Here is a 57,671-nt window from a genome sequence, read left to right on the forward strand (position 1 = left end):
CTCCGGTGGCTGAGGAACTGCCTCCTAGGCCCGCACGATGCGGGTCATGTCTGCTTTGCCACAGGATGTGGCGAATTTGCAGACCTCCCAAAAACCATTAGCTTGTCGCTGATAAGCAGGCGCCTTTCGCTTTTCCTATTAAGAGAAAGTAATACGTTTTCCTGTTTCGGATGATTCAATAATAGCTTCGATCAAACGAACTGGATTATATCCGTCTAAACCACTTACAGCTGGCTCACGATTTTCATTTATTGCAGCTACCATATCCTCAATAATACAATCGTGTCCTTTTTTACCCCAAGGATCGTTTTGTATACGTGACTTTAATGATTCTACTTCCTCATCTTTATAACCTTCTACATCCCACGTTTCAATATATAAAGCATTTTTCCCACTAACTTTCACACTAGCAGTTTCTCCAAAAATGGAAAGGGATTCTTCAAGGTTTTGAGGATAGATGGTTGTAGCAGCTTCTATTACGCCAAGTGCCCCACTTTCAAATTCGACAATTCCAGTAGCAACGTCTTCTGTTTCGATATCACGGAATCTTGTTGCGACCAAACCTTGAACCGATTTCACTGGGCCCATAAACCATAAAAGCAAATCCAGATTATGTATTGCTTGATTCATTAGAACGCCACCGTCAAATTTTTTCGTTCCTCTCCACGGAGCTTGATCGTAATATTCTTGTCCTCTGTTCCATCGAACAGTTGCATTTGCATGGCTTATCTTACCAAAACCATTAGCATCCATCAGTTTACGAACTTCCATAATTGCTGGACGGTATCTATTTGGGTGAACAATTGCAAGTTTTACACCTTCAGAGTTTGCTACGTCCATCATCTCTTTCGCATCTGCTGAATTTAAAGCCATCGGTTTTTCTGTAATTATATGTTTTTTATACTTTGCAACAATCTTAGTCAAATTAGCGTGAAGACCAGATGGCACACAAATATTCACTACGTCAATTTGAGGGTTGTCCGCAAGCATTTTATCTAAGTCAGTATATTTTAATACGTTTTCATCATCTATTATTAGTCTATCTGGGTTTGTATCACAAATGGCAAATAAGTTTGCGCCTTCTGTATTGCGAATAGCAGCTATATGTTTATCTGCGATGAAACCCATACCTACAATTGCAAATTGAATCATGCTCTTTTACTCCCTCTTGCTTCTAAAATGTATTTCCATAAAGATAAAATAAAGATTGTCAATAATAACCCTAAGACTAATCCTGCAATCGCACCTTCTAAACCATAAGATTTAGTTTTTACAACGGATGTTTTTGCCAACTCAGGATGTTCGAATGCAATAATATCATTTCTTACACGTTGCTCTGTAGCCATTGCATTTGTTAAATCCATCTCAGCAGCACTTAACAAAGTTGTGTAATTATTTATAACAGTGAGATTATCAGTGCCCGCCAAAGCAGTTTTATATGCTTCAATTGTTGCGTTTAAAGTTTTTACACGTTCTGACTGTGCAGATGCATACGTTTCGGTACCTGCAATAATTTTATCATCTTGTTTCATTAAGGCTTCTAACAATTGATCATTAAATTGGTTAAGCTCTTTTGTTACTGTTTCTTCGTTATCACCATAGACTTCTGTCTTAATATAACTTCTAGTTGGAACAAACACTTCTGATTTCCCTGAAAAATGTTGACCATATTTAGCCATAATATGGTCTGGATTTGTTAAAGCCTCTAGTTTCACTGAACCAGTGAATACTGTACTTTTACCAACATAATCGCCATCTTTCGGAATAAGCATTGAACCAAAATAGCCTAAAATGGCAGCAATTAACGGGATAATGATAAACCATACTTTCTTTCTCCAAAAAAATTCTAATGAATCGTATAAACGATAGCTTTTATTTTCCGTCATTTCACTTCTCCTTCAAAAAACATCTAAATATAGGCAGGTAGAGGGAAACGTGTTAACGTTCCCCTCTACCAAATTGCCGTTTTATTATTTCGCAAAAAACTCAGCAATTTTCTCTACAACGTATTGTTGTTGTTCCTCTTTTAATTCTGGGAACATCGGTAAAGAAAGTGCTTGATCTGCAGCTTTTTCTGCTTTAGGGAAATCCCCTTTTTTATAGCCTAAGCTTTCAAAAACAGGTTGAACATGCAATGGTAGAGGGTAATAAATCATCGTTGCAACACCGTTTTCTTTTAAATAAGCTTGTAATTCATCACGGCGTTCAGTCAATATTGTGTATTGGTGAAATACGTGATAGAAACCTTCTGCTATTACAGGTGTTTGAACATGTTCCGACACTTTTTCATTTAATAAACTTGTGTAGAATTCTGCATGCTCTCTGCGTTGTTCGCCCCATTTGTCTAAATGAGAGAATTTCACATTTAATACAGCAGCTTGTATCTCGTCTAAGCGGCTATTATATCCAAGAACGCTATGATAGTATTTTGGTTTACTACCATGCACACGAATTACTCTACTTTTTTCAGCGATATCATCGTTATTTGTAACGACCATTCCACCATCACCATATGCTCCAAGGTTTTTAGTCGGGAAGAAACTATAAGTAGCTGCATCTCCTAATTGACCAACTGAATATTCACCTTGTTTAGCTCCAATTGCTTGAGCTCCATCTTCAACTACAATTAGGTTATGTTTATCAGCGATTTCACGAATGCGCACCATATCTGCCATTTGACCATATAGATGTACCGGAATAATCGCTTTTGTTCTATCTGTAATATGTTTTTCAATTTCTGCAGGATCAAGATTAAACGTTACTGGATCAATATCAGCATAAACTGGAGTTGCTCCAGCTCTTACAATTGCTCCACCTGTTGCAAAAAATGTAAAAGGTGTTGTAATTACTTCATCTCCAGCACCAATTCCAGCAGCTTGTAGAGCAATATGTATTGCATCACTACCGTTTCCACAACCTATACCATGAGAAACATTACTATACTTAGCGATATCCGCTTCCAGTTTCTTCACGTTATCACCTAGAATAAATTGTGAACTACTCATAACACTATCTAATGCTTCCAATACTTCACTTTTTAAAGATGCATATTGCTCAGATAAATCTAACATTGGTACTTTCATTTCGTTTACACCAACCTATCATTAAATTAATTATTTATGTGAAAAGCACAAAATCCCTTTTATAGGTAATTCTCTTAGACTGAATGAAAGCGTTTCTCAGTCGAGGCACGCAGCACGAGGCGGAAGCGAATTGAACCTAAGTTCATGAGCTTACAACGAAGTGCAAGTAACGAAGAATGAAAACGCTTCTCATCAGTCTAAAAGCTAGTTGCGCTTATACCCAACAACCTTCCGGAACACAGAAATAATTGGTCGATAATCTTCGTTAACAAGACCAATTTTTTCTGCAATAATTTCAAACGCGATCAAGATAAAGACAAGGATAAAAATTGCCCATCTTAATGTTAACGTTTCAAAAGTAATGGCAGCGATACTAAATATCAAACCAAATCCGTATATTACTAATACCGTATCTCGATGTGTTAAACCAAGAGCTAATAATCGATGATGCAAATGTGATTTATCTGCAACCGATATCGGCTTTCTATTTACAAGTCTGCGTATGATGGCAAACGATGTATCAAAAATTGGTACTCCTAAAATCATAACTGGTACAACAAAGCTAAACAATGTCACACTTTTGTACAATCCTAATAACGATAGAATAGCGATAGCATATCCTAAAAACATAGATCCTGTATCACCCATAAAGATTTTCGCTGGGTAAAAGTTGTGAAAAAGAAATCCAAGTGTACTACCTAACAATATTAAGGAAAGAGTTAATATTAACATTTTATCTGCTGAAAATGCCAGAAATGCAATACTAGCAAATACGATAGAAGAGATACCTGCTGATAACCCATCTAAACCATCAATCAAGTTGATTGCATTTGTAATTGCCAAAATCCAAAATAATGTAACGACATATGAGAATATCCCAAGATCAAATACACCTAAAAATGGGATATTTAACACTTCAATTGTTAGACCACTTCCCATTACTGCACAAGCAGCAAGAATCTGGCCTAATAATTTTATTTTCGCAGAAATTTCATATTTATCATCTATTATTCCCAAAACAATGATAATCAATGCACCAACCATAATACCAGTTATTTTTGCTTCATATAATCCTGCCACAAAATATCCAACTGTAACTGCAATGAATATTGCGAGTCCACCTAATCTTGGCATCACGTTTTGATGAACCTTCCGTTTGTTAGGTTTATCTACAGCTCCAATTTTATGTGCCAGTTTTATAACGAGTGGAGTAACAGCGATAGCAGTTACCAGGGATACGATAAAAGCAAGAAGTAATTTTATATCCAAAAATATCATCCTTGTCTTTTTATTTAAGTTTCCTTTTTATTTCTACTCAACCAATAGACGAATCAGCAACATGAAAGTTTCCTCAATTAATGATTATACTATAAAAATAGAGTTGTAACCAAGTTTAATATAAATAAAGAAAAGACTGACTTTTCGCTTCATTATAAGCGATAATCAGTCTTTTCTATACACTCCATATAAAGGTGAATCATTTTACTTACTTACTTTACTCCTCAGTAACTAGCATATTTGCTGTTCTCATGAGAAATCTGGCCAATTTACTTGAAACTCGTCTCCATCAATTTGCTCAAGCGTACGATACTTAAATGGTAGCAATTCATCCATTTCTAATTCTTCCATTGCGTTTTCAAGAGGGTATAATTGAAAACTATCATCATCTTCTACAATTAAATAAGCACCTGCAACTTGTCCCTTTTCTTTAATGTTGATTCGTATGAAAGCAGGAAAATACAAATCGTTTTTGGACTGAATAATAGAAGATGCAAGAATTACATTTTTACCATCTTGCACTACATTGTCTTGATCAATTTTTTCAAACACTTTTAGAGCCCATGCTTGGCGTTTGTAATAACCAATTACTTTTGGTGCATGTTCTTCTGCCGATGAACTAGGTGAATTTTTACCCACCTTATTTTTTTCTTCCGAAGCCATGTATTTCCCTCCACAGTTAGCCAAAATCCATACTAATTACGTTAGCACAAATCCAATTTGTTGGCAACAGCTACTACTTTTTACTTATAACAATAGGATAGGTTATTGGTTACAAAGTCAGTCCTTATAAATGGATTGAATATCATCAATAATTATTTCACCATTTGATTTATTTGCATTTTCTGTTTGCATGTATCGAATTGGAAGATCCATTTTTAGTGGATAAGACAAACCTGTCGGTAGGATTGCTTCTACAAATCTCCAGTCTGTCCAATTTACATTTTTATCAAAGTCAAGATGTACTACTTTTCCAGATGCATCTTCAAGTTGCGCTCTCAACCAGTTACCTTTTCCATCACCTTTAACCCACATACCGATTTTTTTAGCAGGAGTACTGATTGTTAATTTAGTTTTTGCGTTAACGTATGCTCCGGAAGTTCCTGAAGTATTCGTAAAATCATAAACTAGTTTAATAGCTTTCGTACCGTCTCTATCATTCTTAGCTTCCTGAACAGAAACAGATTTCACACGGTCTCCTGTTGCTTCATAATTAAAAATACCTTTATTAAAAGATTCTAATATAGTTGGAGCAACATTACCTACAATTACAGGAATCGTAATAGATTTTGTTCCATACTTCACTGTAATTGTACCAACACCATCTTTATTTTGAGCAGTAAACTTTCCATTAGATTGTACCGTTCCGACAGTCGAAGTCCAGTTAAATGCAGATGCTTCTGTTAAGACTGCTTGTCCATTTTTCATTCCTTTTGCAGAAAGTTGTACCGTTTGCCCTTTTTGTAATTCTAAGAAACTATTAGACGGAACAATACTATCTAGAGTATTTGTTACTTTGATTTTGATGTTCGTTGTTTTTCCATCATAAGTTACTACTCCTGAATAAGTTCCTGGAGTCGCTGATACTACTTGTTTCCCACCACTTGATTTTAAAATGGATGAAGTAACTTTTCCATTCCCAGATACCGCCACCGGATTCATGTATTGATCGATTCCTTTTACAGGAACAGATAACTCTGTGTATGCAGCTCCTTGGAATACCTCCATTACATTGGATGCTGGTGTGATTGTATATAAAGGACCTGTTTTATATTTACTAATAAATAATAAACTGTTTGATACCGCTCGCTCATTTCCATCGGATGGTTTATTATCAACAGTTACTTTGCTATCACCAAGATTTCTTGTAACTTGAGTAGAAGAACCACCGCCATCAAAGGTCATGGCATAATTTGCACCTAAATCTTTCATCAATTTAGCCGTGTTTTGTAACGTTAAACCCTTACTTTCAGTTGTTCTTCCATCTATAACGGTTGTAAATATACTTCCGTCTTTTCTGACACCAACAGCTGTTCGCGGTGCTACTCCTGCAACTTTAATCGTTTGGATCGTACCGTTTTTCACTAAATGATAACGTCCACTCACAGCTTCTCTTACTTCGTTCCATTCAGCTGGAGTAAATGCTGTTTGGATCTCAATTTTATCTCCAACTTGCACATTTTGTAAGAATTGACTTGCAAAGTTATGTCCAGATAAAATGATCTCTCCTTTATTTAAAGGAGCATTTCCTACTCCAGTAATATTCTCAATTACTGTTCCAGTTAAAACTTCCTGTCCATTTAATTTACCTGACTCTACTTTCACTCTAACTTCTGTACCAAGCTCATTCGTATTGGTTGTTGCTGCAAAATCTCTTGTATAAACTACTAAATGATTTGCTAATCTCTTTCTATTAACAGAGTTAATAGCATAGGATTGACCGTTTACAGAAACATTCATCGATACTTTGGGAGCACCAATAATCGCTTTATTGTCTCCTTTAATACCTAAAACTGCTAATTCATTTATGTTTGTTTGTGGAGTGGAAACAATGGAACCATCCATCATCATCAAATCAATAGGCTGACCTTGCTTATCAAAATAATCAGCGTTCACTCCTGCAACAACATGGTAAGAATCATTTTGTTCCACACTATTTGCTTGGGAAGAAGTTGTTTCAAGACCAATTAATTGGTCTTTAGCAAGTTCCGTTTTAAATCCGATATTAGATGTTTTGCCATCATATTCAATCATAAATACGTTTTGTGCACCAATCGCACCATCTATATCGAAGTACTTTTTACGTATTCCTGGTGCAAGTTGAGTTACGGATTGACTCAAGACTTTACCACCTGTAAGGGTAGGTGTAGCTTCAGTTGGGAATAAATTTGATGAATTACCTGGCACTGTATTTCCTTGTGCATTTGCCAACTCTTTTAATTTTGCTTTGGAAGGCGTTTTGTACTCTACATAGCCCGCCATTTTCGTAATGTACATATTACCGCCAAGTCCGTATTGTCCGCCATATAAGTTATCATAACGGTACACTCGATACTGCTCGCCTACTTTTAAAACTCTTTCAAACACTAAACCATTTGAAGTACGTTTCCAAAGGTTGATCGGTTTTACTACTTTAATTTTCCCGACTTGACCAGGAACCATTAAAATACCGTCCCAATAAACTTTGGTAGTTTGTGCTTCTGCTTGGCTTGGTTGGAAAATTGCACCCGTGACGATAGCAAAAATAATAAAAAAGTATAGCATTTTTTGTTTCATTTAATTGGAATTCTCCTTATTCTTGTTGTTTTTTATCGCGATTTTTTTCAATTGTATATTTCCAAAGATTACTGCCATCGTAATAATAAAGGTTTCCATTCATGTCCTTCTCAAGTCCATAAACCCCTTTGTCCTTCAGCCATTCTACTTCTAATTTATCTTTAGCAACTTTAAAGAGTTTTCCTTCTACACTTCCATAGATATATCCGTCATTACTATCAATTATTTGAGCATTACGGAATCTACCAGAAATTAAAGGGAGTAACTCAACATACTTAATCTCTGTAAATTCATCTGTATAAACAAATAATTTACCATCTGCCATTCCCCAAATTTTATTATTGCTATCAACAATTAAACTTGTAATCATACTAGAATCAAAAGGTAATTGTATATACTTTTTGTAATCCGGATTGCTTCTATTAAAGTAAAACAACCTTGCTCCTCTTGGATTTACTTGTTGATTCGCATGGATAGAAGTTCCCCCGTACACTTCTGTTCCTCTACTTGCCAGTGAAACGATACTTTGGTTGTATATAAAGTTTTCGTATATATCAAATTTCTCTGTTACAGTATCATAGAAAGCAAGAGCTCCACCACCAACACTAGCATCTGGCAATGTTCCAAATATAATTTCTTTTCCATCATTATATGGTGTTACAGCCGTTGTTCTTTCTTGACCGTATTGGTTCATTCGGATAACCTCTTTTGGATTTGCAGTATCCCATGGTTTTGAACGATCATAAATTAGTACTCTAGCTAGTGGATATGCACCGATGTATAGCTTATTGTTAATATCAAACATTGTTTCAATTTGACTAATATTTCGGTACAATTCTTTGTTCCCTGTTGCTACATCATATACTCCAAGCCCGCCTGACATATAACCATTAGCAAATATTTTTGTCCCATCTGAGCTTGAAGCTAATGTATATAATTCTACTGGCTGCTCAGGTAATTCAAATTGAAGATATTTTATCTCTGATGTTTGTGGGTTGTACTCGAATAGTTGACCTAAATTATCGACCATACCAGAAAGAATCCACCCCTTTGATCCCTCTTCTATTGGTACTTCTTCCACTGGTTTTTCTATGTTAGATTCTTCAGTAATCGGCTTATCCACAATTGGTTGCTTTAAAGCTGGCTCAGTGCCAATTGATGTAATTGATGAAGATACATTTAATTGTTCCTCTGTAACTACTTCATCTTCTGTTTCTTTTAAGATGAAATCTAAATTAATTGCTTCCGTCCCTTTTGGTAAATATAACCCAAGTTCTGTATGCACTTTTGTTTCAAAATCGTATTTCATTAATTGCTGGGCTTTTGTGTAGTATAAGGATTTTCCATCAGGAGACAATGTAGAAACTGTTTTTGAATTCAATTCAAACTCATCAACAATTTTTAAGGTTTTTCTATCAAATACTACGGCAACATTGGATGGATATAATCTTGCAACTATAAAATCATCTGTTAAAACTAGATCTTGCGCATATTTTTCAGACATATATTTTGATGGTAAAAAAGAAGTGAAATTTTTTGCTTTAGGCTTTTTCACTAATAAATCCATTGACGAACCGATTGAAACAAATATTTCTCCTGTTTCTTCATCTGCTACAATTGCTTTAACAAATTCTTTTCTCTTACGAATTTGCCCAAACTCTTCTATTTCTTTTGTCTCCGTGTCATAAGCAACGAGTGATCCACCATAAGCAGATCCTGCATAAACTTTATTTCCAGAAACGATTAGATCTTGAATAGAAGTATCACTTTTATTGGAAAAAATACTTCCATGCTTTTCAAATTCCTCTGTGTTTGGATCATAACTATAGAGCACACTTGCTACAGATCCACCAATCCAAAGCTTTCCGTTCTCATCAACGTCCAATCCCCAGGCGCTTTTTGAATCTTCTAATGTAAATGTATGTACTATTTCTTTCGTTTCATAGTCTACAACTACTAACGCTGCTGGAGATCCGTGCATGATGTAATAAATAAAGTAGTCTCCCTCATTATTTGCTGCAATTTTAGATGAAATTGCGGAAGATTTATAAATTAATGGACCTAAGTTTTCATACCCTTCCTCTACTACTACTTCTTCTTCCACTGGCTCTATCTCTACAACATCTTCTAACCATTCTTCTGAATTATCTACTTCCACAACTTCTTCTGTATTTATTTGTTCTTCAGTCTTCGTAAGCTCTTCTGCACTTACAATATTTCCTGTTGGCGTTGCTATCATAGCGGCAATAATTGGCAAATAAACTTTCTTCAAATTGTAATTCCCCCTTATTTTATATAATAATATTAACATCATTTGGTAACTTTTTAAACTTATTCTTGTAATATAATTGAAATAATAGCAATTNTAACATCATTTGGTAACTTTTTAAACTTATTCTTGTAATATAATTGAAATAATAGCAATTCAACTAGAAAATGCTAGCTTTATTTTTTCGTGATATAATAGATGTTGGAATATAAAAGTAGGGAGAATGAAAATGTTACATTCTATTAAAAAAATGATTTCAGGCGAAGTCATTGAACTTAAACAGCTAAAAAAAATAGTTTCTAAAATAAATACTTTAGAAGATTCTTTTACAAATAAAACAGACGCGGAACTGAAAGCTTATTCTGACCTGTTTCGGGAACAATTAAATAAGGGAGTTTCACCAGAAGAATTAATTGTGGAAGCATTCGCGGTTGTTCGAGAGGCATCCAAACGAGTACTAGATAAGCGTCATTATGACTCTCAGCTAATGGGTGGTGCAGTTTTAACTCAATCTCAAATAGCACAAATGCAGACAGGAGAAGGAAAAACCTTAGTTGCTACCCTTCCTGCTTATGTTATGGCTCTATTTGGAAAAGGAACTCACATTATTACAGCCAACGAATACTTGGCAAGTCGAGATTACGAACAAATGAAGCCTTTGTTTGAGTTTTTAGGATTGACAGTTGGACTTAATGTTTCAGGTATGGAAACGGATGAAAAGCAAGCTGCTTACAATTGCGATATTACTTATGGGACTGGAACAGAATTTGGGTTTGATTATTTAAGGGACCATATGGTTCAAGGTGAAGACCAATTAGTTCAAAGACCATTGTTTTATGCTTTGATCGATGAAGTGGACAGTATATTAATAGATGAAGCGCGAACTCCTTTAATTATTGCGGGGAAATCGAATGCAAGTTTAAACTTATTTCCAATAATGCATCTTGTCATCGACTCTTTCCAAGATGATGAAGACTATAAGTATTATCCTGAAACAAAACAAATCGTGTTACTCGATAATGGCGCAGACCGTTTAGAGGCAGCTTTCGGCATTGATAATGTATACGATAGCGAGCACCGTGAATTTATGCATATTGCAATGCAGACCCTTCGAGCTAAAGTTGTTATGCGCAAAGATGTAGATTATATTGTCAAAGATGACAAGATTATGATTGTCGATCCATACACAGGTCGTATTATGGAAGGCCGTACATTTAGTGATGGGTTACACCAAGCAATCGAAGCAAAAGAAAAGGTTACAGTGAAAGAAGAAAATAATACGCAAGCTTCTGTTATGATTCAGCACTACTTTAGATTATATAAACATGTATCTGGTATGACAGGTAGTGCCGTTCCTTCACGTGATGAATTTTGGGAAACATATAATTTAAGAGTAACTGAAATTCCTACGAATAAACCAAATAAACGTGTAGACATGGACACACTTGTATACTTAACTGCTAAAGATAAAATGAAAAAAGTTGTAGAAGAAACACAAAAATACCATGAGACAGGACGCCCGGTATTAATAGGTACTACTTCTATTGAACAATCTGAAAAATATTCTGCTCACCTATATGAATTGGGCATTGAACATTCTATTTTAAATGCAAAAACAGTAGAAGACGAAGCAGAAATAATCGCAAGTGCAGGACAAATGAATAAAATTATGTTAGCAACGAATATGGCTGGACGTGGAACAGATATTATGTTGGGTGAGGGTGTCGCAGAGCTAGGTGGACTACATATTATCGGTACCGAACTCCACAGTAGTGCCCGTATCGACATGCAGCTTCGTGGACGTGGAGGTCGTCAAGGTGATCCGGGTAGCACTCAATTTATCGTTTCACTTGAAGATGAGCTTTTCCATTACTACGATGAAGAAGAGTTTGATAAGTATAAAGGTAAAGTGAAAACGGATGAGACCGGCTTAATCCTTTCACCTAATCCCACGAAGTTTGTATATAATGTACAAAAGGTTATTGAAGGTATGCATTTCTCCAGTCGATCTCATCTATTAAAATTGGATGATATTAATAACGATCAACAAAAGGTTATGTATAACTACCGAGAAAAAGCATTAAAGGTAGAAAATATGCAATCGCTTATTGAAAATGCAATGCAAGAGAGATTTTATGGATTAGTTGAAGAAATCCCAGAATTAAATCTAGATGAAACTACTAATTCAACTATCTTAAATGAAATTATTGATGAAATAAAAATAATAAATATGTTGACTTTAAAAGATGAAACTATTTTTGAATCTATAAAAACCGAAACCAAAGATCAATTAACAAAAACGCTTGAGGACGTATACAATACTGCCTTAGAAGTCCTTCATAATACAGATAAAGATGACGAGAATTGGAGTGATATCCAATCCATCTACTTAGAAACATTGGATCGATCTTGGATTACTCACTTAGACAATCTGTATCATTTAAGAGAAGGTATTAGTATTAGAGGTTATTCCCAAGAGGATCCATATCGACTGTATTCTTTTGATGCTCTTCATATGTTTAATGAAATGCTTCATTCCTTCTTCCGAGATGTTATTCGGTATTATTTACAACTGAATGCAACAAAAGTAGAAGAATAAAGTAAAGGTCAGTACCAATATTCGGTACTGACCTTTTATTATTTGTTATATCTCCAAATATCTCCTGCCGTTGTAAAATAGATGTTACCGTCAGCCCCTAGTGCTACCCCGTTCGATTGTTGTGTACCCAACAACTCTAGCTTAAAAGATGTGGAATGAATACGAAATAATTTATTCTCAATAGTTCCATAGATGAACCCGTCTTTTCCATCCACTAAAGATCCATTTCTAATTTGTCCACTTGTACGGCTTACGACAGGTATAGCCTTAGAATTTTTCGTCTTAGAATTATATACAAATACCGTTCCATCTGCCACTCCCCAAATAGTAGATGAGGGGCCAATGATCATTGCAGAAATAAGTCTAGGCTTTGCGATTGGGGAAGGCAACTCCTCTGGCTTTGCATTAATATTGTTTGCTGGAATTCTAAAAAATTTTGCAATTCCTATTCCACCAGATTTACTATTCGCGAATGTAGAAGTTCCTCCATAAAAATAACCATTTGAATATGTTAATACCACAATACTTTGATTTGGAAAAGGTGCTTTTCGATTAACTACTTTTTTCGTATTCAAATTATAATAGCTTAAGCTTCCAGATACAGTTCCTTGTTTTGGATGTGACCCTACCGCAAGGATTTTTTCTTTAAGTGCTATCGCTAATGAAATAGGTCTATTTTGTCCCATCTGTGAAACAGAAAAAACCGTTTTTCCATGTGGATTCGTTTCGGGATGATAATACATGACGTCCCCTGCAGGGTAAACACCCAAATACATTCCCCCGTTGTAAGGAGTCATACCCTCTACTTGTCCAATACTAGTAATTTGTGTTTTATTTTTCGTAATGGGATTTAAGATAGAGACCTGGCCAGAAACATAGCCACTTGTGAATATATTCCCCTTACCATCTGAACTAATCATATGAATTGGTACACTTTGTTTTGGTAGATTCAATTTTGTAATTTCAACCTTATTTTTTGTTTGATTATATAAAAGGTGAGTTCCTGTATTACCTAAAAGTCCAGTTAGCATTGTGTCTCCTGAAGGTGATTTTACAAAATCCATTGAAACAGCTTCAGTCCCGGCTAAATTAATCTTCATATCTTTTGTAATACTTGATTTCGTATTAAATTGATATAAGCTGGTGGATGAATTAGTCATATACGAATAATACACATTTCCATCTAAAGGAGAAGAAACTCCTCGTGAGCCAATTGCTAATTCTTTCATAAATTTGTTTGTTTTTGCATCAAAAACTAATACTTTTTTACTTGGACTGAGCTTGGCAAAAATAAGCCCTTCTGCAAAATCTAAGTCATAGACATCACTTTCAGTTTTATATTTAGCAGGTAAAATTTCGGTCTTTTTATTCGTTTTTAAATCCCAAACAATTAGGGAAGCTTTAGAACCAGCTCCAACGAATAACCTATTGCTTCCTGTTTGGAAAGCTAGACTTCGTGCATTTTTTTGAATTCCTGTTGCTGCTCCTATTGTTGAGAACTTTCCATTTTGAAATTTAAATACTTTTCCATTAGGAGCTGTGCTTCCATAAATCGCATTCCCTACTACTTCTAAATCTAAGATAGATGTATGACTACTATCTGGTGTTCCATGATTTATTAATTTCTTGTTCGTGGGATTATAACTATATAAAGCTGCGGTTGGCGTCCCACCAATCCATGCGTGTCCATTCTTGTCTATCGTAATTGCCCAAGCTGCAGTTGATTTGGGTAATTTAACTTGATCCATTAATTCCTTTGAAGGAAGCTTATACACTGCAAGAACTGCGGGCTCACCTTGAAGAATTACATATTGATACGGAACACCATTTACATTTGAAGCTGCTCCACTCATCGCAACCGTTCGCTCAAAAGGAGTATATACTTTCTCAAACCCTCCCTTTGTCGCTGTCACCTCTAAACTTGTTGATAAAAGCAAAAATATTATTCCAATGCTTAGCATAAATTTTCCGATTCTCTTCATAACTTCCCCCGTTTATCTTTCTATTTATCTCGTCCATTTTTATCAAATCTTAATAGGAAGTCGAGAGAGCAAAGGTATTATAAGCATATGTTTAATAAATTTTATGAATATCCATACTAAGCGTATGATTTTATAATAATTTAAGACTCTATTACATACTAATAACAATACATTTATGCCTAAAAGAAACGGGGATTCTATGTCGAAGAAGAAAGTTATCTGGATTTCACTTATTACATGCTTTTTAATAGGAGTAGTCGTCTATGCAAGCAGTATTTATAATGATGTTTCCACAACAATACAAACCATCCACGAGCCAGAAATACGAAAGATTTCCGAGTTAAGAACTACTGAAGTGGAACTAGTTAAAAAGGAACCATTTTCTTTGCTCCTCCTGGGGGTCGATGAAAGAGAGGGAGACAAAGGACGTTCGGATACTATGATCGTTTTAACAGTTAACCCAACGACAAATTCAACGAAGATGATCAGCATTCCACGGGATACATATACCGAAATTATCGGCAAAGATAAGCTAGACAAAATTAACCATGCGTATGCTTTCGGTGGAATTGAAATGTCATTGGATACAATTGAGAACCTTTTAAATATCCCAGTTGACTATATATTACAAGTAAACATGGAGAGCTTTCTAGAAATTGTTGATATCATTGGGGGAGTTAATGTAGATAACCCAATTGCTTTTCAAGAAGGTGGATATACATTCAATGAAGGAATCATTCATTTAGACGGTGAGCAGGCACTTACCTATGTACGCATGCGAAAGGATGATCCTCAAGGTGATTTTGGAAGACAAGCTAGACAAAAACAAGTACTTCAAGCCATTTTAAAAGAAGGAGCAACTGTTAATAACTTATGGAAATACAAGGAGTTCTTAGCATCCATTCAAGAGAATATTCGGACCAATATGACCTTTGAACAAATGATCGATATACAAAAAGGATACAAAAATGCGTTAAATCAAATCGAAACTTTATCTTTTGAAAAGGGTGAAGGCACACGGATAGATGGTATTTGGTACTATGTGATGGATGAGCAAGAATTGAATAATGTGACTCTCCAGTTAAAGAAACATTTAGAAATTGAATGACCTAACCGTCAGCTTATCCGATAATAGCGACAAACTTATAATAATCCCAAAAGTCTAAACGCTGACTTTTGGGATTTCTTTATTCATTTATACTTTTCTTTAAACCAATCACACATCACCATCGCATCACCTATTTTACGCAAGGACCAAGTGTTAGATTTTACTTAGAAATCAATATGCGGCTTACTTTCTACTTCCAGTGCAATAACACTCTCATATACACGGGTCGGTTTTTGTGGCAAGGACTTGGCTTCAAATGTTTGTAGCGACTCATGGAAGCCGGCAAGTGTTCTTTACCTACATCTCATCCCTTCACTATATATTTAGAATAACATTAACGTTCTCATAAACTTCAACACATAAAATAAAACCCTAAATAAAATTTATTTAGGGTCTTTAGTAAAATTAGTAAGCATCATATATATCAAAATACTTCCAAGCATTATTCTCTTTTATCATTAAATAAACACTAGTTAGTGTATCTGTTTCAGTTCCCTCTGTCATTCGATCCGTTACTTCTACATATGCATATCCATCGAGAATAGATAACACGTTTACATCTAGCAATTCAAATTTCATATTAAATTGATCAAATGCATCTTGGATGTCTTTTTTCAAATATTCATAATCTGGATAGGCTTCATTATATAAATTAAATACTCCATCTACATCTTCTTTATTAATAAGATCATTAGTAGTTGCGAAAAATTGTTTCAGTTCTTTCTCTTGTGCTAAGAAACTAGCATCGTTTCGAATGGTTAAGCTATATATATCAAAAAGAGTATAGTAAATTTCATCCTCAACAATTTTATCTAAACTGTTAAATAATTGATTCACTTGATTTTCAACTACTACTTGATTCGCGTTTTGTCCTACTAATGTATTTAACTTTCTCAAATCACTTTTTGCTGTAATCGTGTATTTCGCATCATCCAGTACTTTTTCAGCAGGTGCCTTAAAAGTAGCAAGGAAAGCATCCCGTGTTGATTTGCCATAAACTTTATACAATAATTTCGCTTGCTTTCTTATTTCTGCTGAAAGTTCATGATATGTTTTTTCAGTAGAATCTGCAGTTGGCTCATCTCTGTACTGTTGTTGAAACTTTTTCGTCAAGGCTGCGATTTTATTACCGGATGTAATGGCATCTACATATCCCATTGTACGTTCATAATGAATACCAACGTTATCTTCTAATCTTTGTTCTAGCTTTTGTTTTTCAGAGCCACTCGATGCTGAAATTTCTTTTTTCGCCTGTAAATAAGCTGACTTTGTTGCATTAAACACCTTCATATCCGGTGTTTTTATAACCTTTGTCGTCTCATACGATATTTGCCATTTAAGTTCACCCGCATACTTTTCAGCAGTTTTTACAGCTGTTTCTGCTTTTGATAAAGAAGCAGCAGAAGCTTTTGAATAAGGAATAAACATTGCGGAACCTAAAATCCCTAAAGCTAATGAATACGAAAGTATTTTTTTCATAAAAATCTCCATTTCTTTCTTAATTGAAAGGCGTATTTCACTATTACAATTTCATACAATTTATTCTATTTTAACTTAGGGAAAAGTAGAACACAATCCTTCTTCAAGTTTTACACAATAACTACTTTAGAATAGTTTGAATAAATTTTTCTAGACGGTTTAAACCTTCTTCAAGCACAGCCATAGAGTATGCATATGATATACGAATATACCCCTCTCCATAAGGTGTAAATGTACTCCCTGGAACAACTGCAACTCCACCCTCTTGGAGTAACTTAGTTGCAAAATCAAATGAGTTCATACCGAACGCTTCAATAGAAGGGAAAATATAAAATGCTCCATTAGGTTTTTCAACTGGTAACCCAATTTTATTTAAACGTTCATATACATAGTCACGTCTTTTCACATACTCCACATTCATTTCAATTGGTGTGTCTTTTGAATTTGTTAGTGCTTCAATCGCAGCATGTTGAGCAGGTAAAGAAGCGCAAATTGAGTTGTATGCATGCACCAACATTACTTGTTTCATAATTGTAGCTGGTCCCATTAAGAATCCAACCCGCCATCCAGTCATGGAATGAGATTTCGAAACACCATGAATATAAAAAAGTTTATGTTGAAGCTCTTTATATGCCGCAAATGAATGATGTTCACCCGAGAAAGTATTTTCACTATATATTTCATCAGTCAGGATAAAGACTTCTTTTTCCTTCAGCATTTGTACTAATTCATCCATTGTTTCCTTTTGTATGATAACACCAGTAGGATTGGAAGGATTATTAAACAAAATTGCTTTTGTTTTTTCTGTAATAAGTCTCTCTAAATTTTTCGCTGATGGCTGAAACCCCGTTTCCGTCGTATCCAAATAGACTACTTTTGCACCACATAATTCAATTACCGGTACATAACCTGAATAGATTGGGGCTGGTAAAATTACCTCATCACCCTCCTCTAAAATCGTCCGGAAAATCGAGTCAATTGCTTCACTAGCTCCATTTGTAATTACAATTTCATTTTGAGGATCATAAGAGAATCCGTATTTATTCGAGAAAAAGGTATTGACTGCTACTCTAAGTTCTAGTAATCCTGCATTATGAGAATATCCAGTCAAATTCTGTTCAATTGCTCGAATCCCCGCCTCTTTTACTGCGACTGGTGTTGGAAAATCTGGTTGCCCAATTGTTAAATTAATAGCGTTCGGAAAGTTTACCAGTTGATTAGAAAACTGCCGAATTCCTGGTACTGTTAGTGTTTTAGCACGTGGATTTATGCTCAAAGACATACTACTTCATCCTTCTTTCACTTTATATTACTTAAAAAAACTTGGTAGCCATAAAGATAAACTTGGAATAAATGTAATAACGATTAAACAAATAATCATTGAGAATAGAAACGGTATAATCGCCATGACTATTTTTTCAAACTTTACATTCCCTACACTTGAGGCTACAAATAAGTTTACACCAAGTGGCGGTGTGATAAAACCAATCGCTAAGTTAGAGACTAAAATAACGCCAAAATGTATTGGATCAATGCCCACTGCAACAACAATAGGTAATAATATTGGTGTTAAAATTACAAGCGCAGATATAGTATCTATGAACATACCAACTATTAATAGTATGATATTAATCGCTATTAAAATGACAATTGGATTAGTAGATAATTCTGTTAAGAAAGTTGAAATATCATTCGGAACTTGTTCTAATGTCATAAAGTAAGCAAAGGAAACAGAAAGTCCAATAATAATCATTGTTGTTGCATTAATGACAACTGCTTCTCGAAAACATTCATAGACAGTTTTCCATGTAAGTTCTTTATATACATATAGTCCTACTATTAAAGAATAAACTACTGCTACTACCGCAGCTTCTGTTGGAGAGAAAAATCCCCCATATATACCACCTAATATGATAACCGGAATAAGTAATGCCCATTTTGCATCAAAAGTAGCTTTTAAAACATCCTTAAATGAAAAAATTGCATTTTGTTCTGAAGTATACCCTCTCTTTTTCGCAATTATATAAGCTGTTATCATTAGAGCAATTCCAATTAGAATTCCTGGAAGAATACCCGCTAAGAACATACTTCCTACAGATACACTCCCTATTACTCCATATAATACGAAAGGAATAGAAGGTGGAATAATAACACCTATAGAGCCAGCAGATGCAGAAACTGCAGCCGCGAATCCTCCATCGTATCTCTTCTTTTTCATTTCAGGAATCATAAAACCACCGATTGCGGCAACTGTTGCTGGACCTGAACCGGATATTGCCGCAAAAAACATCGAAGCAACAACAGTCACTAAAGAAAGTCCACCTACAATCCAACCTACCATTGCTGCAGCCATATCTAGTAAACGTTTGGAAACCCCGCCTTTACTCATCAGCACCCCCGCGAGCATGAAAAAAGGAATTGCCAATAAAGGAAATGAATCAAGAGAAGTAAATGCTTTTTGTGCAATAATCCCAAGGGGTAATGTAGAACCAAAATAAATGGCAACTAGAGCTGAAATTCCAAGAGAAATGGCAATCGGCACACCGACTAATAAGCAAATGAATAACGTTCCAAATAATAATGCTACTGTCATGCGATTATCTCCTCATCTGCTGGTTTGTCATAGTTTCCTTTCCATACCTCCACTAGTTGTACAATTAATCGAATAGCCATTCCTAAACCCCCAAGTGGGATAGCTAAGTAAGCAATCCAAACTGGAATTTGCATAGCAGGTGCTAGTTGGCCATGTTCAATACTACTCAACACTAGTTCTGTTCCAAATACCGCCAAAAAGAGTGCCATAACAAACCATATGAGAATTGAAATTGTTTCTAGTACTTGACGAAAAGTTCCATGGAAGCGTGTAACAAACGCTTCCACTCTTATATGTTGTCGTAATTTTACGGAATAGCTTGCGCCGATCCAAACTTGAAAAATATGAATATACCTTGCCATTTCCTCTGTCCAACTAGGAGCAGATTCAAAAACTTTTCTACCAACTACTTGTCCAAAAATTAAGGCAACCATAATAACAAGTGACCAAACAAGGAGGATTTCTTCAAACTTTGCAAATTTCTTTAACATAAAAATTTTTCCCGTCCCTTCCCCTTATTATTGATTGTTTGCATCCTCAGCCATTTTAACTAAATCTTCACCAATTTCTGAAACATATTTATCGTAAACAGATTTCGTTGCATCTTTAAATTCTTCACGTTCTTCTGGAGTTAGTTCATTCACTTTCATTCCTGATTGTTTCAGTTTGTTTAAGAAATCTACGTCTTGTTCTTGAGCAAGCTTACGTTGTTCTGTTCGATATTCTTCAGAAGTCTTTACAACCAACTGTTGAAGATCTTCTGGTAATGAATTGAAAAATTCATTATTCATCAACAAAATAGTTGCGGCATAGACATGTGAAGTAATTGTTAAGTAGTCTTGTACTTCATAAAACTTGTTTGTGTAATAGAGAGAAATCGGTGATTCCATTGCATCATATGTTTTTTGCTGAAGTGCTGTATATAGCTCACCAAATGCAAATGGGGATGCGTTTGCACCGAATGCTTTAAACGTATCTGTATGGACCGGATTTTCAAGTGTACGATATTTCAATCCTTTTAAGTCCGCTACTCCATGAATCGGACCGTTATTGTTAGACATATGACGGAATCCATTCTCAGCAAAAACAAGTCCCTTTAAATCATTGTTTTCCAATTCTCCAAGTAACTGTTCACCAAGAGCTCCATCCAACGCTCGGTATGCCGCGTCATGATCATTAAACAAAAATGGTAAATCGAATACCATAAATTTTTTATTGAATGATGCAAGAGGTGCTACGGCTGGAATGGTCATTTCAATATTTCCAAGTTGAACTGCTTCAATCGCTTCTCGGTCTGAAGCATATAGTTGTCCATTTGGATATAACTCAACTTTTAATCGACCATCTGACTCTTTTTCAAGCTTTTCTTTAAAAGTTTCAGCCGCAATATGAGAGGATTGCTCTTCAGAGACTAAGTACGCAATTCGAATTGTGTAAGAACCTTCGGACTCCCCTGTACTAGATGTAGTTACTGTTTCTGTAGGTCTTCCACATGCGGATAGTGTTATAACAATAATCAGTAATAATGCGAATAATTTTTTCATTTCATTTCCCCCTGAGTACAATATGATAAAAATCTTTTTTCTACATTATCTAGGTGACTTGTCATAAGTTGTTTAGCTAAATCTTTTTGATGATTTTGAAGTGCTTTTAATATCTTTGTATGCTCGTTGTAAGCTTCCTCCGCACTCACTTGTAACGTATTGGAAAGAATCAGAAATGCTCGATTAACTCCAGCATTAGAATCATGTATAAGCTCCACTAGCTTCTTATTGTCTCCAATACTTGCAAGAATTAAATGAAACTCTCGGTCTAAATCGATAAATGAATGAAAATCATTACGATTTATCGATTCTAATTGTTCTTCCAAATTGTTTTGTAAATCATACAGTATTTTTTCAGAGACTTTATCTGTATTTTTATCGATATTGTAAATTTCTAAAAGTCTTCTAATTTCCATATAATGTAGCCCATCAACGATTGAAAAAGTAGCTACAGTTGCTGGCTTTGCTTTATTTAACTGTATAAGCCCTTCTGCTGCTAACCTCTTTAATGCTTCACGAATTGGAGTACGACTGATTCCTAGATCCATTGCCAATTTTTCTTCTGGTAGCTCTTCGTTTTGTTCAAGCTTTCCGGCGATGATTGAATCTTTTATACTCTTAAATGCTTGATCTGCAAGAGTTTCTTTTGGAAGTATCTTTTTCAAATGTCCCCCTCCTTCCTGTATACTGTATACAAGCATAATATATTATGCTACTATTCTTGTAAACAAAAATTTTAGAATTATTAGAAAGTTAGGTGTTTTTAATGATGTTGAATAGTTTGATTGAAAAACTAGGAAACAAAAAAGTGAGTCAAAGTGAATCAGAGTTATATCGCCACAGTAGAGATGAATCTTCACATCCCCGGGTAGAACCAGATTTTGTGTTTTTCCCAGAAAATGTGGAGGATGTTGTGAAAGTACTTCAATTAGCAAATGAATATGATGTTCCAGTAACGCCATATGGTGCTGGTTCTGGCTTAGAGGGCCAAGCTATTCCAATTAATAAAGGGATTTCAGTGAACTTCGATCAAATGAATAAAGTAGTGGAGTTTTTCCCAGAAGATTTGATGATTACAGTAGAACCTGGAATGACACGTCTTCAGCTAAATGAGTATGTAAATAAACATGGACTATACTTCCCAATTGACCCAGGTGCTGATGCTTCTATAGGAGGTATGGTTGCCACCAATGCAAGTGGTACTACAGCAGTACGTTATGGTTCGATGCGGGACCAAGTATTGGACTTAGAAGTAGTTCTAGCAAATGGAAGTATTATACATACTGGTTCAAAAGCGAAAAAATCATCTTCTGGTTATCATTTAAATGGAATTTTCACTGGTTCTGAAGGAACTCTAGGTATCATAACGAAGGTTACAGTTAAACTGCATGGTATTCCCGAAAAAGTTTTAGCTGCACGTTGCACATTTGAAACTCCCGGTGAATGTGCAGAAGCTGCTCAAGCTGTTCTATCAAGTGGTATTCAAATAATGCGTATGGAACTAGTGGACTCTGAAAGCATAAAACAAGTAAATGAATACGGAAATTATACATTTCCAGAAGCACACTCCCTTTTCTTTGAATTTGCTGGCTCACCGAATATCGTGGAAGAAGAAGCTACAGTTGTAGAAGAACTAATGAAAGAATTTGGCTGTAAAAACTGGGAACGCGCAAATTCTTCGAAAGAACGTACAGAACTCTGGAAAGCACGTCATGAAATGGCATATGCATATAAGCATATAAAAGGGAAAGTATCTACGGGATCGGATTCATGTGTTCCTATTTCAAAACTCGCTGAAATGGTTGTATTTGGTCGTAAAATACTAGAAGAAAGCGGACTAATAGGAGGAGTATTTGGACACGTTGGCGATGGTAACTTCCATACGCTTGTTATGTATGATCCACATAATTCAGTAGAAGTTGAAAAAGCAGAATATACAAATTCACAAATTGCGTTGAAAGCGATCGAACTTGGTGGTACATGCACAGGTGAACATGGGGTAGGTCTAGGGAAAATGAAATACCAAGTTGCCGAGCATGGGGAAGCTGTTGAATTAATGAAATCAGTTAAAGCGTTATTTGACCCAAAAGGCATTCTAAATCCTGGAAAAATATTTTATTAATAATAAGAAAAACGCTTATCGAACGCTTTAAAGCAATACGTGTGAGACATTTCATTTGGAAATTTATTAAATTTCCTACTACTGATTAATGCCAGGAAAAATACGTCCATATAAATTTCTTCCGTCCACATAAAAAGTTTTCCGTCCGTATAAAATCTTTTCTGTCCACATAAAAAGTTTTCTGTCCGTATAAAATCTTTTCTGTCCACATAAAAAGTTTTCTGTCCGTCAGTAAACTTTTGAACACTAAGTTTACGGTAGTTGAATTATATAAACTTTCATTATCTTTTAAAAAAGGACTGTACAACAAATTACGTTGTTGTACAGTCCTTGCTATTCTATTGAGGCATTTGATCGTTTTCGAGGCTTAGTTGCCATTCGATACCGAACTTGTCCTTCACGGATCCGTAGCATTTACTCCAGAAAGTTTCTTGGAGCTCCATTCCTACTTTTCCGCCTTCTTTAAGTGCTTCAAATGCTGATCTAATTTCATTTTCATCTCTACTTACAACTGCTAAGCTAATATTATTGCCTTCAATGAAAGGAGAACCAGGAAAAACATCAGAAAACATGACATTGCTTCCACTAATATTTAGTCGAGTATGCATAACTAAATCTTTTGCTTCCTCTGGTAGCGTGTAATCGGGACTTGGTGGTGCTTCACCGAAAGTCATTACTTGTGGCTTTTCTGTTTTAAAAACTTCTGCGTAAAACTCTGCAGCTTCACGACAATTTCCATTAAAATTAAGATATACATCAACAGCCATTTGATACACTCCTCTACTTTTTAATGTTATTCATGTATTAATGAATGACAAGATTATTGTAGCATTTGTCTGTTTGAAAAAATATATACCTCTGTTAATTTTATGAAAAAAATTGTTTAATAAACTTTATCACCATTAAAAATTGAATTTTTAACGATAACATAATCTACATTTCGGATAGCTTCTAGTTTATTTCCACCAGCATAAGAAATAGAAGATTGAAGATCTTGCTCCATTTCTTTCAATGTATCTTCAAGTGGCCCTTTGTGTTCTACATACATTTTTTTGCCTTCTACATTTTTCTTTTCGCCTTTTTGGAATTCAGAAGCAGAACCGAAATATTCTTTATATAGCTTTCCATCTTTTTCGATTGTTTTTCCTGGAGACTCTTCGTGACCGGCAAATAGTGATCCAATCATTACCATAGATGCACCAAAGCGTACAGATTTAGCGATATCACCATGCGTACGGATTCCTCCATCAGCAATAATCGGCTTGCTTGCAGCCTTTGCACACCAACGAAGTGCTGCTAGTTGCCAACCACCCGTTCCAAATCCTGTTTTAATCTTCGTAATACATACTTTACCTGGACCAATTCCTACTTTAGTTGCGTCGGCACCAGCATTTTCTAATTCTCTAACCGCTTCTGGTGTTCCAACATTACCAGCAATAACAAAGCTGGCTGGTATATGTTTTTTTATATGTTGAATCATATTGATCACTGCATTCGAGTGCCCATGTGCAATATCAATTGTTATAAATTCAGGTACTATTTGTTCCTCTGCTAATTGTTCAATAAATGAATATTCTTCTTCTTTAACACCTACACTAATTGATGCGACTAGTTCACGAGATTGCATATCTTTAATAAAAGAAATCCGCTTTTCTGGTTCAAAACGATGCATGATATAGAAATAACCATTTTCAGCTAAATAATTAGCGATTTTATCGTCAATAATAGTCTGCATATTTGCAGGTACGACAGGCAGCTTAAATGTATGTCCACCTAAAGTAACAGTTGTATCACATTCAGAACGGCTATTAACTACACATTTCGCCGGAATTAATTGAATATCTTCATAATCAAATACATTATCCATGCTTAACACTCCTAAATACGAATATTAATTATACGGATGAACTAAAATGTTCGTCCATCGGATAATTTACAGCAAATTCATGTAAATGTCAAAGGTTTTAAATTAATAAAGGCCAATTAGTTCGATTCCTTATTAACTTATTACATCCGTGACATAAATTTCTCTTTAAAAGGGTAAAGGTGAAATATAGAAATGAAGGATTCTATTCTTGACGGACAAGCAGACAAAAAAATTATTCCATTTAATTAATAAGATACTCATAACATTCGGTTGTATTCAACTTATTGAATTACAACGTCTAAAGACATCAAGATGCTTAGGAATACCATACAGTTTTTAGTGGAAACCTATTAGTAAAAAAATCTTCCTAAAGAAGGTGGTTTTAAAATGACTACTAATAAAAATATTTCCAATCGATTAATCGCTGAAAAATCACCTTACTTATTACAACACGCACATAACCCTGTTGATTGGTTTCCATGGGGTAAAGAAGCTTTTAATAAAGCGAAACGCGAAAACAAGCCAGTATTCGTAAGCATCGGCTATAGTACTTGCCATTGGTGTCACGTGATGGAAAGAGAATCATTTGAAGATCAAGAGGTTTCAGAGCTATTAAATAAGTACTTTGTTTCTATAAAAGTAGACCGAGAAGAGCGTCCTGATATCGATTCCATCTATATGAATGTATGTCAGATGCTTACTGGTCAAGGTGGGTGGCCACTTCATGTGTTTTTGACAGCAGATCAAAAGCCTTTCCATGCTGGAACTTACTATCCGAAAGAAAGTAAACATGGGCGTACAGGAATGCTCGACCTTTTACCACAAGTTTATAATATTTATATAAATGAACAATCCCGAGTTGTTCATATTAGCAATAAACTTACGGAGGCCTTAAATGAAGGTCCTCCATCAAATGAGAGCTCTATTCCACCTAATACAATTGATCAAGTCTATCAACAGTTAACTGGCAATTTTGATACCCAATATGGTGGTTTTGGAACTGAGCCTAAGTTTCCCTCCCCGACCAAGTTATTATTCTTATTGCGATATTATTATGCAAATAAAGATGATAATGCTTTAAATATGGTGGAAGCAACCCTTGATGGAATTGCACGTGGAGGGATATACGATCATATTGGATATGGTTTTGCTCGATATTCCACAGATGAAATGTGGCTTGTTCCGCATTTTGAAAAAATGCTATATGACCAAGCGTTACTGTTGCTTGCCTTTACGGAAACCTATCAAATTACGGAAATTCCTCAATATAAAGAAATTGTTTACAACACGATTGAATTTATCGAACGGGAGATGACTCATCCAGATGGAGGTTTTTATTCGGCAATTGATGCGGATAGTGAAGGTGCTGAAGGTACTTATTATATTTGGTCGTTATCAGAAGTATTGGAAATATTGGGTGAGCACGAAGGAAATCTGTTTGCAAAAGCATATGATCTTACTGAGGAAGGGAACTTTGAAGGTAAAAATATCCCAAATTTAATTTATTCTGATGCAAAATCCTTAGTAGAGGAATACGATATTTCTTTGGATGAGTTAGAAGAGCGTTTGGAAGCATCCCGTCAGCTACTATTTAATAAACGTCAAACTCGGGTATATCCTCATCTGGATGATAAAATACTTACTTCTTGGAATGGACTACTTATTGCAGCTCTCGCAAAAGCTGGTGCTACCTTTGCAGAATCAAGATTTATTGACCTTGCAGCTAAAGGATTACAATTTATAGAACAACATTTAATGAAAGAGAATTTGCTATATGCACGCTACAGGGATGGCGAAGCAAAGCATATGGCTTACTTAGATGATTATTGTAATATCATTTGGGCATTAATCGAATTACATCAAGCAACTGGGAACGAAGAATATATTGGGAAAGCAACAAAGTTAGCAACTACCCTTTATACCTATTTTGAAGACAAGGAAAATGGAGGTTTCTATTTCACAAATAAAGAAGCAGAAAAGTTAGTTATACGTGAAAAGTCGGCATTAGATGATGCAACACCTTCAGGGAATGGTACAGCAGCGATGCAACTTTGGCGATTAGCAAAAATTACAGAAGATATGGAGCTACTGAAAAAAGTGGAACACATTTTTTCCGCATTTACTGACGATGCTTTACAATACCCATCTGCCGTTCTTTCCATATTAAATGCACAACAGGGCTATCTTGTCCAAGCCCGTGAAATAAAAGTAAATGGCAGTCCTGCCATAGAAATATTACATCACTTACACAAAACATTTCGACCGTATGATATCTGGACACACGATAAGAGTGCTCACTCCCTTTCGGTTCAAATTTGCCAAAATAATATTTGCCACAATCCACAAACTGATTTGGATCTGATTTTAAAAGATTTATCATAAATAGGTTAAAGGCACTTTAATTAGTGCCTTTTAACTTTTCCGTTATACTCCAAATGGATTTCCTTTCTCCCATCCATATATGCTTCTATCAATTTAATTCGTTCACTTAATTCGAGTATAGCCTGCATAATTTGATGCTGCTCCATTTTGTTAATATTCGAATACAGTTCCATATATTCTACGGATTCTCCTACTCTTCTTAGACTCTGATTCATAGCCTGTACAAAATACTCAATTTTCATTTGGCATACCCCCAATCCTATGTATACGTACTATATTAGATTGTTTTAGAGTTGTTTCAAGTGTCAGAATTATTCGTATTCTTTATCTATGCCATTTTGAACGGTTATAATCAATTACTTTTCATTTTTGCTTATGTTTAATCAATCAAAATTTTATTTTCAGACTATATTAGTAAATAAATAGGCCGTTTCTAAATATACTAGACTTAAAGGATTGAGGAGGAGAATGGTTGTATCCTAATTATGTTGATTCGGAAGAAATGGCCATGAGACAGAATTTAGATTTAATTGCTTCCCTTAATATGATTGCAGAAGGAAGTCCAGTTCATCTCCTTGATGAACAAGAGTTGGTACAAGAAGACAATTAAGTTTTAGTTCCCCACATTTGTGGGGTTTTTTAAATAGATTTATAATCGGTCTTTTCCACCGATAAGTAAATAGACGAATAATTTAGAAGAAAGGAAATTAAACATGAATAACGTGCTAGAAGATATAAGGCCAATTGTGGAATTGGTTTTTCACCACCTGCATAACAATCCGGAGGTTAGTTGGAAAGAAGTTGAAACGACAAATTATTTAGTTGATTTGTTAGTTAACGAGGGGTTTGATGTAACGACTTTCGATGATTCCACTGGACTTCTTGTTACTATCGGAAATGGCAAGCCATGCGTAGGACTGAGAACAGATATGGACGCCCTTTGGCAGGAAGTTAATGGTGTATTCCAGGCAAATCATTCTTGTGGTCATGATGCACATATGACGATGGCAGTTGGTACACTGCTATTATTAAAAAAACTAGCTGTACCCAAGCAAGGAACTTTGAAAGTTTTGTTTCAACCAGCTGAAGAAAAAGGAACGGGAGCCCTTTCGTTTATTGATAGAGGATTGGTTGATGATATGGACTTTTTATATGGCGTTCACCTTCGGCCAATTCAAGAATTAGAACAAGGTTACTGTTCCCCAGCCATAATCCATGGTGCCGCAAAGCTTTTGATTGGGAAAATCCACGGATTAGAAGCACATGCCGCTCGACCGCATCTTGGTATAAACGCTATTGAAGTTGGTGCACAAATTGTACATGCAATTCAGGCAATCTACTTAGACCCGATGGAGTCTTATTCGGCAAAGCTCACAAGATTTCAAGCCGGAGGAGAATCGGGAAATATAATTCCTGGAAATGCTGAATTCAGTATAGATTTGAGAGCACAATCTAATGTAGCAATGGATGAGCTGATTGCAAGAGTGAAGAACGCCATCCACTCTATTGCAGGCCTTCATCAAATTACAATCGACTACCATATAGAAACGGAAATTGTTGCGGCAGAGGTAGATGCAACAGCAGTCGAAATAATGAAAGAGGCAATTATTCATACAATTGGAGAAGACAATTGTGTACCTCCTATTGTGACACCTGGTGGTGAGGATTTTCATTATTATCCTGTAAAAAGACCTACTATAAAAGCGACAATGCTCGGACTTGGCTGTGATTTAGCTCCAGGATTACATCACCCAAATATGAGCTTCAAGCATGAATCAATCTTCACTGGTATTGAAATACTTGCCCAAACAATCATGAACACATTTCAAAAAGAAATGAATGAATGAATCCGATAGAGATGTTAAATGGATTACAAATGGTACAATATTAATCGTTAATAATATTTACCATGCCACTGATTTCAAAGGAGTAATAATATGATTATTAAAGAAATTAATTTACGCAAAATGAACATGACGATGAGGTCACCCTTCACTACTAGTTTTGGTTCGATGCAAGTAAAAGAATTTCTATTATTAGAAGTAACAGACGAACTTGGAAACACAGGTTGGGGTGAATCGACTGCTTTTTCAGCTCCTTGGTATAACGAAGAAACCGTTGAAACGAATCTTCACATCATTAAGGACTTTTTGATACCTCTAGTATTAAACAGAAACTTTGGTCATCCAGATGAAGTAAGCGAATTATTTGCTCCTCTTCGCAAAAATAATATGGCGAAAGCAGCAGTTGAAGGAGCAATTTGGGATTTGTATGCTAAAAGAAATAAATTAACACTCGCAGAGGCACTTGGTGGCACTGCAGAAAAAATTGAAGTTGGAATTAGTATAGGGATTCAAAAAAGTACAGATGAATTAGTCGAGCTGGTGGGAACCTATATAAAAGAAGGATATAAACGTATAAAGGTAAAGATTAAACCAGGAAATGATATAGAAATTATTCGCGCATTACGAGGTGCTTATCCAGATGTTCCACTTATGGCAGATGCGAATTCTGCTTACACTTTAAAGGATATAGCGTTATTACAACAGTTAGATGAATTCAATTTAATGATGATTGAGCAACCACTTGCCTCAGACGATATTATTGATCATGCAAAACTACAAAAAGAATTGAAAACGCCTATTTGTCTAGATGAAAGTATTCATTCCATGGAAGATGCACGTAAAGCAATTGAACTTGGAAGCACCAAAATTATTAATATTAAGATTGGACGCGTCGGTGGTTTAACCGAATCGAAAAAAATCCATGATTATTGCATGGATAAAGGGGTTCCTGTATGGTGTGGTGGAATGCTAGAAGCTGGCATAGGACGCGCGCATAATATAGCACTTACAACACTTCCAAACTTTCTTCTACCAGGTGACACATCAGGCTCTTCTCGTTATTGGGAGGAAGACATTATTAAGCCGGAAGTAGTAGCAGAGGATGGCTATATTAAGGTGCCAAAAGCTTATGGCATTGGTTATGAGCCAAATCTAGATATGATGAATCGTTATACAGTAGAGCAATTTCATTTTAAAGGTTAATTGGGCAGACAAAAAAGTTCAGATTCAATAGAATCTGAACTGTTTGTTGTTAGTTAATTTCTAACCTATTCGTGTTTGTTGCTAATAAATTATTTAATTTGTTTTCAGTAGCATTTACTTGTGCTACTAAATCTTGTAGAAGAGGACTATTTTCTACCCCTTCCAATTTGTTCACTAATACTTTAATTTTCTTCATTTTAAAGCTTAAATTTTTTGTATCTCCTTTATCCAATGAGTCATTCACATTTTCTAAAGCTATATAGATGGTAATCGGAAGAACTAGTTCAGAACGCTTTTCTTGCGCGGGAAGTTTATAAGTTGAAATTAATGCATCACGATTTTGTTTTCCATCAACTTTATAAAATATGGACGTTCCTCTTCTTAACTCTTTAGAAAGTAAATGAAAATATTTTTCAAGTGCTTCCCAATCTTTTGCTGCTTTTGCAGATTCTATTGCTGAAATTAAAGGTAATATGGTGTTTTTACCATATACATTTGCTTGTTCATAGGAAACTAAAGGGAATGACTTTTTTATTTCTTCCTTGCTGTTTACTTTTGTTTTGTCTATTTGGTCGGCTTTTATTTTGTTTTCATTATAATCTTTATCTCTACTTTTATCGTCAAATTGTCGTTTGTCTCTTTCTTGATTTTTAAATTTTTCCATCATTTGATGTGACTGTTTCCAATCTCCTGAATGATTTCTTTCCCAGTCTCTATCTCTCCCATCGTCTCCTTGAGCATTTCCGACTAATGGACCTCCGATCAAAGATGCCGATAACAGCGTAGTTGCTGCAGTAACTATTAATGCCTTTTTCTTCATACAAGAATTCCTCCTCTTTCTTTTGGAAAGTAAGTACTGTCTTCTGTATTAAGATTTAATTTTGGTTCCTTATTCTAAATACCCTCCATTTAATAGACTAAACATTTTAAATATACAAAAATTCCTCTCCCTATTGCTAGAGAGAGGAATTTTTTTATGGGTTTATTTTTTTACGTCTACAATACGGCCTTCTACTTCATTCTTAACTGTTTTCATTAATTGAAGTTGTTCTTGAAGATTTTCCCAATCAGATAGACCTAAATCTGTTACGCGGCCTTCTTCATAAGCTTTTTTGAATACATCATAGCCATCTCCGCCTTTTGCAGTGAATGCATTTGTCGCTATGACATATTTTTCATCATCTTTAAGTTCTACAAGAGTACCATCAGCAGCTTTATATTTAATAGAAACAACACGTTCTCCAGCAGGTTTAGAGGAGTCAAATTCCACTTTTGCTCCAGAAACATGTAGGAAACCGCCATTTTCTTTTGGATAAGATTTGAAACTAATTTCAAAAGCCGCTTTTAATTCGGCACCGGTTACTTCCATTGTTGCTAATGTATTACCAAACGGAAGTACAGTAATTACTTCCCCAACTGTAATCGGACCAGCATCAATTGAAGCACGAATTCCTCCACCATTTTGAAGAGCCATAATTACTTTATCATTATACTTCTTCGCTTTTGAAAGCATTCCGTCAGTAATGATATTTCCAAGTGCAGTCTCGTTTTTACGAACACTTGGATCCGTGTCTTCTTTCACACGAGGATTCGTTAGTTCCACTTCTGCCACAGCACCAATTTCTTTAACTTTAATTTCTTCTATTTTTTCAGAGTATGTTTTTAATAATGTAGCAGCTGCTGGATCTTCTGTTTGATCTTTGATTGGAATTAATTCTCCTGCATGACTAACAACTTTACCCTCTTTATTGAAGTTTACATCAAGTGTTCCTAAAAAATCACTGTACTGATATGCTTGTACAATTACAGTAGGATCTTTTTCTGCACCGTTTTTATCTTTATTTACTACTACAGGTTTATCAAGTTGAGTATGGCTATGTCCACCAACAATTACGTCAATTCCGTTAACAGCCGCCGCTAATAATAAATCGTTATCAAATGTTGGATTATCATCATAACCAATATGAGTTACTGCGACAACCTTATTAACACCTTGTTTTTCAAATTCATCTACCATTGTTTGTGCTGCTTTAATGTAATCAGTAAATGTCACATCTTTTGGACTTGAAATATCAGCAGTTTCAGCAGTTGTTAAGCCGAATAAACCAACTTTTTGCCCATCAACTTCTTTAATAATACCGCTATAAATTTGACCATCTTTCGGATCAGAAGATACGTTTACATTGAATAATCCTTTTAAATTCACGTCTTTAGAGAAGTCTGCATTTGCACTAACAAATGGGAAGTTAGATTTTTGAATAAATTCACTAAGCGCTTTATGTCCTTCTGGAGTCGATCCTAAATCAAATTCATGGTTACCAAAAGTCATTACATCATAATCCATTAATTTCATTAGTTCTAAATCAGCTTGTCCTTTAAACTCGTTAAAATAAAGAGTACCAGAGAATACATCACCAGCATCGATTAATAGTGCAGATGGTTTTTCAGCTCGTACTTCTTTAATTGCAGTTAAGCGCTTTGGAGCCTTATCAGTGTTTGCATGTGTATCATTTACATGCATAAGAGATAATGTAAATCCAGGGTTAACTTCTGCATTTACTTTTTCAACGAACGCAAGTAGTTCTTTTACTGCTGGAAGCTTTTGTTCACTCGGTAATCTCTCTAGTAATGGTTGAATGGATTCAAGAACTTTTGCAGCTGCTTCCTCTTTACCTGCTGCAAAAAGCGCCTGTGCTTGAGTAGCTTTCATATAAACTGTTACTGGAACCATTAATTCTGAACGTTTTAGATCAGCAGGTTCTTTATATTGATCTAATAGTAGATCGCGAGAAGCCTTCCCGGAAAAACGATATAGGATTGCAGTTCTCGTTTTTAATTGAGCTGATAGTTTATGATATTCTTTTTCAAGTTTTGCCCAGTCTTTAGCAGACTCTGCCTTTTTAATTTCGTTCATTATTGGTGTTAAATATTTATCTGCATAGTTATATGCATCAATATAAGGAACAAGTCCTTTCGTTACTCTTTCTTGGTACAGTTCATCTAAACTTTTCAGTAATGAAGATTTATTTTTAGCATTGGATTTGATGATTTCATTTCTTGCCTTTTGATAATTTGCTTTTGCAGTGTTTAATGCTTTATATGCATCAGCACTTGCCACTAGTTTACCTGACTGGGCAGGTACCACGTATGAATATGAGGCATTTTTAATGTCTTTTCTTGCATTGTCCACTATATTCTGTAGAGAATTAGCTGCAAATGTAACACTTGAAGATGCGAATAATGACGTTGCTATAACTGCCGCAACTGCTGACTTTTTGACCTTACTGTTTTTCATAACTTACCTCCTAGTTAATGATGAAACAATTAATCTATTAGTAGATTTATATGTACCCACTAGTTCTAAATTAACTTAATTACCAATATATCGCAAGTAAAAATTCTGATAATTTTAAGTGAAGGATTTGTAAAAAAATGAAAGGATTGTTCGGAAATTAAACAAATATCTCCATTTTTCCCTAGGAATTTTTTTCATATGACATTTTCTACTTCCTTTTAATGATTACTCTTATGATTCTGTGGTATAATAAAGCATCAAAACAGAGATGGGAGTATCATTATGTTAAGAGATTTTTTTATCGCATTATCTGAAAATCAACTATTAAATGGAGCAGCAAAAAAATATGGTCTAAAAATGGGTGCACAGCATGTAGTTGCTGGTACAAATGTGGAAGAAACAATTGAGAGCATTAAAAAACTAAATGCAGTCGGAATCTCTTGTACTGTTGATAATTTAGGCGAATTTGTATTTAAAAAAGAAGAAGCTTTAGAAGCAAAAAACCAAATAATTGCTGTTATTGAAGCAATCGAGGAGAACAAAGTAGACGCTCATATTTCATTGAAGCCTTCTCAGCTTGGCTTAGATATAGATTATGATTTCGCTTTAGAAAACTTAAAAGAAATCGTGGCAATTGCGCATAAATATGGAACATTCATCAATATTGATATGGAATCATATAAACACTTGCAACCATCTTTTGACATCTTGGACGAGCTTTCAAAAGAATACGATAATGTAGGTACAGTAATTCAAGCGTATTTCTATCGAGCAGCAGAAGACATTCAAAAATATAAAAATTTCCGCCTTCGTATTGTAAAAGGTGCATATAAAGAGCCAGAAGAATATGCATACCAAGCAAAAGAAGACATTGACAAAAACTATATTGAATTAATTGAATGGCATTTATTGAACGGTAAATTTACTTCTATCGCAACACACGATCATAATGTAATTAACCATGTAAAACAATTTATTAAAGATAACAATATTCCGAATGACAAATTTGAATTCCAAATGCTTTACGGATTCCGTACAGATATGCAATTAGAACTTGCTAAAGAAGGCTATAACTTCTGCACGTACGTTCCATTCGGTCAAGATTGGTACGGTTACTTCATGCGTCGTTTAGCTGAACGTCCACAAAACTTGAACCTTGTTGTAAAACAAGTATTCAACAAAAACACAAACACGTTGCTCGGAATCGCAGCTGGTGCATTCGCACTTGGAAGAATGACAAAACGCAATAAAAACAGACGCTAATAACCAAAAACACTGCACCGCCATAAAATATGGCAGTGCAGTGTTTTTTATTTTTGGGAAAAATGCTATTTACATGGTTACAGGAGTGTTACTGGTGCCAGGCACCAGTAATACTCCTGTAATAAAAAAACACCTCATTCTACGGGGAATGGTAGAATGAGGTGTTTTGGTATGTTCCTTGTTATCGCTCAAGGTTTATTTTATTTAAATCGCCGTAAATTTTATGCCTTCTACTTCGTTTTCTTCGCTCTGTGAAAACTGTTTTATCGCTGTTTGTTTCCCCAATTATACTGAAGTTTTTTGAACTTGCTCCTTCTAAACAAATTCATCAACTTTACTTACTATTCACTTGTTAACTTAATAGTAAACCAATTAAATGAGAATACACAGAGAGTATTATTAGAAATTGATGAGAATTTCTTATTCCCATGTGACCGTAAGAATTTTCCCTGATATTGCATGTACTTGGATAGTAGCCTTTGTTTGTTTTGCCTTCGTCGTATCTTTTGAATCACTCTCAGGTAAAGTTGCTTTCATTACAATTAAATAATATCCGCCTTCATTCGTTTTAACGAATGAACTACTTTCTACTGTACCCTTCACTTGTTGTTGAGCAGTTTTTATCGCTTGATCCTCAGAAATCAATACTGTAGTTGGTTTTTCCGGCTTTGATTCAGCTTCTGGTTTTTTCGCTTCCGTTTGAACTGACTGTGACGGTGGTGCCACTACTTGGGTATCCCCCACTTTTGTCTCTTCAGTCTTAGAAGATTCTGGTTTAGTAGTAGTTTCTTCCTTTGCCACTTCTGTTTTACTTGTTTCTGGTTTAGTTACTTCTGTTTTGATAGATTCCGTTTTTGCAACTTCCTCTTTGGGCTTTTCTTCTTTTGTTTCTTCTGTCTTAGAGGCTTCTGGTTTTAAAACATCTTTTAAAGCATCTTTTATTACTTCTTTTATTGGTTTTTCTTCCTTTACAACAATAGAAGGCTTGTCCTCTATTTTTATTTGAGAAGACAAAACACCCTTCGGAGTAATAGTTTCAGCTAATATTGATTTTTCTTTTGTATCTAATATTGTACTAGAACTTTTAGGTTTCTCATTAATGATAATTTTCGTAGGTGGCTTTACTATATCCACCTGCGTCACAGAATTAGTAGTATCATCTATTTTTAATAATGGTTCTTCTAAAATTTCTAGAGTTTTTTCTGATGTAACATCTATCGACTCTTCCTTTTTGTCATTTGCGTTCTCTACGACAAACTCATCTGTTTCCTCAAGAGAATATACATCTCCAGTAACTGCGTTCATCTCCACCACATACACAGAACCGCTTTTTGTAATTAAAGCCTTGTAAACATCTTGTTTCATCGTTACACCCGCAACTTCTGCATCAAACATTCGCTCAAGATGGGAGCGGGCTTCATTTTCAGATATCGACTGTTTATTATTTTCGTTGATTACTAGAAAAACTACGATTCCACCAGCGACTAAAATTGCACTAAAAACAGATACGAATCCTTTTCTTTTGAAAAATTTCACTCACACTTCCCCCCTCAAACCATCATACTTCACGAACATTAGAATTCGATGAGAATTTGGCTTTTCGGAATAAAAATATGAATTGTCGTTCCAAATCCTACTACGCTCTCAATTGTTAGCTCCGCAGAAATTCTTGTAGCAATATCTTTTGCAATTGCCATACCTAGACCAGTTCCACCTGTTTTTCTATTTCTATCTTCATCTACACGGTAAAAACGGTCATATATTCGTTCTAAATCTTTTTTAGGAATTCCATTTCCATAGTCCATAATAGAAATAATGGTTCCTTCTTCATTTTCGGTAATAATCGTTTTAATTTCTTTTTCACTATATTTTCGAGCATTATCTAAAATAATGAAAAGCAGCTGTCTTAATTGTTCTAAATCGGTGTTTGCATAGATAGGACCTTCCCCATTTAACAAAAACTTCCGATTATATGCAGTACGCATAGAATGCAATGTAGTTTCAACCAATTCAAACACATCAACCGTTTCAAAGTTGCGTACGGATTGCTCATTGCTCTTTGCAAGTAAAAGCATTTGAGAAATCATTTCTTTCATTCTACTCGTCTCATTAATAATTGCTTGAACGGATTCGTTGGCAATTTCTGTGTTATTAAAGCCATGTCGAGAGAGCAATTTCGCATAGCTCTCAATAACTGTCAATGGCGTTTTCAATTCATGAGACGCATCTGAAACAAATTGTTCCTGTTTGTTATAATTTTGTTCCAACTGCTCCATCATTTCGTTGAATGCAATGCCCATTTGCGTCATTTCATCCTTACCATTTGGAGGAACAATAATTTTTTCGTACTTCCCAGAAAGTCGACTTTGAGACATTGTATTTATTAACTTTTCGATTGGATTTGTTATAATTTTCCCAAGAGTAATACTGGAAATGGTCATTAGAAGCATACCAGTTAACGTAACGCCAAGTAATATTAGTCTTAAAAATTCTAAGTTATTATCAACGTCATCTAACAGTTTTAATGTCTGTACTTCATTTACTTTTCCATCCACCCAAATTACTGGTTTACTTATAGTAAGAACAGGTGTCCCTTTAAAAGTTCCTATCGAGTATCGTTCCCCCGATTCAAACTCCGGCACATAGTTATTTACATCATCCAGCGTTTGTACAAATAATTTCATTTCACCTTCATTATTCTTCACACTTATAGCACCTTTTACAGGAATAAAAGCACGCAAAATAGTGGCAGCATCTTCTTCTTTTTCCATCTTACTTAGTGCAGTAATCAATTCGTCTGCATCCGAATTTAGTTGCTTATATTCAGTATCATATGCCATTTTTTCAAATATAAAATAGATTCCTATATTCATTAAAGTTAAAATTATTAATGTTAAAAACGTGGAAAATAGGTGAATTTTTGTTTTAAGCTTCATGCTTAGACTCCTTCAAAACATATCCAACCCCACGAATAGTTTGAATTAGAGAGGACTTCTGATTCTCTTCGATTTTTTTTCGAACATATCTTATGTATACGTCAACCACATTTGTATCTCCATAGTAATCAAACCCCCATACCGCATCTAATAGCTGTTCTCTCGTCAACACTTGGTTAGGGTGTTTCATCATATAGAGCAATAGATCATATTCTCGAGGTGTTAAATTAATCGATTGCCCATTTCGAGTGATCTCTCTCGTATGTTCATTTAATATCAGTGACTCAAAAATATGTATGTTTTCGTCCTTCAAAGGGAGAACAGGTGCAGTTTTAGAAAAGCGAATAGCAGAGCGAACGCGAGCTAGCAGTTCCTCTATCTCGAAAGGCTTCGTCACATAATCATTCGCACCAAGATCAAGACCCGTCACCTTATCCTCTAAATCACTTTTAGCAGTGAGGAGAATCACAGGTGTATCCGATTCTGTCGCTCGAATTCTTCTAAGAACATCGAGTCCCTTCAATCCTGGCAGCATCAAATCAAGCAGAATCAGATTCCACGCTTTCTCTCGATATTTTATTAACCCATCAGTACCGGTGTAAGCTAATTCTACCGCGTAGCCTTCGAATTCTAGCTCTAGTTGCAAAACACGTGCAATATTCTCTTCATCTTCAATAATCAATATCTTCTCCTTCATTGCTTTCCCTCCCCCACTTTTCTTCCATTTTATCACACAACACACTTCTCCGGTCATCCTACAATAAGGATGCACAATGAGGAAAGTATGTGTTACAGGAGTGTTACTGGTGCCAGGCACTAGTAACACCTCTGTAACAAAAGTACTTTTATCAACAAGGTTTTAAAATTTTATTTTGGATGTCTATTCATTAGCAAAAATTCATTCTTGGATAATTAACTCTATCAAAATTAAATAGTTGCTGAAAGATGCAAATTATGACAATTGTTCTAATTTTAGTTTTGTTATATGGTGTAGGAAACTTAAGGAGGGTGTTATCCAATGGGCAGAATGAGAAGAATTTGGCAACCAGAGATTTATTATCATGTGACGATGAGAGGGAACAACCGACAAAATATATTTTTGAATGATGGGGATTTTGCTCTTTTTTTCCGTGCACTTGATTACACTTATGCTAAATATCCTTTTACAATTATTGCGTATTGCTTAATGAACAATCACTATCATTTATTGATTCGGTCTCCAGTCGAGCCGTTGTCCAATGTCATGGCTATATTGAATAAAAGGTACTCGGAATTTTATAAAAGAAAATACAATTATTTCGGGCAGCTTTATGAAACACGATACTATGCAAGCATGGTATCGGACCCGATTAGCCTATTGAATGTAAGTAGCTATATTCACCAAAATCCACTAAATACAACAAGAGAACTAGTAGGAAAAATGGAAGACTACAGTTATAGTTCATATAAATACTATTATCATCAAATAAAATCGGCACACCCTTTTTTAAATACAGACTTACTTCCTTCACTAATAGCATCTTATCCTGAAATACAACCTCCAGATTACTGTACTTATTGTGAGAATTTCAGAATTCATTTAGAAGAAAAAATATCCCCTCTTCATCAACTAATGCTGACTTAAGAGAGGATGTTTAGTTACGCGATAATTTCAGTTTCTTCTACTACAGACAGTAGAGGATTGTTAACATTACATGCTTGCAAGAAAGCTGTGAAAATCGGACGAATCGAGGCTACTTGGCCCTCCATCATTTCAGGATGCCATTGTACAGCAACTACAAAGCGAGAATCTTCCCATTCCATCCCCTCGACAATTCCATCAGGAGCAGTCATCGTTGTTTTAAATCCTTTACCTAATTCTTTCACTGCCTGATGGTGAAAGCTATTTACACCAATTTCTTCAACTTGGTAAATATCGAAAAGCATAGATTCTTTTTCAATTTTCACCGGATGAAAGGCATGATGTCTCACCGCTTTAGGTACAGAGTGATTGATTCCTTCTGGTTTTTGAGATGACAAATCCTGATATAGAGTTCCTCCTGTTGCAACTGTTAATAATTGCATCCCTCGGCAGATTCCTAGTACAGGCAATGTCGTTTCAAATAAAACCTTTTGAGCAAGCCTCACTTCATGAATATCACGTTTCGGCTCAATCATTCCTAATCCGAAGCGTGGATATTCCCCATATAAGTTTGGATCTATATCTGACCCACCTGAGAATAATACACCATCCAATTTTTCTAAAAGTGGAGTTAACGTTTCAATATCCTCTGTTATAGGCAATATAACGGGTATTCCACCAGCGCGTTCAATTGCAACGATATAGTCATCCGCAAGTAATTGCCATTCTTGATGTTTAGCACCAATACCTGCTTCCAACCCTGCTGTATCATTTGATAAATAGTTAGCACAAATACCTATTAGTGGTTTCATTTTTATTCCTCCGCCCAATACACTTACAAAAAGCTTGTTTATTTTATGCGTTTAATTCTACTACCCAACCAAATGGATCTTCCATACTTCCTTTTTGAATAGCAGTTAATGAATCATAAAGTTTTTTAGATAGTTCCCCAGTTTCGCCGTTATTTACATAAAACAGCTCACCTTTCCAACGAAGTTCACCAATTGGAGAAATTACCGCCGCAGTTCCTGTTCCAAACGCTTCATCTAACTTACCATTAAGGTATGCTTCTCGAATTTCTTCCATTGAAACTCGACGTTCAGTTACTGGAACACCCCAATGTTTTAACAACTGGATAATCGATTTTCGCGTGATACCATCTAAAATACTACCGTTTAAAGCAGGTGTTACGACTTCTCCATTAATTTTGAAGAACACATTCATGCTTCCTACTTCTTCTATATATTTTCGTTCAATTCCATCTAACCAAAGAACTTGAGAATATCCCTCGCGATCTGCGACTTCTTGTGCTTTTAAACTAGATGCATAGTTTCCTGCAGTTTTCGCAGTTCCAGTTCCTCCTGCAACAGCTCGAACATATTCACTTTCTACTAAAATCTTAACAGGGTGAATCCCCTCTTTATAATAAGAACCTACAGGTGACATGATAATGATGAAGCTATATGTTAGTGCAGCTGATACACCTAAATGAGGCTCTGTTGCAATCATAAAAGGTCGAATGTATAAGGAAGTCCCTGGCTCATTTGGAATCCATTCTTTATCTATCTCAATTAATTGCTTTAACGCTTCAATTGCATCTACTTCATTTATTTTAGGCATGCTTAGTCTTTCACATGAGTGATTCATTCGTTTCATATTCTCTTCCGGACGGAATAAACGAATAATGCCATCTTTTGATAAATAAGCTTTCATGCCTTCAAAAACAGTTTGACCATAATGCAAAATAGTTGCAGATGGATCTAAAGTTAATGGCTGATAAGGGATAATTCGATGATCATGCCAGCCTACTCCTTCCGTATAATCTGCGATAAACATATGATCAGTAAAGGTTCTACCGAAAAGAAGCTGATCCGCTGGCAACTTTTCTTTCGTGTTCTCATTTAGTGTAATTTGAATTTTTAGATTACTCATGACGTACTTTTCCCCTATCAATTATAAAATTAGTAAATTGCAACTTCTTTCGGTGTGCAATATATTATATGCAATTATACTACTTTTACGAAAATTAGAAATACCTTTTCTTCATTATTTTCAAAAAAATCTTTTAATCTATTGACTATTTGTATCCCTAGTCTTTTGATACTGATAGAAATCTCATATATTTGTAACAATTTCCTAGATATTGCCGATATATTTGGTATGTACATTTACTACCAAATAGATAGGAGGCATCATTTTGCATAAGTTTTTACCATACATATTAACTATTTTTATTTTATTAATTACATGCATGTCATTACCTTCTTTAGCAAATGCATCTACCCTCGTGGATGGACATTTTGTCGATGCGACTTATGAAGAGGTTGTTTTAGAGGATAAAACAATCGAAAAGAAGTTAACGAAAGTTACTTTAAACAACGACACAGGTAAAACGATTACCTTAAATATCGATAAGTATACACCTCTATTTATCAATTCTACTTCTACAACAATGGACGCTTTTAAAGAAGGTATGTGGGTCCAAGCGACTGTTGAATTACGAAAAGTGAAAGAACTCAGAGGCTTTGCTGATATTCCTCAAGGTGAATCTAATGCGATAGGTGAGTTTCTGACAGGTACCGTTAATGAAATTGATAGAAATGGAAAATTTATTGCGATTAATTTAAAGAACAAGCAAACGAAGCGATTTTATTTGGACCAACATACACAAGTATTTAAAGACACGAAACTTGTTGATTTGAGCGTTCTCTTTGAAGGAGATCGTGTAAAATTAAACCTCTCTGATTATGATGCAGATACACTTTCATCAATCGAAGTAATAGTGGAAGGCATTCAAGTAGAGAATCTTTATAAAGGAACAATTCAACAAATTGATGCGAATCAGAAAAAACTAGTTGTGAAAGAGGAAAAGGTATTTAAAAACTGGAACTGGCAATCTTCAAATACTGCTAATCCAAAAACAATTTCATCTCGATCTTTTACTGCAAAAACTCCTATATTTGTTGGTAATAAAAAAATAAATCCTTCTCAACTTCGTTACTATGTAAACAATGAAGTTTATTATGTAACAATTAGCCAATTCGGCAAAGAAGTAGTCCAAAAGATAATTATTAAACAATCGAATGAGCGTACAATTCATGAAAACTTATATTCTGTTGATACCGCTTCACAAAAAATTAGACTATCCAGTACCGGAAACATTCCATACCACAACGGGACAATTATCATTCGCAATGGACGTTTAGTGGACGCAAGTGCATTAACTCAAAGCGGTAATGCATATGTAATAACAAACGGTGGTACGTCTCATCAATATGCAAATATTATTCATATGACAAATGACGGCTTCCAAAGTTCTAGCTTGTCCAATCATGAAATTTATTTCGGACAAATTAATAGTGTTGGATCCAATAAATTATTTGTTACTAACGTAAACCAGTTGTCTAATAATTATTGGTACTCTACTTCTTTAACTAATCTGAGTTTTAGTACTGATACGATAGTTGTGGAAGACTACAATAGTGCAACGAAAGACTTTACAAATAGCACAAGTAAATATGCTTATTTCTATGTAAAAGATAATCATGTAGTCGCAGCTCATATAATAGGAAGTGGAAGTCCCGCATCATTTGTTTCTGTTGGGCGTTACGAGGTAAATTCCTACTCTTATTACAACTATATTGACTTGATCGACGTAAGCCAATGGAGCAATGGTAACTGGACAAATGTGAATCCGCTTTATAATTTAGACGTTAGCCAAACCACTTTCATTAAAGAAGGAAAAGTTATCTCAGCTAGCGATATAAAAGTAAACAATAGATTATATATTCTTCACGACTCATACTTGAAAGCTCGAATAATTTTAGTCGATTAAGGGATGATAGGACATGTTTTAGAATTTTAAATCATGTCCTTCGTTTCATAAACTACTCGAAAAGAGGTAAGGAATTAAACAATGAAAAAATTTACTATCAATCTACTAGCCTTATTGTTATTACTAACTATGTTAACCCCTTCTGCGAGCGCAAAAGTACCTGACTTTAATGGTGGTGTTCTTGATGAATATGAATATGAAGAGGTATTTTTCTTAGGAAATTCTCCTGTTACTTTTTCAGGAAAAGCGACAGTTACCGAAAAAGAAAATAAAAACCAATTAACTTCTACATATAAATTTACATTATCAAATATTTATGGAGACAAATTAACACGTAGCGTTGTATATGTTTCCGATTTAAAAAGCTATGAAACAAAAGGCCAAACTACTTCGAATAAGAAAGTAAAAAGTTATTCAGAAAAAGTTACGATGAACGATTCGAACAAAACAACATTTACCTTGGATGATTATCAATTTTCACAAGGTTCTGTCATTGATAATCGACCAGCAACAGATTATTATTCAGGAAATGTTATTGCACGTAAAATTTATATAAGAACTGCTAAAGTCGGTAAAATAACAGAGAAAAAAGAAGTAACAGTATATATGAGTGGTCGTGATGTTGGGTATAAAAATTTCTGGGGGTCTACTGATACTCAATTTATTGAATATGAAATCGTTACTCCTGAGGGAACCTCATTTGTTACTAGCAAAGTTTCTGATAGCAAATCAAGAGTGCTAGAGTACGAACCGCATACTCCTTCTCTTTCAAGTTTTGTGGGAGGACATTCCGTGATTAGCTCTTCTAATATGGTCTCTGAATACACGTTTAATATGCCTTATCGCTATTCTGGTCCAACTACTGGAACAATCTATTTAAATAAAGAAAAAACACCAAAAGTAGAGCGTTTAATTGTTCCGAAATTTCGCGACATCGCAAAACATTGGTCAAAACCAAACATTGAAAAACTTTATTCATTGGGTATTTTCGACGAATCAAGTAACTTCTTTTCTCCAGATGCAGCAATGAAAAAAGACCAATTTACAGTAAGCGTTGCAAAAGCTGTAGATTTGCGTGTATTAGAAGAAAAGCCAACAAAGAAAAATACAGTTAAAAAAGCTTTATTTGAAGACCTAGACCCAAAAGATCCTAACTATGTATATATAGAAAGCGTATTAAACAATGGAATTGTAAGCCCTGTAAACGCTAAGAAATTCGGTGCGAAAAACTCCATCACTCGAGCTGAGGCAGTTACTATTATAGTTCGCTCACTAGGCCTAGAGGGTCGTGCACCTAGCCCAGGATATAAAACAAACTTTATCGATGACCATAAGATACCGAAAGAAGCAAAAGACAGCATCTATGTAGCAAGTGAATTAGGTCTAATCGACCCTGATAGAAAAAATCGCATTAACGCAAATGAAGTATTAACTAGAGGTAAAGCATCCCAACTTTTAGTACGTTATTTAAACTTCTTAGAATCTGACTTAAAACAAAATTATCGCGACGACATGCTTTACTTCGACTAGAAAACAAAAAAATCCCCTTCCAAAACCTTAACAGGTTGGAGGGGATTTTTGTTTCAGAATTGTTACTGGTGCCAGGCACTCGTAACAATTTTGTCATTCTTCAGACAAATATTAACCAAAGAATCATTGTTACTATTATTGTAGTGATTCCTTGCAGTAAGGTAGCCATTGTTTGCGCTTTGTATGCATCCGTTACTTTCATTCCACTAAATTGTGTTACTACCCAGAAGTAACTGTCGTTTACATGGCTTACCGTCATTGCACCAGCTCCAATGGCCATTACCACTAGGGCTAGTGGAAGTGCTCCTTCAATTCCTAGTGTAGGAAGCATTGGTGCTATTAAGGATGATGTTATAACAAGTGCAGCGGTGGATGAGCCTTGAGCCGTTTTTAGTGCTGCTGCAATAAGGAATGGAACTAATAAGAATAATGCACCATTTGCTAGAGCCCCTAAATCCATTTGTTGTAATTGATCAGCAACACCAGAATTTTTAATTACTGTTCCGAACGATCCACCTGCACCAGTTATTAATAAAATAGGTGCCGCTTCTTTAAGTCTCTCCAATCCATCCAGATAAAGTTGTTTCACTGATTTCAGGTAGTAATAAAAATGACGCCAATACTCCGAATAATAATGCTACTGTTGGAGCTCCTAAAAACTGAAGAAAATGTGTGAATCCTGAGTCACTGCCGGTTAGTGCAGCTACTGACCCGATTCCTATTAATATAATTGGTAACACGATAGGTAGAAACGATTTAAATGTAGAAGGCATCTTGCCAAAGGATTTAATTACTTCTTCATAATCCAGCGCTTCTTCATGATCTGCATCTACTTCAATTTTAGATCCTACTTTTATTGCCCAAAAATAACCTACGATCACTGCTGGTATAGCTACTAATAAACCAACTAGAATAATAGTTCCTAAATAGTCAGAAGCTCCAATGTTTCCTGCAGCTGCTATCGGTCCAGGAGTTGGTGGAACCAGTGTATGAGTCGCAAATAAACCTGTTGAAAGTGCGATCGCCATCGATGCAACCTTTACTTTTGCACGTTTTGCCAAAGACTTTTTTAAGCTAGAGAGAATAATAAAACCAGAATCACAAAATACCGGAATAGAAACGATATAACCGATAATTGACATTGCTAGCTGTGGACGCTTCTCTCCTAAAATACGAAGCACCACTTCTGCCATACGATAAGCTGCACCTGACTTCTCTAAAATAACCCCTATGATTGTCCCTGCAACAATTACAATACCAATGCTCGTCATCAATCCGCCGAATCCTGTATTTACATTTTCTACTACAGTCAGTAGCGGCATTCCAGAAGCGATTCCTACGAAAAACGCACTCATCAATAAAGCTAAAAATGGATGAAGCTTGAAAACCGCAGTTGCTACTACAACTAATACAACACCAAGTAAAATAACCAAAAATAACATTTTTACACCCCTTTTTTATTTTTCTAAAATGGATTGCATCATTTCTTTTGTTCTCAATCGTAAATAGTGAGCAGCATTACAAATGGATTCTTCTTGTGAAATAGTCCCATCTGCTACACTTGAGAGTTTATAAAAATAAGAACTTAATGCTGAAACGCTTGCTTGTTCAATAAAACCAGAAAGCAAGATTACTGGAATACCCGTTGTCTTAGCGGCATTCGCGATTCCAATTGGTGCCTTGCCTGAAAGCGTTTGAAGATCAGATTTACCCTCCCCAGTAATGATAAAATCTGCTCCAACAATTTGTTGAAAAAAATCAATTGCTTCCATGACTACTTCAATACCTGGTTTTAATTCAATTGGGAAAAATGCTATAAAAGCACCTCCCAATCCTCCAGCTGCACCAGCTCCCTGCTGCTTATGTAGAGAAATTCCCGTTAAATCTTCAATTCTATTTGCTAGATTTAATAAATTCTGATCAAGCTTTTCCACTAAATTAGGTGTAACACCTTTTTGAGGACCGAAAATAGCAGTCGCACCATTAGGTCCAACTAGTGGATTATCTACGTCGCAAGCAAGTATAAAATGCGAATTCTGAATGCGCTTATCAAAATTAGTAGCATCTATTTCAACTAAATCCCTTAGTCCGTCAGCTCCTGGCTTAATTTCTGATCCATCTTTATTCAGAAATTTCATTCCTAGCGCTTGTAGCATACCAGTTCCACCATCGTTTGTTGCACTTCCACCTAAACCAACAACAAATTTTCGAAATCCATTATCTAGTGCATGTAATATTAATTCACCAGTGCCGAATGTGGAAGCAATGAGAGGATTTTTTTCATGCTCCTTTAAAAGCGTTAAGCCAGAAGCTTTAGCCATTTCAATCACACAAGTTTCTCCATCTCCTAGAACGCCGTATTCTACTTGAACAAGACGACCTATTGGATCGTGTACTTCCAAATGAACGGTTTTTCCATTTGTTGCGATAATTAGCGGCTCTAATGTGCCTTCTCCACCGTCTGCTACAGGTAGTAATACAGTTTCAATAGTTGGATCAATTTCTTTTATTCCCTCCGCTATCTCAAAAGCAGCTTGCGTTGCTGTTAAGGAACCTTTGAAAGAATCAGGACTCACAATTACTTTCACGTAAACACCTCCTTTTATTTAAGCGCTTACATAAAATTATAGTGTTCAATTTTTAGATTTACATTATACTTGAAGTATAAATTTACTGTACTATAACAATTAAAAATTTATACATCACGGAGGTTCTATGATTACTAAACAGCTTGCAAATCAAATAGTTGAGCAAACGATGCTTCGACTACATAGAAATATTAATGTCATGCAAACAAATGGAATCATCCTTGCTTCAGGGGATGAATTACGTGTAGATAGTATTCATGAGGGAGCTGTAATAGTTGCTGAAACGAAGAAGGTACTGTGGATAACGGAAGAGAACAAACACTTATTTCCAAAAACAAAGCCAGGAATTAATTTGCCTATATTTTTTCAGAATGAACTAGTTGGGGTTATAGGGATTACTGGAGATCCTAGTGAAATCGAAGAGATTGCAACCCTCGTCCAGCTTACGACAGAAATGATGGTCCATCAAGCACTTATCGTTTCCGAAAGAGAATATAAGCGAAAAATGCAAGAAATGGTATTTGAAGAGCTGATGAGTGGTCAGCCTCTTCAAAAAGTAATTTATGAAAGAATTAACAAAATAGGATTTGTTAATAGTGCCCCTTTTTATGCAATGATGTTAGAAATTAATCCAGAGTCTAAATCCTATCAATCGATCCTACAAGGAATTGAGTACTACTTTCAAAACGACTCAATTCTTGTAGGCCATTATCAATTAAATGAACATTTTATTCTTATATCTGGTCTTGAAGAAAATTTATTTAAAAAGAAAATATCCGCACTTGCCTCTAAGCTGAAAAAGTATGATGTATTACCAATTGGAGTAGGACAAGTTGTACGCTCTATAGAAGAAGTTCATATTGCATATCAAACAGCCAAAACTGCTCTAAAGCACGGACTTCCGGATAAAAACATCGTCTATTTTGAGGATGTTGAATTATTTTCCTTACTAAAAAAACATGATAGCCGTGAAGCAAAGCAATTTACAAGTCGTATATTAAGTGGTTTAAATGAAAAGTTACTCCTAACATTGCAAGAATACTTTAATTGCAACCAACAACTCGCTGTTTGCGCGGATACTTTGGTCATTCATCGTCATACTTTGGCATATCGACTCAAAAAAATTGGCGAACTAACTGGTTACAATCCAACCGTTTTTCAAGACGCCATCATCCTACAAATTGCTTTGTGGTGTCTTGATCCAAATAGAAAAAGATAAACAAAAAACCGTTTCAGCATAATTCGCTGAAACGGTACTATTTATATGATTATTTTTTCGCTACTGAAACGTTTGCAACTTTTTTAGCGCCAACGTATTTTTTTCCCCAATAATATGGGTCATTAATTTTGTCGATTCTAACACCTTTAGAAGAAGAAGCGTGAATAAATTTTCCACTACCTATGTATATCCCTGCATGAGAGACACCTTTTCCAGTTGTGTTAAAGAAAACTAAATCTCCTACTGCTAAATTGGCTTTTTTCACTGCTTTACCTGTACTATACATACCAGCTGCTGTTCTAGGTAACTTAACACCTTGTTGTTTGTACACAAAACCAATGAAACCAGAGCAATCAAATCCTGCCTTCGTTGTTCCACCATAACGATATTTAATTCCTATTAGACTTTTCGCACTTGATACGATTTGTGTCGATGCTACAGAGCTTGCTGCTTCTGTATTTCCTGCAAATGTTCCCGCGGCTAAAACTACAGTTAAACTAAAGATAGTGATGATTTTTTTAAACAAAGAAGTCAAAATTTATGTTCCTCCAGAAGATGTATACTCGAAAAAAATTCTAACTAAAACTTTCTGAAAATTTCTCTATACCCATATTATCACGAACTAAACATTTGTGAGTTTACAGTTGTGTAACAAATCTATTACATAGATTTGTTTGAGATTCCTAAATTATATTACTTCTATATTAATTACCATTGTATATAAAGTTTTACGATCAGCTAATTTATTTCACAATTCGTCGAAATATCCCAACTAAACAATGCAAAAAATTCGCTTTTCTCGACAATCCCCCTATTTAAAACTATCCCCTAGCTTAATTCGAGTTTTATTTCAGGTGCCAGGCACCAGTAATATTTTTGTAACAATTCATTTATTCGTTTTTTTAATAGAATAGTCACATAATCGTTTGAATTCGGTTGAATGACATGTATCTTTTATACCTGTTTATATGGTATAAATAGTTTATATAGGTTGATAGGAATTACCTAGGAACAGGGGAGAATTTAATATTGAAATCGAAGAATACTTTAACAGTACAATTGGGCTCGATCATTGTCGGCATAATTATTGCCGTACTAATAATTACGTCTATCGCTACTTATATTACCGCATACGATAAGTTGTATGAAGCTGCTGGTGTTGAGGCATATGGTTGTGCCAATATTACAACAGGTTTAATTGATAGCAATAATGTTGCACTAATGCTAAAAGGTGATACTTCAACAATGGATGCTGTCGGGAAACAGTTAAACTGGACTACCGCGCACAAAGATATATTCGAATCACAATATATTATTGATTTAGAAGGTAATCTATTAGCTCTCGATGATAACTTAAAAGAAGATGGATTTAAAGTTGGGGATAAGTTTTATATAGACCAAGAGGCAGTAAATAATCTGCTTGAAATGGGTCATCCAACTTATTCTGAAATCTATGACTTCGGAGGGATGAAACGTCTTTCCGGGTATGCTCCGATTTATGAAAACCATGATCCGTCGGGCAAGATTGTAGCAATAAGTGTCATTGATTTTGATGGTTCGATTGTAGGTGAGCGCACATGGGATGTTGTGAGCAAAGGAATCTTAATTAGTTTGATCCCAATGATCTTAGCATCATTATTTACTTTATTTTTGATTAGAAGGAAAACAAAACCACTATCTGCATTAATCGTGCATGCTGGGGAAATTGCAAAAGGAAACCTTTCTGTGAAAGATACAAGCTTTCATAGTAAAGACGAAGTTGGTTATTTAAGTCATACGCTCAATACACTTGCTGGAAATCTTCGGAATATGTTAGGAACAATTCAAGCGACTTCTCTAAACTTAACTAAAAATGCCGAAGACACATCTGCTTCTCTGAATGAAATGAAGGATGCTGCACACCAAATAACTATCAATATGAGCGAAACAGCAGCTTCTGTATCAGATGGAACGATTACGGCAGAGCAATCTTCAAGTATCTTGCAAAAATTAGCGGAAGGATTACAAGATTCTAAAGAAAATGCCGATGCAAGCGTAATGAATTCAAAAACAACGATGAATACGGCCAAAGAAGGCTTAACTCGAGCAAGTGAAATCAGTCATGACATGAATAAAATTAAAACTGCTTCAATTGAAACTGGCGAAACCATTCAACGTTTAAATGAAGCAACAACAAGAATACAACAAATTACAGGTTCTATCGCAGCTATTGCAGCCCAAACAAATTTACTTGCCCTTAATGCTTCAATTGAAGCTGCTCGAGCTGGTGAACAAGGTAAAGGATTCGCAGTTGTTGCAGAGGAAGTGCGAAAACTAGCAGAACAATCGAACGAAGAAGTTAATCAAGTTGAAAAAATTGTAAAAGATATTACAGAAAGTATTCAACAAGTAGTTGCTTCCACGGAAGAAAGCACGAGATTGATTGAAACTGGATCTAATACAGTTAAAGAAACTTCCCAATCATTAAGTGATATTTCGTCAGCAGTCGCTAAAACAGTTGATGAAATTTCCATGATATCCTCAATGACAACAAACGAGGCAGAAAACTCTAAACGTGTTGTCGAATTGATTAATCAATTAACAGAGTCTATTCGAGAAATAGAAGAGGTTACTACATCGATTTCTGCTGCAACAGAGCAAACTTCCGCATCTATTGATGAAGTTGCAAACCGATCCATGGAGACAAGCCATATGGCACAGGAACTTCAAAAAATAGTCGGTCAGTTTAAATTATAACCAGATTTGAAAGCCGTTCTTTTAACTAGAGCGGCTTCTTTTTTTTATGACAAAGGTGTTACTGGTGCCAGGCACCGAAACAATCATGAATAACATGAATGTTTAAACAAACACGATTGTTCGAACAATGAAGTAAATTTCAATTTAATATAGGGTTTCGGTACCTGGAAAATAAAAACCGCTCCAGGTCTATTACCTGGAACGGTACAATTAATTAGTGTACACCATGCGCTACCATAGCATCTGCTACTTTCAAGAATCCTGCAATATTGGCTCCAACAACTAGGTTACCGGGATAGCCAAAATCGTTAGCAGCATTATGACAGCTTTCGTAAATATTTCTCATTACCACTTTTAACTTTTCATCGACTTCTTCAACTGTCCAAGACAATCGCATGCTATTTTGGGACATTTCCATTGCAGAAACCGCCACACCACCAGCATTTGCTGCTTTTGCCGGTCCAAATAAAACACCTTTTGCCAGGAATGCTAGAACTGCTCCTTCTGTACAAGGCATATTCGCACCTTCTCCAACAGCAATTACACCATTTCCGATGAGAATGTCAGCGTCTTTTTCTTCCATTTCATTTTGCGTGGCACAAGGCAATGCAATATCACAAGGGACTTTCCAAATTTCAGTACAACCTTCAACATAAGTTGCTTTCTTATGAAATTTTAAATATTCTTGAATTCTTTTATTATCAAATTCTTTTAACTGCTTTACTGTTTCAACATCAATGCCGTTCGGATCATAGATATAACCATTGGAATCACTACATGCTAATACTTTAGAACCGAGTTCAATTGCTTTTTCCATTGCATATGTAGCAACGTTACCAGAACCCGAAACGATGACGGTCTTCCCATTAAAACTATCGCCTTTTTCTTTCAACATTTCTTCTACAAAATAAACACAGCCGTATCCTGTTGCCTCTTTTCTACCTAGACTACCACCGTGATTCGGATCTTTGCCAGTGAAAACTCCAGCCTCGTAACCGCCTTTTAAGCGATTATATTGACCGAACATATAGCCAATTTCTCTTTTTCCAACACCGATATCCCCTGCTGGAACATCCATATCAGCCCCAATATATTTACTTAACTCTGTTATAAAGCTTTGAGTAAACCGCATAATCTCACGGTTGGATTTTCCTTTTGGATCAAAGTCGGAACCACCTTTACCTCCACCAATCGGTTGACCAGTCAATGCATTTTTAAATGTCTGCTCAAAAGCAAGAAACTTCATGATGCTACTATTAACAGTCGGATGAAAACGAATCCCACCTTTATATGGCCCAAGACTATTGTTAAACTGGACACGAAAACCTCTGTTAACTTGAACCTTTCCCGTATCATCTTCCCATGCAACACGGAAAGAAATAACTCTGTCTGGCTCTGTTATACGTTCTAAAATACCATTATTTATAAACTCAGGGTGCTTTGAAAATACTGGACGAAGAGAATCAAAAATTTCTCTTGTTGCCTGTAAAAATTCTTTTTCACCTGGGTTACGTTTCTTTACTAACTCGTATACTTCATGCACATAATCATTTGATTTACTTTTTAATTCATCCCTTACCTCTCTTGCAATTTCCATCTCTCATCTTCTCCTGTCATCCATTAGCATATGCTTATTATCTCGAAAGCTCATAATATATTCAATATAATTATAAACAAATTCACATAAATATGCATTTCCTTTGATCTCCTATCAATAGTATATTCACCTTTTTAGTCTCCGATTTGTTACAAAAGTGTTACTGGTGCCTGGCACCAGTAACACCTCCTTAACATCCCAACTTCCAATTCCCAGCTCCCCAATTCTCGATCTCGGCATCTTATCAACGACATTTATAACAAAAAAATGACTCCATTTTAGAAAAAAGGAGTCATTTCAATATTAGTATAGACTTTTAATAAGTGTTTCTAACATAACAGGCATTTCGACGAATGCGCTATCTACGTGTAGACGCTCTGTCTTTTGATGTGCATCTTTCCCAAAAGGTCCTAAATTTAAAACAGGTCCATTTAGCTTAGCCATGTCTTCGAATGGGATGCTGTACGTGTCACCCCAAACAGGTGTATTGCTTTCAAAGGCAGTCCATCCATTTCCATCATCTTCATAATTCACATAGCTTAAATCACAAATACCATTGAAATAGTGGATTTGTTCAATTTTATTGTTAAATGATAGTGCCGAGTTTTTCATTAGCTCTACTGCATCTTTTACTAACTGATTGTTAGATGTATTGACTGCTGGATAGTATGGCGGTGTGAATAGGATAACCGTTGCAGGAGCAAGCTCTTGACATTGGATCATCAGGTTGTCGACGATACGTAGTGATTTTTCACGATCGTCCCACTCCTCATGCTGAAGTGCATCCTCTTTTAAGCGATTTACTTCTTCTGCACCCAGTTTTTTATTTGCATACGCAAGAAGTTCTTCATAGCGAAGTACCTTTGCTTTCCCTACTCCACTTACTTGTTCACGTTCACAAATTACCTTATAGTCTGTGTTCAATGCGTCCATTGCTTCATTTGCCACTTGTTCGAATAAATCCATAACTTCTGAAGCAGTACGCTTTAACAAAAACACATTATACAATGCTACTGCACGATAAGGCGTTTGTGTCGAATAAGACAGTTTTAAATCTTTTTGTTGCAATGAAACAGGAAGAGGTGTACTTTCTCCGAGATCCGTCTCACGGAACAAAGAATTATACTCCATACGCTGCGTCAAATACGAAGCGATGTAGTTTGCTGTCATTCCTTTCATCGGCTCCCCAACATGCGTCTCTTTTCCGTAAAATAAAGCAGCAGGCATAATTTTTCCAATTGTTCCAGAGTAAATATATTCCTCAATATCAGTTGGCTTTTGAGAAAAACATGGCTCACTATTTAGAAATAGTTTATAAGACAAATCAAATTCTTCTCGAATTGCCACTAACTGTGTAACTACTGCTCGCATTCCTGCAGAGTTTACTTCCTCATCTGGAACCGTAGTTAAAACAAGATTTATTGGCCATTGTTCCACACTTGCTTTTTCAATAAGCTGCATATGAAGAGCTAATCCCATTTTCATATCCATCGTGCCTCGACCAAACAAATACTTTCCTGTCTCCAAATCGATACGAGCAGATTCTGGTAAATCAGCTGGATTTTCCATTAGCTTTTTCGTTAATTCCTCTGGAAAATATGCAAGCGGTTCTAAAGCGCCGTACTCTTCCGTTTGAACCGTGTCGAAGTGACTAATAAGTACTACTGTCTCCGTCGCTTCAGGATGTTTATATAAAGCAGTAACAGCAAATCTCCCTAAACCAGAGTCGTGCAACTGTAGGTGACTCGGACGCTCTTTAAAATAATCTAATTCTCTCAACTTATCTATCACTTTCGGAGCAAACTTTGTTTCACCTTCCGTCAGCGTTATACTATCCCAGCTTACGAGTTCGCATAACAAAGCTCGTAGTGTTTCTGGTGTTTGCCACAATAATTGGTTCATTTCAAATTTCTCCCCCACAAAGTTCTTATGCAAGACACTGATTTATTTACAATAAAATGTCATTTTCTTCTTATGCTGACTTTTTATCCTTCTTTTCTAGTCTCAATTTATAGAATACCATACAAGCTATAAAGAAGCCTACACCATAATAAAGTCCTACTCGTTGTGTTGGATCAAATGCCAAAAACGCGAGAATCATTAAACAAAATGCAATACAGAAAATCGGGACAAAAGGATAGAAAGGTACTTTAAAACTCAAGTTCTCTAAAACTCCACCATCTCTCAAATATCTATGTCGGAACATCAATTGAGAGGTTGCAATTCCCATCCAAGAAATAGTAACAGATATCCCTGCTATAGACATTAATAGTACAAACACTGTATCGGCTTCCATAACACTTGTTAATAATGATAATAACGAGAACAATATCGTGAATAAAAGTGCATTAAATGGCACTTTACGTTTTGATAGACGTCCAAATATTTTAGGGGCCATACCTTCATTTGCCATAGACCATAACAGACGTGTAGAAGCATATAAACAAGAATTTCCTACTGATAGAATTGCAGTTAAAATGACAAAGTTCATAATGTCGCCTGCAAATGGAATTCCAGCAATATTCATTAATGTTACGAATGGACTTTCAAGTAGTCCCAATTCTGATGCCGGGAAAATAGCAGACAATACGATAATAGAAGCTATATAAAACACGACAATACGGACAAGGATAGTTCGAATCGCCTTTGGAATATTTTTTTCCGGGTTTTCTGTTTCACCAGCAGCAATTCCAACTAACTCAGATCCTTGGTAAGAGAATATTACGTTCATCATTGTTACAAAAACGATCGCAATTCCTGCAGGGAACAATCCTGAAGGTGCTAAATTTGTAAACATTGGTGTCGCTCTATCTTCAAGTGGAATGATTCCAAAGATTGCACCCAACCCAATGATTATAAATAAAATTACCGCTACCACTTTAATACCTGCAAACCAAAACTCTGCTTCCGCAAACGCTTTTGTTGTTAAGGCATTGAGGGCAAATAATATAACCACAAAAACAGCACACCATATCCAAACTGGAACATCAGGGAACCAGTGCTTCATGAGAATTCCTGCTGCGGTAAACTCCACTCCGGCCGTTGCAGCAGAACCTACAAAGTACATCCAACCTAGAGAAAATCCAGCAGAAGGACTAATAAATCGAGTTGCATAGGTTTGGAAAGAACCTGTTACCGGCATATAAACGGCAAGTTCACCTAGACAAGTCATGACCATATACAAAATCAAACCGCCAAATAAGTAACCAACAATGGCTCCGCCAGGACCAGCTTGATTAATCGTATAACCAGCATTTAAGAATAATCCTGTTCCAATTACTCCACCAAGAGAAAGCATAAATAAATGTCGGCTTTTCATAGAACGGTTTAATTGATTATGTTGTGATGGATCCCCAATATTTGACACAATAAACTCCCCTTTTCCCCTTATCTATCTAATTAAAATCTTAAAGATAAACAGCTAAGACCACCGTCTTGCTTACGAACCTCGGACATATCTAACTCTATTGTTTCATAACCCGCTTCATTAATTTGACGTTTTGTCTCTTCATATCCCTTTGGAATAATGACAAAATCATTTACACGAATACAGTTTGCAGAGTACTCATCTTGTGAGCTAATAACAATCTTTTCATATGAATCAAACGCAGGATGGTCAACAAATTCTCCTGCAACAACCATTTTGTTATTTCCTAAGTAAGCAATCCCTGTTTTCAAGTGGAAGAATTTTTTAAGAGGTATAATTGTTGCTTCAAAACCCTCTCCTTCAAGAATCTCTTTTAATTGTCGAGCCCCTTCTTCATTTGTACGTTCGGAGATTCCGATAAAGAAGCTATTATCTGCTTGAAGAATATCCCCACCATCAAGCGTCCCAGGTGCTTTGATATAATAAAACTTCTCATAAAAATCTTTTAAAACGCTTTCAATTTCAACAATCTCTCCATTCCGAGATTCTGCACCAGGATTTGTAATAACAGCAAAATTAGATGTTAGTACTGCTGCATCTTCTACGAAAGTAGAATCAGGAAATTCTTCACTTGGTGAAAGAAGTGTTACTTCCACTCCGCACTTTTTCAACGTTTCTACATAAGCCTCGTGTTGTACTAATAATTTATCGTAATCTGGTGTTCCTAAATCAGATGTAGTTAATCCCCCTACATAGCTCTTTCCAGGTGTTTTTGCAATTACATTTTTAAAAATACTCATTTTAATTTCCTCCTTTTAATTTCTGATAACAGGACTAGTTAGACATGTTGGACCACCAGTTCCTAAAACACTAATTTCTTGTCCTTTGTATTCATAAACAGTTGCACCAGCATCTAAAAGCTGTTTCTTTGTTGATTGATTACCTTCCACAAGGACACACACACGAGGTGCAAGTGCCAATACGTTACAACCAAGATTGTCGTACTCCTCTTTTGGTACCTCAATTAATTGAATACCTCGCTCGATTAATAATTG

Annotated in this window: 44 protein-coding genes and 1 pseudogene (1 of these 45 running past the window's edge); 13 read left to right on the forward strand and 32 right to left on the reverse strand. The window is 35.5% G+C overall.

Annotated features, from left to right (window positions below; all coding sequences use genetic code 11):
- Positions 1–138 precede the first annotated feature (138 nt).
- The 7 genes from AN959_RS01590 to AN959_RS01620 form a co-directional block, all read right to left on the reverse strand.
- Positions 139–1,152: a Gfo/Idh/MocA family protein gene (locus AN959_RS01590; RefSeq protein WP_056827716.1), complete on the reverse strand. Its 1,014-nt coding sequence runs from the start codon at positions 1,150–1,152 to the stop codon at positions 139–141.
- Positions 1,149–1,886: a hypothetical protein gene (locus tag AN959_RS01595; RefSeq protein ID WP_056827718.1), complete on the reverse strand. Its 738-nt coding sequence runs from the start codon at positions 1,884–1,886 to the stop codon at positions 1,149–1,151. Before AN959_RS01595 ends, AN959_RS01590 begins: the two co-directional genes overlap by 4 nt.
- 84 nt (positions 1,887–1,970) lie before the next feature.
- Positions 1,971–3,083, reverse strand: a complete 1,113-nt coding sequence (locus tag AN959_RS01600) for a DegT/DnrJ/EryC1/StrS aminotransferase family protein (RefSeq protein ID WP_056827719.1) — start codon at positions 3,081–3,083, stop codon at positions 1,971–1,973.
- A 204-nt stretch (positions 3,084–3,287) separates the two neighbouring features.
- A complete protein-coding gene (locus AN959_RS01605) occupies positions 3,288–4,352 on the reverse strand; it encodes a glycosyltransferase family 4 protein (RefSeq protein WP_056827721.1) in 1,065 nt (354 codons plus the stop codon).
- Between the two features lie 258 nt (positions 4,353–4,610).
- Positions 4,611–5,024 (reverse strand): hypothetical protein, encoded by a 414-nt coding sequence (locus AN959_RS01610; RefSeq protein WP_053590345.1) that lies wholly within the window; start codon positions 5,022–5,024, stop codon positions 4,611–4,613.
- A gap of 117 nt (positions 5,025–5,141) precedes the next feature.
- A complete protein-coding gene (locus AN959_RS01615) occupies positions 5,142–7,637 on the reverse strand; it encodes a phosphodiester glycosidase family protein (RefSeq protein WP_056827723.1) in 2,496 nt (831 codons plus the stop codon).
- Positions 7,638–7,653: 16 nt separating this feature from the next.
- A complete protein-coding gene (locus AN959_RS01620; RefSeq protein ID WP_056827725.1) occupies positions 7,654–9,909 on the reverse strand; it encodes a hypothetical protein in 2,256 nt (751 codons plus the stop codon).
- Between the two features lie 226 nt (positions 9,910–10,135).
- Between AN959_RS01620 and secA the strand changes: the two genes are divergently transcribed.
- Positions 10,136–12,505, forward strand: a complete 2,370-nt coding sequence (secA, locus tag AN959_RS01625; RefSeq protein ID WP_056827727.1) for a preprotein translocase subunit SecA — start codon at positions 10,136–10,138, stop codon at positions 12,503–12,505.
- Between the two features lie 38 nt (positions 12,506–12,543).
- Here secA and AN959_RS01630 read toward each other — a convergent pair whose 3' ends face one another.
- Positions 12,544–14,487: a WD40 repeat domain-containing protein gene (locus AN959_RS01630; protein WP_056827728.1), complete on the reverse strand. Its 1,944-nt coding sequence runs from the start codon at positions 14,485–14,487 to the stop codon at positions 12,544–12,546.
- A gap of 199 nt (positions 14,488–14,686) precedes the next feature.
- On the opposite strand from AN959_RS01630, the gene AN959_RS01635 reads away from it, so the two are divergent.
- Entirely contained in the window at positions 14,687–15,595 is a 909-nt protein-coding gene (locus AN959_RS01635) for an LCP family protein (protein ID WP_056827730.1), read from the forward strand.
- Between the two features lie 405 nt (positions 15,596–16,000).
- Here the strand turns inward: AN959_RS01635 and AN959_RS01640 are convergent, their stop codons facing one another.
- The 6 genes from AN959_RS01640 to AN959_RS01665 all read right to left on the reverse strand — a co-directional run bounded on the left by AN959_RS01640 (position 16,001) and on the right by AN959_RS01665 (position 21,876).
- Complete coding sequence (locus AN959_RS01640; RefSeq protein ID WP_056827732.1) at positions 16,001–17,074, reverse strand: hypothetical protein; 1,074 nt, start codon at positions 17,072–17,074, stop codon at positions 16,001–16,003.
- Between the two features lie 121 nt (positions 17,075–17,195).
- Positions 17,196–18,356 (reverse strand): aminotransferase class I/II-fold pyridoxal phosphate-dependent enzyme, encoded by a 1,161-nt coding sequence (locus AN959_RS01645; RefSeq protein ID WP_056827734.1) that lies wholly within the window; start codon positions 18,354–18,356, stop codon positions 17,196–17,198.
- Between the two features lie 27 nt (positions 18,357–18,383).
- Positions 18,384–19,667, reverse strand: a complete 1,284-nt coding sequence (locus tag AN959_RS01650) for a TRAP transporter large permease (RefSeq protein WP_056827736.1) — start codon at positions 19,665–19,667, stop codon at positions 18,384–18,386.
- Positions 19,664–20,158: a TRAP transporter small permease gene (locus AN959_RS01655; RefSeq protein ID WP_053592177.1), complete on the reverse strand. Its 495-nt coding sequence runs from the start codon at positions 20,156–20,158 to the stop codon at positions 19,664–19,666. The genes AN959_RS01650 and AN959_RS01655 overlap by 4 nt, the downstream gene beginning before the upstream one ends.
- A gap of 27 nt (positions 20,159–20,185) precedes the next feature.
- Positions 20,186–21,211 carry a DctP family TRAP transporter solute-binding subunit gene (locus AN959_RS01660; protein WP_056827737.1) on the reverse strand — a complete coding sequence of 342 codons (1,026 nt, stop codon included), beginning with the start codon at positions 21,209–21,211 and terminating at the stop codon, positions 20,186–20,188.
- On the reverse strand, positions 21,208–21,876 hold the full coding sequence (locus AN959_RS01665; protein ID WP_056827740.1) for a GntR family transcriptional regulator: 669 nt from the start codon (positions 21,874–21,876) through the stop codon (positions 21,208–21,210). Before AN959_RS01665 ends, AN959_RS01660 begins: the two co-directional genes overlap by 4 nt.
- 101 nt (positions 21,877–21,977) lie before the next feature.
- Between AN959_RS01665 and AN959_RS01670 the strand changes: the two genes are divergently transcribed.
- Positions 21,978–23,333, forward strand: coding sequence for an FAD-binding oxidoreductase (locus AN959_RS01670; RefSeq protein ID WP_056827742.1), 1,356 nt, complete (start codon positions 21,978–21,980; stop codon positions 23,331–23,333).
- A 338-nt stretch (positions 23,334–23,671) separates the two neighbouring features.
- Here the strand turns inward: AN959_RS01670 and AN959_RS01675 are convergent, their stop codons facing one another.
- Together AN959_RS01675 and guaC are read right to left on the reverse strand one after the other, a co-directional pair.
- Positions 23,672–24,100 carry a VOC family protein gene (locus AN959_RS01675; protein ID WP_056827744.1) on the reverse strand — a complete coding sequence of 143 codons (429 nt, stop codon included), beginning with the start codon at positions 24,098–24,100 and terminating at the stop codon, positions 23,672–23,674.
- 116 nt (positions 24,101–24,216) lie between these two features.
- Positions 24,217–25,200 (reverse strand): GMP reductase, encoded by a 984-nt coding sequence (gene guaC, locus AN959_RS01680; RefSeq protein ID WP_056827746.1) that lies wholly within the window; start codon positions 25,198–25,200, stop codon positions 24,217–24,219.
- A 387-nt stretch (positions 25,201–25,587) separates the two neighbouring features.
- Between guaC and AN959_RS01685 the strand changes: the two genes are divergently transcribed.
- Positions 25,588–27,582: a thioredoxin domain-containing protein gene (locus AN959_RS01685; protein ID WP_056827748.1), complete on the forward strand. Its 1,995-nt coding sequence runs from the start codon at positions 25,588–25,590 to the stop codon at positions 27,580–27,582.
- A gap of 20 nt (positions 27,583–27,602) precedes the next feature.
- On the opposite strand, the gene AN959_RS01690 is transcribed toward AN959_RS01685, so the two are convergent.
- Entirely contained in the window at positions 27,603–27,824 is a 222-nt protein-coding gene (locus AN959_RS01690) for a hypothetical protein (RefSeq protein ID WP_056827751.1), read from the reverse strand.
- Positions 27,825–28,054: 230 nt separating this feature from the next.
- Here AN959_RS01690 and AN959_RS21205 point away from each other — a divergent pair, with 230 nt between their 5' ends.
- The 3 genes from AN959_RS21205 to menC all read left to right on the forward strand — a co-directional run bounded on the left by AN959_RS21205 (position 28,055) and on the right by menC (position 30,629).
- A complete protein-coding gene (locus AN959_RS21205) occupies positions 28,055–28,192 on the forward strand; it encodes a hypothetical protein (protein ID WP_172794285.1) in 138 nt (45 codons plus the stop codon).
- 103 nt (positions 28,193–28,295) lie between these two features.
- Positions 28,296–29,429, forward strand: coding sequence for a M20 peptidase aminoacylase family protein (locus AN959_RS01695; RefSeq protein WP_056827753.1), 1,134 nt, complete (start codon positions 28,296–28,298; stop codon positions 29,427–29,429).
- Between the two features lie 90 nt (positions 29,430–29,519).
- The gene (gene menC, locus AN959_RS01700; RefSeq protein ID WP_056827756.1) at positions 29,520–30,629 is read left to right on the forward strand and encodes an o-succinylbenzoate synthase; all 1,110 of its coding nucleotides are present in this window, start codon (positions 29,520–29,522) and stop codon (positions 30,627–30,629) included.
- Positions 30,630–30,678: 49 nt separating this feature from the next.
- Here menC and AN959_RS01705 read toward each other — a convergent pair whose 3' ends face one another.
- Positions 30,679–31,449 (reverse strand): hypothetical protein, encoded by a 771-nt coding sequence (locus AN959_RS01705; RefSeq protein WP_056827758.1) that lies wholly within the window; start codon positions 31,447–31,449, stop codon positions 30,679–30,681.
- A 162-nt stretch (positions 31,450–31,611) separates the two neighbouring features.
- Entirely contained in the window at positions 31,612–33,924 is a 2,313-nt protein-coding gene (locus AN959_RS01710) for a 5'-nucleotidase C-terminal domain-containing protein (protein ID WP_172794286.1), read from the reverse strand.
- A gap of 282 nt (positions 33,925–34,206) precedes the next feature.
- Between AN959_RS01710 and AN959_RS01715 the strand changes: the two genes are divergently transcribed.
- On the forward strand, positions 34,207–35,187 hold the full coding sequence (locus AN959_RS01715) for a proline dehydrogenase family protein (protein ID WP_082460719.1): 981 nt from the start codon (positions 34,207–34,209) through the stop codon (positions 35,185–35,187).
- 420 nt (positions 35,188–35,607) lie between these two features.
- On the opposite strand, the gene AN959_RS01720 is transcribed toward AN959_RS01715, so the two are convergent.
- The 3 genes from AN959_RS01720 to AN959_RS01730 are packed head-to-tail and all read right to left on the reverse strand — an operon-like array spanning position 35,608 to position 38,820.
- Entirely contained in the window at positions 35,608–36,723 is a 1,116-nt protein-coding gene (locus AN959_RS01720; RefSeq protein WP_056827762.1) for a PepSY domain-containing protein, read from the reverse strand.
- 38 nt (positions 36,724–36,761) lie between these two features.
- A complete protein-coding gene (locus AN959_RS01725) occupies positions 36,762–38,123 on the reverse strand; it encodes a cell wall metabolism sensor histidine kinase WalK (RefSeq protein WP_056827764.1) in 1,362 nt (453 codons plus the stop codon).
- Positions 38,113–38,820, reverse strand: coding sequence for a response regulator transcription factor (locus AN959_RS01730; RefSeq protein WP_056827767.1), 708 nt, complete (start codon positions 38,818–38,820; stop codon positions 38,113–38,115). The genes AN959_RS01725 and AN959_RS01730 overlap by 11 nt, the downstream gene beginning before the upstream one ends.
- Before the next feature lie 321 nt (positions 38,821–39,141).
- Between AN959_RS01730 and AN959_RS01735 the strand changes: the two genes are divergently transcribed.
- A complete protein-coding gene (locus tag AN959_RS01735; RefSeq protein WP_056827768.1) occupies positions 39,142–39,747 on the forward strand; it encodes a transposase in 606 nt (201 codons plus the stop codon).
- A 14-nt stretch (positions 39,748–39,761) separates the two neighbouring features.
- Here AN959_RS01735 and AN959_RS01740 read toward each other — a convergent pair whose 3' ends face one another.
- A complete protein-coding gene (locus tag AN959_RS01740) occupies positions 39,762–40,556 on the reverse strand; it encodes a gamma-glutamyl-gamma-aminobutyrate hydrolase family protein (RefSeq protein WP_056827770.1) in 795 nt (264 codons plus the stop codon).
- A 43-nt stretch (positions 40,557–40,599) separates the two neighbouring features.
- Positions 40,600–41,676 carry a branched-chain amino acid aminotransferase gene (locus tag AN959_RS01745; RefSeq protein WP_056827773.1) on the reverse strand — a complete coding sequence of 359 codons (1,077 nt, stop codon included), beginning with the start codon at positions 41,674–41,676 and terminating at the stop codon, positions 40,600–40,602.
- 265 nt (positions 41,677–41,941) lie between these two features.
- Here AN959_RS01745 and AN959_RS01750 point away from each other — a divergent pair, with 265 nt between their 5' ends.
- Positions 41,942–43,579, forward strand: coding sequence for a hypothetical protein (locus AN959_RS01750; protein WP_056827775.1), 1,638 nt, complete (start codon positions 41,942–41,944; stop codon positions 43,577–43,579).
- 81 nt (positions 43,580–43,660) lie between these two features.
- Positions 43,661–45,109: an S-layer homology domain-containing protein gene (locus AN959_RS01755; protein WP_056827777.1), complete on the forward strand. Its 1,449-nt coding sequence runs from the start codon at positions 43,661–43,663 to the stop codon at positions 45,107–45,109.
- 100 nt (positions 45,110–45,209) lie between these two features.
- On the opposite strand, the pseudogene AN959_RS01760 reads toward AN959_RS01755, so the two are convergent.
- Positions 45,210–46,551 (reverse strand): annotated as a pseudogene (locus AN959_RS01760) (GntP family permease).
- A gap of 15 nt (positions 46,552–46,566) precedes the next feature.
- Positions 46,567–47,697: a glycerate kinase gene (locus AN959_RS01765; protein WP_056827780.1), complete on the reverse strand. Its 1,131-nt coding sequence runs from the start codon at positions 47,695–47,697 to the stop codon at positions 46,567–46,569.
- A 127-nt stretch (positions 47,698–47,824) separates the two neighbouring features.
- On the opposite strand from AN959_RS01765, the gene AN959_RS01770 reads away from it, so the two are divergent.
- Complete coding sequence (locus AN959_RS01770) at positions 47,825–48,916, forward strand: sugar diacid recognition domain-containing protein (RefSeq protein ID WP_056827781.1); 1,092 nt, start codon at positions 47,825–47,827, stop codon at positions 48,914–48,916.
- A gap of 49 nt (positions 48,917–48,965) precedes the next feature.
- Here the strand turns inward: AN959_RS01770 and AN959_RS01775 are convergent, their stop codons facing one another.
- Positions 48,966–49,451, reverse strand: a complete 486-nt coding sequence (locus tag AN959_RS01775; RefSeq protein ID WP_056827783.1) for a C40 family peptidase — start codon at positions 49,449–49,451, stop codon at positions 48,966–48,968.
- Between the two features lie 494 nt (positions 49,452–49,945).
- On the opposite strand from AN959_RS01775, the gene AN959_RS01780 reads away from it, so the two are divergent.
- Positions 49,946–51,652, forward strand: coding sequence for a methyl-accepting chemotaxis protein (locus tag AN959_RS01780; RefSeq protein ID WP_056827785.1), 1,707 nt, complete (start codon positions 49,946–49,948; stop codon positions 51,650–51,652).
- Positions 51,653–51,866: 214 nt separating this feature from the next.
- On the opposite strand, the gene gdhA is transcribed toward AN959_RS01780, so the two are convergent.
- The 5 genes from gdhA to AN959_RS01805 all read right to left on the reverse strand — a co-directional run.
- Positions 51,867–53,249, reverse strand: a complete 1,383-nt coding sequence (gene gdhA / locus AN959_RS01785; RefSeq protein WP_056827787.1) for an NADP-specific glutamate dehydrogenase — start codon at positions 53,247–53,249, stop codon at positions 51,867–51,869.
- Between the two features lie 303 nt (positions 53,250–53,552).
- Complete coding sequence (locus AN959_RS01790) at positions 53,553–55,151, reverse strand: M20/M25/M40 family metallo-hydrolase (protein ID WP_056827788.1); 1,599 nt, start codon at positions 55,149–55,151, stop codon at positions 53,553–53,555.
- Positions 55,152–55,221: 70 nt separating this feature from the next.
- On the reverse strand, positions 55,222–56,568 hold the full coding sequence (locus tag AN959_RS01795; RefSeq protein ID WP_056829077.1) for an amino acid permease: 1,347 nt from the start codon (positions 56,566–56,568) through the stop codon (positions 55,222–55,224).
- 80 nt (positions 56,569–56,648) lie between these two features.
- Entirely contained in the window at positions 56,649–57,416 is a 768-nt protein-coding gene (locus AN959_RS01800; RefSeq protein ID WP_056827789.1) for a dimethylarginine dimethylaminohydrolase family protein, read from the reverse strand.
- Between the two features lie 15 nt (positions 57,417–57,431).
- Positions 57,432–57,671, reverse strand: partial view of a dimethylarginine dimethylaminohydrolase family protein gene (locus AN959_RS01805; RefSeq protein WP_371256458.1) — the final stretch only. It continues 633 nt past the right edge of the window; the window shows 240 of its 873 coding nt (coding positions 634–873); the start codon falls outside the window, past its right edge — the gene reads right to left on this strand; its stop codon occupies positions 57,432–57,434.

This window comes from Psychrobacillus sp. FJAT-21963, assembly GCF_001420585.1.
GTDB lineage: Bacteria > Bacillota > Bacilli > Bacillales_A > Planococcaceae > Psychrobacillus.

What these genes read in the sequence shown, in the direction of transcription:
- AN959_RS01610 (WP_053590345.1), bottom strand. Translation starts at nt 5,024, where the DNA reads ATGGCTTCGGAAGAAAAAAATAAGGTGGGTAAAAATTCACCTAGTTCA.
- secA (WP_056827727.1), top strand. Translation starts at nt 10,136, where the DNA reads ATGTTACATTCTATTAAAAAAATGATTTCAGGCGAAGTCATTGAACTT.
- AN959_RS01645 (WP_056827734.1), bottom strand. Translation starts at nt 18,356, where the DNA reads ATGTCTTTGAGCATAAATCCACGTGCTAAAACACTAACAGTACCAGGA.
- AN959_RS01685 (WP_056827748.1), top strand. Translation starts at nt 25,588, where the DNA reads ATGACTACTAATAAAAATATTTCCAATCGATTAATCGCTGAAAAATCA.
- AN959_RS01640 (WP_056827732.1), bottom strand. Translation starts at nt 17,074, where the DNA reads ATGAAAAAAATACTTTCGTATTCATTAGCTTTAGGGATTTTAGGTTCC.
- AN959_RS01705 (WP_056827758.1), bottom strand. Translation starts at nt 31,449, where the DNA reads ATGAAGAAAAAGGCATTAATAGTTACTGCAGCAACTACGCTGTTATCG.
- AN959_RS01655 (WP_053592177.1), bottom strand. Translation starts at nt 20,158, where the DNA reads ATGTTAAAGAAATTTGCAAAGTTTGAAGAAATCCTCCTTGTTTGGTCA.
- guaC (WP_056827746.1), bottom strand. Translation starts at nt 25,200, where the DNA reads ATGGATAATGTATTTGATTATGAAGATATTCAATTAATTCCGGCGAAA.
- AN959_RS01630 (WP_056827728.1), bottom strand. Translation starts at nt 14,487, where the DNA reads ATGAAGAGAATCGGAAAATTTATGCTAAGCATTGGAATAATATTTTTG.
- AN959_RS01675 (WP_056827744.1), bottom strand. Translation starts at nt 24,100, where the DNA reads ATGGCTGTTGATGTATATCTTAATTTTAATGGAAATTGTCGTGAAGCT.
- AN959_RS01790 (WP_056827788.1), bottom strand. Translation starts at nt 55,151, where the DNA reads ATGAACCAATTATTGTGGCAAACACCAGAAACACTACGAGCTTTGTTA.
- AN959_RS01615 (WP_056827723.1), bottom strand. Translation starts at nt 7,637, where the DNA reads ATGAAACAAAAAATGCTATACTTTTTTATTATTTTTGCTATCGTCACG.
- AN959_RS01795 (WP_056829077.1), bottom strand. Translation starts at nt 56,568, where the DNA reads ATGAAAAGCCGACATTTATTTATGCTTTCTCTTGGTGGAGTAATTGGA.
- AN959_RS01695 (WP_056827753.1), top strand. Translation starts at nt 28,296, where the DNA reads ATGAATAACGTGCTAGAAGATATAAGGCCAATTGTGGAATTGGTTTTT.
- AN959_RS01800 (WP_056827789.1), bottom strand. Translation starts at nt 57,416, where the DNA reads ATGAGTATTTTTAAAAATGTAATTGCAAAAACACCTGGAAAGAGCTAT.
- AN959_RS01600 (WP_056827719.1), bottom strand. Translation starts at nt 3,083, where the DNA reads ATGAAAGTACCAATGTTAGATTTATCTGAGCAATATGCATCTTTAAAA.
- AN959_RS01650 (WP_056827736.1), bottom strand. Translation starts at nt 19,667, where the DNA reads ATGACAGTAGCATTATTATTTGGAACGTTATTCATTTGCTTATTAGTC.
- AN959_RS01745 (WP_056827773.1), bottom strand. Translation starts at nt 41,676, where the DNA reads ATGAGTAATCTAAAAATTCAAATTACACTAAATGAGAACACGAAAGAA.
- AN959_RS01770 (WP_056827781.1), top strand. Translation starts at nt 47,825, where the DNA reads ATGATTACTAAACAGCTTGCAAATCAAATAGTTGAGCAAACGATGCTT.
- AN959_RS01730 (WP_056827767.1), bottom strand. Translation starts at nt 38,820, where the DNA reads ATGAAGGAGAAGATATTGATTATTGAAGATGAAGAGAATATTGCACGT.
- AN959_RS01670 (WP_056827742.1), top strand. Translation starts at nt 21,978, where the DNA reads ATGATGTTGAATAGTTTGATTGAAAAACTAGGAAACAAAAAAGTGAGT.
- AN959_RS01590 (WP_056827716.1), bottom strand. Translation starts at nt 1,152, where the DNA reads ATGATTCAATTTGCAATTGTAGGTATGGGTTTCATCGCAGATAAACAT.
- AN959_RS01635 (WP_056827730.1), top strand. Translation starts at nt 14,687, where the DNA reads ATGTCGAAGAAGAAAGTTATCTGGATTTCACTTATTACATGCTTTTTA.
- AN959_RS01735 (WP_056827768.1), top strand. Translation starts at nt 39,142, where the DNA reads ATGGGCAGAATGAGAAGAATTTGGCAACCAGAGATTTATTATCATGTG.
- AN959_RS01595 (WP_056827718.1), bottom strand. Translation starts at nt 1,886, where the DNA reads ATGACGGAAAATAAAAGCTATCGTTTATACGATTCATTAGAATTTTTT.
- AN959_RS01710 (WP_172794286.1), bottom strand. Translation starts at nt 33,924, where the DNA reads ATGAAAAACAGTAAGGTCAAAAAGTCAGCAGTTGCGGCAGTTATAGCA.
- AN959_RS01725 (WP_056827764.1), bottom strand. Translation starts at nt 38,123, where the DNA reads ATGAAGCTTAAAACAAAAATTCACCTATTTTCCACGTTTTTAACATTA.
- AN959_RS01755 (WP_056827777.1), top strand. Translation starts at nt 43,661, where the DNA reads ATGAAAAAATTTACTATCAATCTACTAGCCTTATTGTTATTACTAACT.
- AN959_RS01740 (WP_056827770.1), bottom strand. Translation starts at nt 40,556, where the DNA reads ATGAAACCACTAATAGGTATTTGTGCTAACTATTTATCAAATGATACA.
- AN959_RS01715 (WP_082460719.1), top strand. Translation starts at nt 34,207, where the DNA reads ATGTTAAGAGATTTTTTTATCGCATTATCTGAAAATCAACTATTAAAT.
- AN959_RS01660 (WP_056827737.1), bottom strand. Translation starts at nt 21,211, where the DNA reads ATGAAAAAATTATTCGCATTATTACTGATTATTGTTATAACACTATCC.
- gdhA (WP_056827787.1), bottom strand. Translation starts at nt 53,249, where the DNA reads ATGGAAATTGCAAGAGAGGTAAGGGATGAATTAAAAAGTAAATCAAAT.
- menC (WP_056827756.1), top strand. Translation starts at nt 29,520, where the DNA reads ATGATTATTAAAGAAATTAATTTACGCAAAATGAACATGACGATGAGG.
- AN959_RS01690 (WP_056827751.1), bottom strand. Translation starts at nt 27,824, where the DNA reads ATGAAAATTGAGTATTTTGTACAGGCTATGAATCAGAGTCTAAGAAGA.